Consider the following 56184-nt stretch of genomic DNA (forward strand, 5'->3'; position numbering starts at 1 on the left):
GGAGCTGCACCCAAACTGGGGAGAGCTAGCATGGCGGGTCTATCAAGACCCCTCTGGAAACGAATTTTGTGTGCTCCCAGTGGCTGGTGGCGGTAATGATGACTAATGAACCGGTAGTGGACGCAAACTTCAATGACGAGCTACTTGCTCGACTCTATGACCCGCTTGATCCAGACCGTAGTGATCTGGAGATCTATACACAACTGATCACAGCAATAGACGCCCACAAAATTTTGGATCTCGGGTGTGGAACTGGAACCTTCGCTTGCATCCTGGCCGGGGCAGGATTCGAAGTGACCGGGGTTGACCCTGCCGGTGCTTCCTTAGTCGTGGCACGGGAAAAACCTGAGGCAGCGCGCGTCCACTGGGTGCACGGTACGGTGCACGATCTGCCAACCGGGGATTTTGATGCGGCGGTAATGACCGCAAACGTTGCTATGGTCTTCACCGATGATGCGCAATGGCAAAATACTCTGCAGCGCATTGCACTGGCGCTGAAACCCGGAGGAACGCTGATCTTTGAAACACGGCGACCAGAAGTGCGGGCGTGGGAACAATGGACCGAGCAACTAACTCGTGAAACGACCGTCGTTGCCGGGCAAGGAGCGGTGACCACCTGGGTTCAGGTGCTTGGTTACGACAACGAACTTCTGCGCTTTCGCGAAACCTTCCGCTTCGAAGACGAAACCGAAATGATCTCCGAATCCACGCTTCGTTATCGAAACCGTGAGCATATTGAAGCGACGCTGGATGCGGCCGGATTCGAAGTGCGCGAGGTCCTCGACGCCCCGGACAGGCCCGGACGGCAGTTGATCTTCGTTGCCCAACGTCGCATGAACGGATAGTCTCGAACCCATCGACGGCCACGGTAGATGCCTGTCGACGGGATAGGACATATGAAAACCCATCTGGCAGGTGACACCCGCGTTGTTGGTAGCGCGCTCGTGCTCGGCGCCGTCAGCATCATTCATTCGACTGCGCAGCTGATTGCCACGGACGGCCCGCTTGCGGATGCCACGCAAATCTTGTTGATGCCGGCACTGGCCGCGGTTTTGCTTCTTGCCACACGGCGTCCGCGAAGCATCTTGGTGCGCTGGGTGCTGCTGGCGTTGGGATGTTCCTGGCTGGGCGATACGATCCCGAGGTTCATGACCGGCGACCCGGCTTTTCTGACGATGGTTGGCTGCTTTTTGCTCGCGCAGCTGTGCTATTTGCTGGCGCTGCGAACCTATTGGCGCCACTCGGTGCTCTATCGGCCCTGGTGGGTGATCCCGTATCTGTTCGCCTTCGCATGGCTGGTGATCGTTTGTGCTCCGCATGCGGGGTCGTTGCTAATCCCCGTGGTGATTTACGGTGCGGCCTTAACGCTGATGGCTGTGCTATCAACCGGTCTGGGCACGCTCGCCGGAGCCGGTGGCGCGATCTTCTTCATCTCCGATGCGCTCATTGCGCTGCGTTCCTTTGCCGGCATCGAGATGCCGGCTCATTCATTTTGGATCATGCTCAGCTACGTGGTGGGCCAGTCCATGATTGTGGCTGCCGTAGCCCGCCAAGTACGTTTCACAGCACTGGAACCCGACAAAGGACGAGTATGAAACCCGCACAACCCGACGAACAATCGCTTCCCGAAGGCATCGCCGCAGTTCACGGCAGCGGCCTGCCGGTGGTCATGGTGCACGGCAATGGCGTGGATCATCGAATTCTTTTGGCGCTTGATGATCAATTGGCGCGGCCCGGAAACCTGCAACGCATCTATGTTGACCTGCCCGGCTTTGGCGGCACGCCGGCGTTGCCCGGGCGCGCGGGGCTACCAGAATATGCAAACTGGCTGCAAGCATTGCTCAAAGACCAGCTCGGAACAGAGCCTTTTGCGCTGATTGGCAATTCGCTCGGCGGTTTGCTGGCCCAGGAGATGGCCGATCGCTTTGGAAAACAAATTCTCGGCATGGTCCTGCTCGCTCCGGTCATCCGGCCTGCACCCGAAGAGCGCAACCTTCCGGCGCGCAGCATCGTCCACGAGGACGAAGTGCTGCTTGAAGAGCTGGGCAACATCAATGCCGGCCACTATGCGCAGACCTCGGTGATTCAAACACGAGCCAACTGGGAACAATTTGAAAGACACGTGCTGCCCGGAGTGCTCAGCGCAGATCTGCGGGCGATGGCGCACCTCTCGCAACGCTATTATTTGGACACCTTGCCGGTGGACCGCAAGCACGTGTGGACGATGCCGGTACTCATCGCCTGCGGAATGCAAGACCATATCGTGGGGTTTAAGGATGCTAAGGCGCTGCTTGAACGGTACCCGAACGCTTCATTTCTTGAATTAGAGCACGCAGGACATAACGTGCACATTGACCAGCCGGAGATTTTGGCGCAGGCGCTGGACCGTTGGCTGGATTCAGTGCGACTCGCTACCGGGTCAGCGACAAACTAACGCTCTAGCCAAAGGCGCTAAACCCGGTGAGATCACGGCCAAGAATGAGAGCCTGGATGGATTCGGTGCCCTCATAGGTGTGCAGCGCCTCGACATCACCCAGATGACGAATCACATGGTTTTCCAAGAGGATCCCATTGCCACCGAGCAGGTCCCGGGCTGTCGCGGCGATGCGCCTGGCGGCACGGGTGTTGTGGTACTTCAGCAGCGACGCCTGGGTGGGACGCAAGCTGTTGGCCGCCTGCGCGTGGGCCACGGCCCGGCATTGGAGCTGCATATTTGTCAGTTCCGCCAACATTTGTGCCAGCCGTTCCTGAACCATTTGATGTGCGCCCAAGGGTTTGCCAAATTGGGTGCGGCTTTTTGCGTAATGCAGGCAGGCCTCGAACATGCTCAGCGCGTGACCTAAAGCGGACCAGCCAACATTCACCCGCGTGTCCACCAAGGCACGGGAAACGTCCTTGAACGACCTCACCCCTGGCAGCAGGGCCTCGGGTCCTACCGTCACGTTCTGCAGCGATATTTCGGCTTGGTCAATGGCACGCAGCACCCCTTTGCCGCCGATGACTTCCGCAGAATATCCTGATGTTTGCTGATCAACGATGAAACCTTTGACCTGTGAATCTGCCTCGTCGCGCGCCCAGACAATGGTGATCCCGCCGGATGCGCCGTTGCCGATCCATTTTTTATGCCCGTTCAGAACCCATCGCCCACCTTCACAGCGTGCCGAGGTGGCTAAGCCCACCGAATCGGAGCCATGCCCGGGCTCGGAGAGTGCAAAACCGCCCAGTAATTCGCCGGTAGCCAGCGGCTGGAGGTACCGCTCCTGTTGTTCGGCGCTGCCAAAGAGCACCAGACTACGCAGGACCAGTCCACCTTGCACCGCGGCTGCAGCCGCCATCGAGCCATCGGCCCTGGAAATTTCCATAGCTACCAACCCGGCAGCCAACGGAGACATCACCCGGTGCCCTGGGATGTTTAGTCCGTCGGTGAGTAGATCCAATTCACCCATCCGGCGTACCAACTGGACCGGGTAGTGCGCTTGCTCCCAGTAGTTGTTGATCTGCGGCAATATTTCTGCCCCATAGGTTTTCGCGGTATTCCAAAATTCCTGGTCTTGCGCGGTAACGTCGGCGAAGGTTGAGAAATAATCGGTATCGAGACTTTCACTTAGTTCATACCGCATCGACGGTTCTGAACTCATCCTTGTTCTCCCTGACCGGTACGCTCTGCACGTAGGTCGCGTTTAAGTAATTTGCCCGATTGATTGCGTGGCAGCTGCGCGACGAAGTCCACACGCTTGGGAACTTTGTAGTCTGCGATGCGACTTTTGACATGGCTGCGCACCGATTCGGCCGTCAACTGCGCGCCTTCTTTGAGAACCACCACGGCGGTGATCGCTTCAATCCACCGCTCATCGGCTACCCCGAGCACAGCCACCTCGGCGACCTGATCAAGTTCGTAGATGCAATCTTCCACCTCACGTGGCGCCACGAGCACGCCACCGGTATTGATGACGTCTTTGATCCGGTCTACCACCTGAATGTAGCCGCGGCTGTCCACTGTCACCTGATCTCCGGAGCGGAACCAACCGTCAAAGAACGCCTCGGCGGTAGCTTCTGGTTTGTTCCAATACCCGAGCATCACTTGCGGGGAACGGTATTGAATCTCGCCTGGCTCGCCAGCTCGTGCGATGTCGCCGGCGGAGTTGATGACCCGCGCTTCAACGTAGAACACCGGGCGGCCACAGGAGGCAGGGCGTGCCTCGTGCTCTTCGGGTCTCAGTACCGAACACAGCGGGCCGAGCTCGGATTGGCCGAAGCAATTGTAGAAGCCGATCTTTGGGTATCGCGCACGTAGCCGTTGCAAAACGGTCACCGGCATGATTGAGGCACCATATTGTGCCTTCGCCAACGAGGAAAGGTCGCGGGTGGCTAAATCCGGGTGGTTGCTCAGCGGAACCCACACCGTGGGAGCTAAAAATAGCGACCCGATTCGTTCGGACTCAACCAGGGCAAGCATTTGCGGAATATCCGGTTTTGCCAGAAGCCTGACGCTGGCTCCCAGGGAAAGATAAGGCAGCAAGAAAACGTGCATGGCCGCCGAGTGATACAACGGCATCGCGATGAGAGGGCGATCCTCGGCGGTGAGATCTAAGGCGATAATCGCTGAAACGTATTGTGCCATCAATGACGCGTGGGTCATCATCGCTCCCTTGGGAGCCGAGGTAGTGCCGGAGGTATAGAGCAATTGCGCCAGATCTGAACTAGCCACGTGGTCATTTTGCATAATCGCTACCGGAGCGTTTGGATCCATAGCGGTATCCAGAATGGAATCGTTATGCTCTGCTGTGGGAAGGAGCGCCCAAAGATGCTTCACGGTCGGTACTTGGCCCTGCTGCCTGACCTGGTTCACCAGCGAGGCGCGCTGTTCGTCGGCGATCACCAGCACCGCGCCGGAATCTTCGAGCAGGTAGCTCAGTTCATCGCCCTTCAGCGCAAAATTCACCGGCACATGCACTAGTCCGGTGAGGGCACAGGCAAAGAAAAGGATTGCGTAAGCGTCGGAGTTTGCGCCGTAGACGGCAACCCGGGAGCCTGCCGGCAAATCGGTGTCCATGAGCCGGCGCGCCACCCGGTGCACGGCTGTCTCAAACTCCCGGTACGTCCAGCACCGGTCCTCGAAGAGCAGCGCTATCGCCTCGGGGTTGCGTGCGGTGCTCCGTCGTAATAGGGCTCCGATGGTGTTGCTGGTGGACGGCGGCATGACATGGTTCATAAGCTGTACTCCTGAAAAATTGCAGGCATGGGGTTTTAGAGCCGTTCGATGATGGTGACGTTTGCTTGCCCGCCACCCTCACACATGGTTTGCAGCCCCCATCTGGTGTCACTGCGTTCAAGCTCATGCAGCAATGACGTCAACAAGCGGGCTCCGGTGGCGCCGATCGGGTGTCCGAGGGCGATAGCTCCACCATTGACGTTGACCTTGTCCATATTTGCTTGGGTCTCGTGTTGCCACGCGAGGACGACCCCGGCAAAAGCCTCATTAATTTCGATGCGATCCATATCTTGCAAACTCATCCCGGTGCGCGCCAAAGCATGCTCGGTGGCTCGAATGGGGGCCGAAAGCATCATGACCGGATCGTCGGCTCGCGCCGAAACGTGATGGATCCGCGCTCGGGGCTTGAGCCCATAACGTTTTACCGCCGCTTCGGAGGCGATCAGCAACATGGCCGCACCATCAGACATTTGCGAAGCTGTTGCAGCTGTGTGCTGGCCACCAGTAACGATTGGGGCAAGCGAAGCCATTTTTGCGCGGTCCACTTCTCGGGGCCCCTCATCGATTCCTAAGCCCGCCACCGGCAGGATTTCTCGGTCGAAATATCCTTTACGCTGGGCATGAAGAGCGCGTTGATGTGAGGTTTCGGCGAAGTCTTCGAGGCTTTCCCGGGACAGTCCCCAACGGTCAACCATCATCTCCACACCGCGAAATTGCGAAATCTCTTGGCTTCCATAACGCTGTGACCACAGCTTTGACCCGGTGAACGGGTCCGGGAAACCGAAGTCTTTCGCGGCCACGTTGGAGTAAGACAACGGAATGCTCGACATCGATTGCACACCGCCGGCGATAACTAGGTCGCTGGTGCTACTCATGACAGCTTGAGCGGCGTAGGACACTGCTTGCTGACCCGAACCACATTGACGCTCTACGGTGGTACCAGGGACCTGCTCGGATAACCCCGCAGCTAACCAAGCACTCCGGGCAATGTCCATTGCTTGCGGACCAACTTGATCGATGCACCCTAGGATGATCTCGTCATACTGCTCCGAATCGATATTGTTCCGGCGTACCAGTTCGGCTAGTGGGGTGGCAGCGAGATCCAAGGGATGAACCTGCGAAAGCGCTTTGCCACGGCGTCCTACTGGGGTACGGAGTGCGTCAATAATGTAAGCCTCGGACATGGGTGATCCTCCAAAATAGTGCACCGGCGCACGGCATTGTTCGTGTTTTCAGTTGTGAAAACGTCAGTTTACAAAAACACTGGGTATGAAATAAGAATGCCCAAGACCGCCAATGTTGTCTAGCTCACAGCGTGTGTTTGGTGTGCGCTGGGGGCGAAAGCTACGCATGGTCTAGGTGAGTGACTAATACCGCCATGGATCTAACGGGTCCTACGTAGCGCGTGCAAGCCTGATCGTGGGCATTTTTAATCGGTTCTTTTCGAGGCAGACGGCCTCAGGTCAGAAAACTGAGCAGGTCAATTGCGAACCAATCATTCGTGACCCGGAAGTGGAAATGTTTGCGGTACCCGCTTCGCCTGCGTTGGCGCCGGAGACTGCGGATGATGTAACGCGTGGATGGCTTATTCCAGCGACTAGGGTAGTGCGGCAAATACTGCGGTGGGTCACCTATTAGCGTGGAGCCTATTTTTATAGTTGATGTGAGAGTAGTCAAAGCACTAGGTTACGATGCAGTAGGAAGTGCCTTGGAACTGTTGAAGGAGGAAAATTCAGTGAGTTCTAAGCCTGGCGAACAATCGCCGAGTTCGGCGGATGGATTGTTGATGATCCGTCCCTGGTCCGGGGTTGAAGAAGTGCCGGAACTATTAGATGTCTGGCGCTCCTCGGTTGAGGGGCGGCGAGATTTTCTCTCAGTTAATGATCTGAATTCGGTGGCCTCCACACTCGAAACCGTTTATGCACAACGTGCTCTGGTGTATGTTGCTCAGCTCGGGACACAAATCGTCGGATTTATGGCCATGGGAGATGAGCGGGTCGAATTATTGTGGGTTCACCACGAACACCGCCACATTGGCGTAGGCAGAGCCTTGGCGGCATTCGCCCATTCGAAACAAACGAATGTACAGATGGTAGTCAGTGCGCAGAATGCCGCAGGAATCGATTTCTTCCGCAGCTGTGGATTTGAACTATCTGCAGAGGAAGAGTTGAGCACCGAACCCGCGGCGAATATTTTACTGCGTCATGCCAGTGTCGGCGCCAAGGCCATGCGACGATAACACTATGAGTGAAAATAGTCGCGAAGTCCGTGAAGTCAGTGTAGTGCGGACCGCATCACGTACGTATAAGGCCACGAGTGCCGAAACCGGTTCGAGTATTGAGTTCGGACAGGCCGAGGGGCTGCTGACCCCGGTTGAACTTCTCTTGGCGGCCATCGCCGGATGTTCGAGTATCGATGTTGACGTTGCCACGACTCGGAGAAGCGAGCCAGAGAAATTTGAGGTGACAGCATCGGGTGACAAGCTCACTGAGGATGGCGCCAGCCGGATGGAGGACATCCGTCTCGGGTTTGATCTCAAATTCCCGGACACCGAAGAGGGGCGTAAGGCTGCAGGTATGGTCGAACGTATCGTCAAGCTGTCACATGATAAATATTGCACCGTTTCCCGCACGGTCGAACTGGGCGCCAAGGTCACCAGTGAGATAGCCAAAAGTTAGTTTTACCTGCACTAAATGAATTTTTTGACCCGCCATAGCTCAGCATTGCTCATGGCGGGTTTTTACTTTTATCTATACAGGGAACTCACATATTGGTCACTTGTTTTAGGATCTGGAAATAATTTTAAGTATCACTGGATTCGTAGGTTATAAGCGAAGAAGGTTATCGAAAGCGTAGAATCTTACTGCTTTTACTTCTGAATCCGAAGGTGGAATACGTGAAATTCTTCGAGTTACCCACCCCTTGTCGCTAGTTTGCCCTAGTCAGCAAAAAATCCTCGTCGTAGGGTCTAAATCATCCCCACGTTGAAGGAGCAGTAATGCAATCTCAGAACGTATTAGGAAACATTGACTGGGCGTCGATGCTACAAAAAATAGCCATCGCGCTAGTAATTCTCATCATTACTTGGTTGATAGCAAAAGTTGTTAAATGGGCTGTCTCCAAACTCGTCACCAAGATCAAGTTCCTCCAAAAACAAGGCACCGATGGAAAGCAAATCGGCGACTCCCTGGGTAAAGTTGCTGGTCTGATTGTCTGGCTCTTTGGCCTGGTTGCAATTCTCCAGGTCTTCGCGCTGACCGAGGTGCTCTCTCCGGTTCAAGATTTGCTCGGCGGAGTCATGGGCTTCTTGCCGAACCTCATCGGTGCAGCATTCATCTTCATCATCGGCTACGTGATCGCTAACGTCATCAAACAGCTGATCCAGACCGGTCTGGGCACTGTTGATTTCAGCGCTTTGGTCCGAAAGGTTACCCCCGGAGATGCCGAAGAGGTTGATCCGGAAACTTCAATTCGCACCCAGCGGACCATCGTTGATGTCATCGCCAACATCGTGTTTGCACTGATCCTGTTGGTTGTCTCGATTTCTGCACTTCAGGTTCTTGGTATCGCCGCTATTTCGGTACCTGCGCAGGAAATGCTGCAGATCGTCCTGACTGCCATTCCACAGGTCATCATGGCGCTGATTCTTCTGGCAGTGGGCTTCCTGATTGCTAAGTTCGTAGGCAAACTGATCGAATCCACGCTTCGTGGTGTCGGTACTGACCGCGTTGTGGCCGGTTGGGGAGTCGTCCCTGAAAGCCAGAGCGCATCAGGCATCCTCGCTACCATCGTGAAGATCGCAATTATCCTGTTCTTCGCTGTGATGGCAGCAAGCATGCTGAATTTCCCGGCAATCACCAATATCCTCAACGAGGTGCTGGAGCTGGGCGGCAAGGTCGTCTTCGGCGCAGTGATCATCGCGATTGGCTTCGTCTTGGCTAACGTCATCCGTCGACTGATGGGTGATACTACGGCTTCGAAGATTGTCCGCTACACCGCCATCGCACTGTTCGTGGCGATGGGCCTGAAGTACATGGGCCTGGCCGACTCGATCATCAACATGGCCTTCGGTGCCATCGTGATTGGTGCGGCACTAGCAGCAGCCCTAGCCTTCGGACTGGGTGGACGCGATGCGGCGGCACGTACCTTGGAGAAGATCGATCTGAACAAGTTGGACGAACCGGCTAGCACCGGCACCGTGCCAACTCGTCCGGCACCGACGACTCCAACTCGTCCGTCACCAACCACGCCTCCGACAACACCAGACGAGTTCTAATACTTAGGGCTTGACGCATCAAAAAGGTGGGACCGATTGCTCGGTTCCACCTTTTTACTGCCCAAAAATGGGCCGCGACGTCCAGCATTTTCGAGTCTGATTTGGACTATTGATCTTTCCGTACCTCAGTGCAAAGCCAGCGCGGTGATGGGTGGTGCTTGGTCGGTGATCAACCGAGCATAATTTAGAACATCGATACGCTCGCCGTTGATTAAGAACTTGTCCCGTTCCCGGCCTTCGAGCACAAAACCACAACGCTCGGCGACCTTTTTAGATGCAGGATTATTCACCCGCAGGCCCAACTCCAAACGGTGTATCTGATGGGCGGTAAAAAGCTCGTCAGCCAAAGCAGCCAGTGCGCGGCTAGCTAATCCGCTACCGCGATGCGCCGCATGCATCCAATACCAGACCCAGGCGTTGCGATTTCCGGAGTCAATACTCGCAGAGACTAGACCGACTAAGCCGGTACCTTGAACTATCGCTAGTGGTACTTGTTGGTCAGGATTTTTTAGTAGCTGCTGAATGTAGTTCTCTGCCTCGACAAGGTTTTTAACCTCACCTTGCCGCGCCATGTCGGGGTGGGAACAAAAAGCCTCAAGAACTTGGGGTGCATCGCTAGGACGCAACGGACGAACAAAAGCTTGAGCCTCTGACGCGACATAAGGTGAGGTCGCGACATCGGCGGGGAACTTGGGCAGCTTGGTTCCTTGGTGGAAGAGCAACTGCCAACCATGGGCCGAATGGATCCACAGCGAGGTGCGCTGGCTCGGGGTGTCCGCGCCGGTTTTCCAGCGTAGTAACACCAGAGTCTCACTGAGCTGTTGGATACGCGGCTCGAGCAATTGGAACGTAGGTGATTGGTCTACTGGTTCAGCCATGAGCAGTTTGATGATTTGGCTGCGATCGTAGTTTCTGCCGGAGGCTCCAACTTCCTCGAAGTCTTCATGAAGTAGCCGTTTGAGCTCCTGCTGTTTGTGGCGAATGCGCTGAGTTAGCAATTGCTTTTCACCGTCAATGATCTTTGCGGCTACCAAGTGATCAGGAGATAAATCTCCCGGGACAGAAAATTCGGGCATGGCAACGAGTAAAACACAGGACAGCTATGGCTGTGAAGTCATGAAGTTAGTAATTGTGAGCCCTGACATGCTTATAATCCAAGTACTCCGCGGGAGCCCTTAAGGGCTGAGAGGGCTTTGTGCCGACCGCTACACCTGATGCGGGTCATGCCGCCGTAGGAAGGAATTGCCTTCGTGCACACTGTCATTGTCGGCGCCGGAATTATCGGTCTCGCCACAGCTTTCGAACTTCGCGCTCGCGGTGTTGAAGTCACGATCATTGATCCGGCTCCCGGTTTAGGTGCAAGCCATGCGGCCGCCGGGATGCTCGCGCCAACTGCCGAAACCACCTGGGGCCAGGACCAACTTCACAGGCTGATGTCCTGTTCGGCCAAGGCCTACCCCGAATTTATTGATCGAATTTTTCAGGCTACCGGCCAGCGCGCTGCTTACGTTGAAAATTCGACTTTGGTGATCGCCGCCGAACTGGCGGATATGGATGCGCTGTTGGAATTAAAGCGGCTACAAGATTCTTTAGGGTTCAGCGCTGAAAGACTTATGCCGAGCGCCGCACGCAAACTTGAACCTGCGCTGGCGACAAACATTGCTGGCGCCATATACTGCGCCGCAGATCAACAATTGGACCCACGGTCTTTGCTGAAGATTCTGATCAGCTACTTTGAATCCTCCATCGTGCACGAGACCGTGGTGGGGCTCCTGAGTCACGGGTCAAAAACCTGCGGTGTGATCACCTCCAGCGGGCTGCGAATCCCTGCAGACCAAGTGCTTCTGGCCGCCGGTCTGGGGCAAATTCCGGGCGTATCAAACCTCGCGCTACGCCCGGTCTATGGCGATATCTTACGGTTGCAAGGCTCAACACGATTCCCCTTGATCAAGCGAACTGTTCGCGGGATTGTGCACCGTGAACCGGTCTATCTGGTCCCACGCGCCGACGGAAGTTTGGTCCTGGGTGCGTCAAGCAGGGAAGACGGACAAGAGCAGGTCAACGTGGGACAACTACATGCGTTGTTGGACAATGCGCGCAGGCTTGTGCCGGGCATCGTGGATACCACGCTGAATGAAGCAATCGTCCGTGCGCGTCCCACCACCCCGGACGACAGGCCGCTGATTGGCCGGGTGGATGCCGGGCTCGTCCTGTCAACCGGCTACTCGCGACACGGGGTGCTGCTAGCCCCATTCGGAGCACGGGTCGGCGCCGGGTTGCTGCTCGATGACCCACAAGACGCGCATCTACTCGCCGCAGTCTCGCCGGAAAGATTTGGCGAAGTCCACCTGCAAACCAGCACCTTCTAGGAGACAAAAAACATGCAACAAATAGAACTTTTCCTCAACTCCACACCCACCACCATGCCCGCCAACAGCACAGTGCGTGAACTGATCGCCACACATACCGGAAAACGAATCACCGACGAAGGCAGAGCCAGCGATGGATCACGTCTGGGTATTGCGGTCGCGGTGGACTCTGCGGTGGTGCCACGCAGTGGGTGGAATGATTTTTCGTTGCAGCCTGGCCAGCGAGTAGAACTAGTCACCGCAGCGCAGGGAGGCTGAAGATGGAAAAACTTACGATGGACAACGATGGATTTGAAGTTGCCGGGGTAGGGTTCGCTTCTCGACTCATTCTTGGCACCGGGGGAGCGACCTCGCTGGATATTTTAGAACAAGCGCTCCGTGTCTCAGGTACGGAGCTGACTACGGTTTCGATCAGGCACTTCGCCGCTGCTGGCTGTGGTTCGGTGTACGAACTTTTAGCTCGCAATTCTGTGCGCCCACTGCCGAACACCGCCGGTTGTTTCACCGCGCGGGATGCGATACTCACCGCCCAGCTGGCGCGTGAAGCTCTGGAAACAAACTGGATCAAACTTGAAGTCATCGCCGACGAACATACGCTGCTTCCGGACCCAATTGAACTATTTACCGCTGCCGAGGAACTAGTTAATGACGGATTCCAGGTTTTCGCCTACACCAATGACGATCCGGTCATGGCTATGAGATTAGAGCAGTTGGGTGTAGCGGCGGTGATGCCAGCTGGTGCCCCGATCGGTTCGGGCTTAGGGATCCTTAATCCACATAATATTTCCACTATTACCGCCCGAGCCTCGGTGCCGGTCATCTTAGATGCCGGGGTAGGTACCGCCTCGGATGCGGCCAAAGCCATGGAGCTGGGTTGTGACGCCGTACTGTTGGCCAGCGCGGTCACGCGAGCCAATAACCCACCCTTGATGGCCGCCGCCATGCGTGATGCCGTCCGTGCAGGTCGCGCGGCACGGCTGGCCGGACGCATCGTGCAACGCGACCTTGCGCTGGCTTCCTCGCCAGATTCCGGGATGATGCAGGCGCTCATTGGTGACTTCTCGTGAGCGCCGAACCGAGCCTTGCCCGGGAGTTAACCGCGACGCAACTAGCTAGATATTCTCGACACCTGACTCTGCCAGGAGTCGGAATCACCGGGCAAAACCGTATCGCCAACGCCAAGGTATTGATTATCGGCGCTGGGGGATTGGGTAGTCCTATTGCCAGCTATCTGATCGCCGCTGGGGTTAAACAACTCAGCGTCATCGACCCGGATAGTGTGGAACTCTCAAATTTGCAACGCCAGATCTTGCACCGTGAAAAGGATCAGGGTGCACTGAAAGTTGCGTCGGTGCAACGCCTTGCCGTTGAGCTCAACAGTGAGGTTGCGGTGCACTGTCATGCCACATATTTGGCACCAGAGAATGCGGTGGAACTTTTTGCCGAACACGATGTGGTGATCGATGGCAGCGATAATTTTGCGACGCGCTACCTTTCCAGCGATGCCGCGGAAATTACCGGTACACCTTTGGTGTGGGGAACAATTTTCCAATTTGCGGGTCAGGTCTCGGTATTTGATCCGCAATCCGGTCCGATGCTGCGCGATATCTTCCCTGAGATGCCAGAGGCTGATTCGGTACCGTCCTGTGCCGAAGGTGGGGTATTTGGTGCGCTGTGCGGGGTGGTCGGATCGTTAATGGCCACCGAAGCGCTAAAAATAATCACCAAAGTGGGACAACCACTAACCGGGAAACTATGGCTTTACGATGCGCTGACCGCCGGCGTGCAGATTTTGAGTTTTGACCGCGACCCACAGCGTGCGTCGGTCCGAGAACTTGGCGATTATGAACCTCAGTCTTGTTCGGTGGTTGTGTCGGGCGAAGAAATCGACGTGACAGAAGTAGAAAAGTTGCGAGCCCAAGGCCAACTGGTATTGCTCGACGTGCGAGAACCATGGGAACGTGCGCTGGCAACTATTGAGGGCAGTATTCATCTGCCCCTAGACCAATTGTCCGGTGACTTCTGGACGCAGTTTCACTGGGAGCCAGGAACCCAGGTGGTGACCGTCTGTAAAACCGGGGCACGCTCGGTTCGCGCCGCGCTCACACTCAACGCGGCGAGGCCAGCAACGCTTGCCCCGGTGCTTAGCCTGCGCGGCGGAACACTGCGTTGGTTAGCCGAGATTCGTGGTCAGGTCGTGAACTACTAGGTAGTACTGACATACTGAAGGCATGGAGTCAACCAAAAAATTACTGATCAGAGAGCTATCCCAAGCCGATGAACAGCAAGCAATTGCCGCTCATCACGCATTGCTCGACGATGATTTTGATTTTCTCCCGACATGGTCAGCCCGGCAAAGCTGGAGCGGCTACGTGCAACGCATGAGCGAAGGGCGCAGCGGCGAATTCATCCCCGAAGGGTGGGTGCGCAGCGGTTTATTCGTCGGAGTGCACGAAGGAAAGCTCGTAGGACGTATCTCGGTGCGTTACGAGCTCAACGATTTTCTGAGCGAGGTCGGCGGACACCTTGGTTATGGTGTGGTCCCGGAATTCCGCGGCCAAGGCTTTGCTACACAATTGTGCGAATTTGCGTTAACAGAGCTCAGATTCCACGGTGTGCGCTCGGCTTTGGTAACCTGTGATGAGCAGAACGTTGCTTCACAGGCAACGATCATCGCCTGCGGCGGACAAGCCGATGAAAATCGCCCCACGGTGCATGAAACCGGGGGAAACACCAAACTGCGTTATTGGATTTCAACGGCGCGCTATTAGGCGTTAATGAAGCTATTTCTGTATGTTCCACCACAGATAAACGATGTACTTGTCCGAAGCGCGTAAAATAGTATGTTGGGTCGACTGTGGCCCCGCCTCCGAGACCCTAAATTCTCTACACGAAGTGAGCCTTCCCGTATGTCAGATACAACTCTCATCCGTCGCGACGACCTGCGCAACGTAGCTATCGTTGCGCACGTTGACCACGGCAAGACCACCATGGTCAACGCAATGCTCCAGCAGACTGGTGCATTCGAAAGCCACGGTGAAACCGAAGATCGCGTGATGGACTCCGGCGAGTTGGAACGCGAGAAGGGCATCACCATTCTTGCTAAGAACACCACCGTGTTCTACAGCGGCCCAGCTGCCGAGGGCAAGAAGATGACCATGAACATCATCGATACCCCGGGTCACGCCGACTTCGGTGGCGAGGTCGAGCGCGGCCTGTCCATGGTTGATGGTGTGGTTCTGCTTGTCGACGCCTCCGAAGGCCCGCTGCCACAGACCCGCTTCGTGCTGCGTAAGGCACTCAGCGCTGACCTGCCGGTCATCATCGTGGTCAACAAGACCGACCGTCCCGACTCCCGCATCGATGGCGTCATCTCCGACTCCATGGACCTGCTGCTCGGACTGGCCTCGGACTTGGCCGACGAAGCTCCAGATCTGGATCTGGACAAGGTTTTGAACGTCCCAATCGTCTTCGCTTCGGGCAAGGCTGGCTTCGCTTCGATGAATCAGCCAGCCGATGGCACCCTGCCAGACAATGAAGATCTTGAGCCACTGTTCGAGACCATCATCAAGCACGTGCCAGCCCCGACTTACACCGAGGGTGAAGTTCTCCAGGCACACGTCACCAACCTTGACGCCTCGCCATTCCTTGGCCGTCTGGCACTGCTGCGTATTTTCAACGGCACGCTGCGCAAGGGCCAGCAGGTTAACTGGGCCCGCCAGGATGGCACCATGAAGCAGGTCAAGATCACCGAGCTGCTGGCCACCAAGGGTCTAACCCGTGTTCCAGCCGAAGAGGCCGGACCGGGCGAGATCGTCGCAGTTGCAGGTATCGAAGACATCATGATCGGTGAGACCCTCACCGACCTTGAAAACCCGAAGCCACTGCCACTGATCACCGTTGATCCACCAGCGATCTCGATGACCATTGGTATCAACACATCGCCGCTGGCCGGCAAGGTCAAGGGTGCCAAGGTGACCGCGCGTCAGGTGAAGGATCGCCTGGACAAGGAACTGATCGGTAACGTTTCGCTGAGCATCTTGCCAACCGAGCGTCCCGACGCTTGGGAAGTTCAGGGCCGTGGCGAATTGGCTCTGGCCATCCTCGTGGAGCAGATGCGACGCGAAGGCTTCGAGCTGACCGTTGGTAAGCCACAGGTTGTCACCAAGATTGTTGACGGCAAGGTTCATGAGCCAATGGAGCACATGACCATCGACGTGCCAGAAGAATACCTGGGCGCAATCACCCAGCTGATGGCTTCGCGCAAGGGCCGGATGACCAACATGGCCAACCACGGTACCGGCTGGGTTCGTATGGAATTCATCGTTCCTGCTCGTGGCCTGATCGGCTTCCGTACCCGCTTCATGACCGAAACCCGCGGCGCTGGTATCGCAGCATCGCTGGCCGAAGGTTACGAGCCATGGGCCGGTCCAATCGAATACCGTATCAACGGTTCGATCGTGGCTGACCGCTCCGGTGTTGTCACCCCGTTCGCGATGATCAAGCTTCAGGAACGCATGAACTTCTTCGTGCAGCCGACCTCCGAGGTTTACGAGGGCATGATCGTCGGCGAGAACTCGCGCGCCGATGACATGGACGTGAACATCACCAAGGAAAAGCAGCTCACCAACATGCGTGCAGCTTCCTCGGATAGCTTCGAGAACATGACCCCACCACGCAACCTGACTCTTGAAGAGTCCCTCGAATTCGCTCGCGAAGACGAGTGCGTTGAGGTCACCCCGGATGCCGTGCGTATCCGTAAGGTTCTGTTGAACGCTAGCGATCGTGCCAAGGCAACTCGTGCGCGAGCAAAGAGCTAACCAGTCGCTGACCGCCGGCAGTAACCTGAGCGCGCTAGTGCGCGGTCTAGTTACTGCCGTGGTTTCCGGTTTACTGGGCACCGCTATCCATGCCTCGTTGAGCTATGCGGGGGATATCCCGCTAGTTTGGGGAGTGCTGGTGGCTTGGCTGTTATTGGGCTTGCTGGTGTACTGGTCGGTGGTTGCCTCGGGCAAACTCTGGGCCGGCGCGGTGGGCTTTATCGGCTGCTACCTGGTTGTCGGGTCGATTTCCTACTTTGGAAATGACACGATGATTTTGCCGTTGCAGTACCTGCAATATCTACCAGGTCCGACCATCGCCTCGCTGTTATGGATGTATGGCATGATCGTGCCCGCGGTGATCTCGCTATTTATGGCATTGCGCGTACTTCGCAAACGTCAGCGTTAACCTAGAAAAACCCCAGCTTTGCTGGGGTTTTTCTAGGTTAAAACGCTTATTTGTTGCCGGTGACGTCTAAGTGGTGGGCGAGGAACAAAGAGGTGGCTACGCCTTCAGGTTCGGCTTCGCGCATCGCGTAGTCTTCGATAATTTCCCGAATACGGCCGAGCATTTCTTTTTGCGTATCTTCGGTAAGTTTTAGACCCACGCGGATGACCTGAATTTCTTGCGGCTCAAGCCCATCGATTTCCTGCAGGAAGGTATCTACCAGCAGGGGAGCAGCGTCGGGAATTCGGGTACCCCAGGACTGCCGCGTGCTACGGTAAGGCACTTCCTTAGCCCCGCGGTTACCGCGCCGGGGCTCTTCCGCGGCGAGGAAACCGCTACCCACTAGGGTGCGCACATGGTGCAAGGAAGTCGCCGGATTTAGCTCGAGAATGTCGGCTATTTCCTTATTGGTGCGGGACTCATGCAGGCATAAGCGCAGAATTCTAAGCCGCAATGGTGAGCTTAGAGCTCGTGCGCGGGCTTGGACTAGATCGTCTGTCGGCATATTGCCAGCATACGCGAAAATCACCTAGTGATTGGTATCTTCAAATCGCAAGTTGTTTTCCGTGCCGTTCAGCGAACTACTTCAGCGTTGGTGGTCGCGAACGTCGTACCGGTGGCGGTGGGACCCGTTTGGCGTGCGTAATAGCCTGGCGGTCAACGTCCAGCGCACCACGTTTGGTATTGATGGATACGGTGTCAGAGGTGATCGCTAGAACCTCTCCGAGGGCATCGCTGCTGATCACGTTTCCGGTCTCCGGGGATGTCTGTGTGAGGCGATAACGCACCACGATGCGGTCACCAGGGCTAAGATCTTCAAATTTGAGCATATTTTCCGTCATCTAAGTGCACAAGAATTCATCTTCGGTAACCTTGAACGAAATGTGAATCGTCGATTACGTCACAGGGTGGGTGTGCGAGATCGCTTGTTTGGGTATCAGGACTAGACTGTAGCTAGAGCTTATTGCGGATTCAACGACCAGAGGTTAAATCCGTGAAACTGAAGTGAAATCTTAGAATTTGCGCTAGGAAAGGTCTCAGTACCCGTGACTTACATCATCGCCCAACCGTGCGTCGACCTTAAAGATAAGGCCTGCGTCGAAGAGTGCCCGGTGGATTGCATTTATGAAGGCGAACGCTCCTTATATATTCACCCCGACGAGTGCGTCGATTGTGGTGCGTGTGAACCGGTCTGCCCTGTCGAAGCGATCTATTACGAAGACGATGTGCCTGATCAGTGGGCCGACTATTACAAGGCAAACGTCGACTTTTTCGACGAACTTGGTTCCCCGGGCGGTGCCGCTAAAATTGGAAATACAGGAACCGATCACCCGTTGATCAGTGCTCTGCCGCCCCAGAATCAAGGCTAGGTTTCCGCATATATGCTTGAGCTCCCCGATTACCCTTGGAACCAGTTAGCGCCATACCGTGAACTGGCGGCCAAGCACCATGATGGTGTGGTCGACCTTTCCATCGGTACTCCAGTTGACGACACACCACAGGTTATCCAAGAAGCTCTCGCCCAGGCTGCAAACTCTCATGGCTACCCGACCACCCATGGGACACCAGAAGTACGTCAAGCCATTGTCGACTGGTATGCACGCCGTCGTCAGGTCACGGGGCTGAGCATCGATGATGTCATGCCAACCGTTGGTTCTAAAGAGATGGTTGCCTGGCTTCCGTTACTTCTTGGCATGGGTCCACAGGACATCCTGGTTCGACCTTCGATCGCTTACCCGACCTATGACATCGGTGCGAAATTAGTCGGAGCAACAGCTATCGCTACCGATGATCTCAATGAGCTCAGCGATGAACAACGTGCGCGGGTCAAACTGGTGTGGGTGAATTCCCCGGGTAACCCCACAGGCAAGGTGCGTGACCTCGAATCTCTTCGCCAACTCGTACACCAAGCACGTGAACTTGGCGCGGTAGTTGCCTCCGATGAGTGTTACGCAGAACTAGGCTGGGACGAATTTGAAGGCGCTGTACCTAGCGTTTTAGATCCGCGTGTCAACGACGGAAATTTGGATAATCTCCTTTCGCTCTACTCGTTGTCTAAGCAGTCAAACCTTGCAGGGTACCGCGCCGCATTTGTTGCCGGTGCGCCCAACCTGATGCCGACTTTGGTTAACAGTCGCAAGCACGCGGGCATGATTGTCCCGGGACCAATTCAGCATGCAATGGTTGTTGCCTTAGCCGATGATGAGCATGTCGTAGCTCAGCGGGAAATTTACCGGGCGCGCCGTGAAATGCTGCGGCCGGCACTTGAAAACTTTGGCTTGACCATCGAAGACTCGGTGGCAGGCTTATACCTGTGGTGCACGGAAGGGCAGTCCAGTTGGCAGACGCTACAGCGTTTGGCTGAACTTGGAATTGTTGCCGGCCCAGGTGCTTTCTACGGAACTGCCGGAGATCTACACGTACGTGTTGCCCTCACCGGTTCCGATGAACGGATAGCCGCAGCAGTTGAGCGGTTAAACTCTTCCGCCAATCGGTGAAGATGACAGTTGAATTAGCGTGAACGGGTCAATTAGCGGTATGTTCTACCGTGACGACTGACCTTTCGGAACTAAAGCCTTTCCGGTTAGGAGATGCAATGACAGATATTAAATCTGCACAGCTACAATTTGGTGATTCCAGCCTAGAGCTACCGGTTATCCCGGCTGCCGAGGGCAATGATGGTTTTAACGTAGCGCCACTTTTGAAGACCACCGGTAACGTAACCTACGACCCGGGCTTCATGAATACCGCGGCCACGAAGTCCGCGATTACCTACATCGACGGCGACGCGGGCATCCTGCGTTACCGCGGTTACCCTATCGAACAGCTTGCCGCGCACTCGAGCTTCACCGAAGTCAGCTACCTGCTGATCAACGGCGAACTGCCTACCGCAGACCAGCTAGAAACCTTCGACGGATCCCTGCGCCGCCACACGCTGCTGCACGAGGAACTCAAGGGCTTCTTCGGCGGATTCCCGCGCGATGCACACCCAATGCCAGTACTTTCTTCGGCCGTTTCGGCCCTGTCGACCTGGTACCAGGATTCCTTGGATCCAAAGGATGACGCACAGGTTGAGCGTTCAACTCTGCGTCTTCTAGCGAAGCTGCCAGTTCTTGCCGCGTACGCGCACAAGAAGTCCATCGGACAGGCACTGCTATACCCAGATAACTCGATGAACATGGTCGAGAACTTCCTGCGCCTGTGCTTCGGTACCGCAGCGGAGCCATACGTTCCGGATCCAGACGTGGTCAAGGCACTTGATCTGCTGCTGATCTTGCACGCAGACCACGAGCAGAACTGCTCGACCTCTACCGTGCGCCTGGTCGGCTCTTCGGAAGCTAACATGTTCGCTTCCGTTTCGGCCGGTATCCACGCACTGTCTGGTCCTGCCCACGGCGGTGCCAACGAGGCAGTGCTGAAGATGCTGCGCGAGATCCAGTCCTCGGGTATTTCTCCAGAAGACTTCATGGAGAAGGTCAAGAACAAGGAAGATGGCGTACGCCTGATGGGCTTCGGCCACCGCGTGTACAAGAACTACGATCCACGCGCAAAGATCATCAAGCAGACCGCTCACGACTTGCTGGCTAAGCAGGGCAAGAATGAGTTGCTTGATATCGCTATGAAGCTAGAAGAGACTGCGCTGAACGATGAGTACTTCATCTCGCGCAAGCTCTACCCGAACGTAGACTTCTACACCGGCCTGATCTACACCGCGATGGGCTTCCCGGAGAAGATGTTCACCGTCCTCTTCGCCATCGGTCGCCTGCCAGGCTGGATTGCCCAGTGGCGCGAAATGATCAAGGATCCAGAACTCAAGATTGGCCGCCCTCGTCAGTTGTACATGGGCGAGACCGAGCGTAACTACCCGGGCGTCTAAGCCCAAAAATAGTTCGCACAACTGGTTCAAGAACGGCCGGGCAAGCACTAAGGTGTTTGCCCGGCCGTTTCTAGTTTTAACACCGATTATCGGCGTATCCTAGGGAACAGAGCACATTGTTGCTTGGATGAGTCAGGTGGTGCGCGTGTATTATCGTCGTGGCAATAATTGGTCTTTGTCCATAAATACCAATCCAAATATGCTGTTGGCCCTCTACCTTCGCGACTTGGGTGGAATAGATCCTTCGGAAGTGGGGCCAAACTCCGCTCTGGCCCCAGCAGTGAAAGCCCGTGGGCAACGCCAGGTGGCTCCGGGGCAAATTAAACAAGAATGGTCCTCGTGGTGGGATTCGCTGATTACCCGCGAACCAACCACTGACACCGATCCAATGGATTTGCTCGCTGCCCTAGGCGACGGCTGTTATCCGGAGCTAGCTAAGTTGGCCCATGCTCACTATGGTCAAGCAACAATGTTCGCCCATCAGCATCGCGAGAATTTTAGTGAACAGTCGAAGGATTACATTCCTGCGCGCATGGATGAGGTTGAAAGAATCCTTATTGATCACGGGGTAGAGCACGCCCACGATGTGAAAGAAACTCAAATTCATGTCATCGACATTCCACTGACCGAGCCGCGTGCGTGGCTCATTGGCGGAGCGACGATCGTTGCCAGCACGTCATTATTGCGTGACGGGCGGGCTTTCCATGGATATATTCAGCCGATGGTGACCATAATCTTTCCCTGAAGCCTCTATACAAACGGCGAGGGGCACACCGTGGTGTGCCCCTCGCCGTTGAGTACCGCTAAAAATTAGTTAGCGTGCAATGCACTGTTTAGTTCCACACGCTGACCGGCACGTGGCAAAACTTCGACCGCTCCGCTGATCGAGTTACGACGGAAGAGCAGATTCGGAACTCCGGACAGTTCCAGTGCCTTCACGCTCTTGCCCTCAAGCTGCACTCGCGTTCCAGCGGTGACATAAAGCCCGGCTTCAACCACACAATCATCACCAATGGAAATACCTACGCCGGCATTGGCACCAAGCAGAACTCGCTCGCCAATAGTGATGCGTTCTTTGCCGCCACCGGAGAGCGTGCCCATGATGGAAGCGCCGCCACCGACATCCGAACCGTTACCGACAACAACCGATGCGGAAATACGTCCTTCGACCATTGAAGTGCCTAAGGTACCAGCATTAAAGTTGACGAAACCCTCGTGCATCACGGTGGTGCCCTCGGCCAGATGTGCTCCTAGTCGCACACGATCCGCGTCGGCGATGCGTACACCCGAAGGCAGGACGTAATCGACCATGCGCGGGAACTTATCTACGCCGTACACGTCCACGTTGCCACGTGTGCGCATTTTTAGACGCGTCATTTCGAATCCAGCTACCTGGCATGGTCCGAAGTTTGTCCACACCACATTTGCTAGGTGGCCGAAGATCCCGTCAAGATTGATGGTATTCGGGGCCACCAAACGGTGGGAGAGAAGGTGCAAACGTAGCCATACATCTGCGGTATCTGCCGGTGCCACATCTAGATCGATGGTTAGCGATATGACCTTCTGCGTGGTTCCACGTTGTGCGTCGTCGATTGCTGCTGCAGCTAATTCACCGGACAGCTCGGGGGCTTCAGAAAGCACTCCGAGTACGGGAGCTGGGTACCAGACGTCTAAAACCGTGCCGTCAGTTGCGATAGTTGCTAGCCCGTGGGCGGAAGCCAAACGTACCGATGTGTCAAAAGGTGCTGCTGCGGGTTCAAAAGTCATTCTCTGATCGTAGCGTTTACACTGCGAGTAATGTTGATAAATGACAGCGGAACGAAATCAAAAAGTAACGAATGATGGGTATTGTGAGCGAACTTAATCTTCGAGAAGACGTTGCCAAGCTAACCGAACGAATCATGAACATTGAATCGGTTTCAGGGAATGAAAAAGCCCTCGCAGATCAGGTTTATGAGGCGCTACGCGGTCTTAGCCATCTGGAGGTGCACCGGGATGGGGATTCCATCGTGGCACGCACCAATTTGGGCCGTGCACAACGTGTGGTCTTAGCCGGGCATTTGGACACCGTTCCATTACCGCACGTGGCCGGGGCACGCGGGACAGTGCCGGCCACGGTCACCGACGGAGTTCTTTACGGGCGTGGGGCGACCGATATGAAAGGTGGCGTCGCGGTGCAGTTAGCGCTGGCGGCCGAACTGACTGGCCCTCGTTTTGATGTCACGTACATTTTTTATGACCATGAAGAAGTTGCCGCAGAAAAATCCGGGCTGGGAAGGTTGGCACGCAATTCCCCGCAGCTATTGCAAGCAGACTTTGCGATCCTCCTTGAACCAACCAACGGAACGGTTGAAGGTGGCTGCAATGGCACGAGCCGCTTCTTGGTGCGAACTACTGGCACCGCAGCTCACTCGGCACGTGCGTGGATGGGGGAGAACGCGATCCATAAAGCCGCTCCGATTCTTGTTCGCTTGGCTTCTTATGAGCCCGCCACCGTGGACGTGGAGGGGCTTGCCTACCGAGAGTCGATGAACGCGGTACGGATTAGTGGGGGAGTAGCGGGCAACGTGATTCCTGATTATTGTGAAGTTGAGGTCAATTACCGGTTCGCCCCCGATAAGAACCTGTCGGATGCGGAAACCGCTGTGCGGGCACTCTTTGAGGGCTTTGACGTAGAACGCACCGATGGGGCCGAGGGAGCCCGTCCGGGCCTTGACCAGCCTATTGCGGCCTCCCTGGTCCAGATTCTTGGGCAAGAGCCCAAGCCAAAATACGGTTGGACCGACGTCTCGCGATTCTCCGCCTTAGGGATCTCGGCGGTGAACTTCGGTCCAGGGGACGCATTATTGGCGCACACCGATGACGAGCATGTTAGCCAGCAAGCTATCCGTGATTGCCTGAACACTTTGCGACTCTGGCTGACCGAAGCCAACTAAACCCTAAGCAAACGAGATTAAACTAAAATCGGCTGGTGACTGCCCCAAGGGGCGGCCACCAGCCGATTTGTTGTTACCTGCAGTTCCCTAGGCAATGCCTCGGGAGCTAAGTCGACCTGAAACATAAGAGGCCAGCTTAGACAGTGCAAAGTTGAGAATAATGAAGATTGCCGCAGCAACCACCAACGACTGGAAGGTGTTCGAGTTACCGGTACCCACCAGCTTGCTCATGAAGAGCAGCTCGTTGAAGTTGATGATGTAACCCAACGCTGAGTCCTTCAAGATCACAATGAACTGGCTGATCAATGCCGGAAGCATTGCAGTCAGAGCCTGTGGAATCTCAATGAAGCTCAGCGACTGCGTACGAGTCAGGCCGATAGCAATACCTGCTTCGCGCTGCCCCTTAGGCAAACCATGAACACCCGAACGAATCAGCTCAGCCACAACCGAACCGTTATACAGGGTCAAACCAATAACCACCGCGAAGAACGGCGAATCCGCCGGCTGAACCCAGCCAGAATTGGCGAGCATGATCCACAAGAACAGCATCATCAGCAAGACCGGGACCGCACGGAAGAACTCAACGACGATCGTACTGATCCAGTTGAGGAACTTGTTATGTGAGAGTCGTCCCATGCCGAAAATAAAACCGAAAATCAGCGAGGTAACGATCGAAATCGCTGCCGACTGAAGTGTCTTGATCAACCCAGGCAGGATGAAATTAGTCCATACCGATCCAGTGGCAAAAACATTCCACTTTTCTGGGGTCAATTGACCAGCACCATACAACCCGTAGATCAGGTAGGCGATGAGGCCTAAGAAGATCAACGCGCCGACAATGTTCAGAAGTAAGATGCGACGTTTGGCTTTAGGCCCCGGCGCATCGAAGAGAACTGACTGAGTGCTCATCGCGCGACCGCCAACTTCTTAGAGAGCCAGGTAACTAGCAAACCGATGGGAACCACGATGATCACGAACATCAAAGCCACCGTGAGGAAGATCAGGAAGCCCTGATCCGCACGGTACTCGATCATCGTTTTCATCAGACCCGAGATTTCGGCGACGGATCCAGCCAATGCCACGGTGGTGTTCTTGATCAATGCGATCAGCACGTTGCCCATCGGGACGATGGCACCGCGGAACGCCTGTGGCAGGATCACCAGCTGAGCTGCCGGAAGGAAGCTCAGACCGATAGCGCGGGCGGCTTCGGCTTGGCCTAATGGCACGGTGTTAACGCCCGAGCGAATTGCTTCGCAGAAGAACGCGGCGTGATAAATGCTCAACCCGATGATGGCAATCTGGAAGAAGTTCAGATTGAAGTCGCTGCTGATTTGCAGTTTGAATACGCCGAAGAGCACCAAGACACCGAATGCCATGATGATCGTCAGCGGGGTATTACGGAAGATATTGACATAGGCGGTACCAAAGGCACGCAGGCTGGGGATCGGGCTGATGCGCATAATGGCAAGCAGCGTACCCAGTACTAGCGAGATCAGGAACGCCCAAAAGGTGAGCTGCAGGTTAGCCCAGAAGGACTCCATAATGCGCGCACCATATTCATCCCAAAGACTTAAGTAGCCTTCCACGGCTTGTTCTCCTTGGTAGAAGGTATGGGTCTAAACCATTGGTGCCGCGCCTGGCCTTGGCCAGCACGCGGCACCTGGTCATGAAATGACTGCCTTAGCTTTATGCGCAGGCTTCAAATTCCTTAGGTGGGTTCAGATCCGATGGAACGTATCCGGTACCCTCGGTGTTCATGTCCAACGACTTCTTCCAATCACCGGAATCGATCATCTTCTGGATAGCGGTGTTGATGTCAGCACACTTCTCGCTGGTCTTGTTCAGACCCACACCGTAAGGCTCCTCGGAGAATGGCTTGCCAACAACCTTGAACTTGCCCTTGTTGGCCTCGGTAGCTGCCAGACCAGCAAGGATGATGTCATCGGTGGTGATCGCGTCAACGCCGCCGGTCTCCAACAGACCCAAGCAGTCTGCGTAACCCTGCTGCTCGACCAGATTCACGCCGGTGATGTCTTTCTTGACGTTCTCAGCCGAAGTTGAGCCGGTGACCGAGCACAGGTTCTTTCCGTCTAGTGATTCCTTGCCGGTGATCGAGCTTTCATCGGCGCGAACCAACAGGTCCTGGCCAGCGATGAAGTATGGTCCTGCGAAGCCGACACGTTCCTTGCGGGAATCGTTGATGGTGTAGGTCGCGAAGATCATGTCAACCTGGTTGGTTTCCAACAGGGTCTCGCGGTTTGCCGAAGGAGCCGAAACGAATTCGATCTTGTCTTCGGAGTAGCCCAATTCATTGGCGACGTACTTGGCGACATCAACGTCGAAACCGGTGTACTTGTCGCCATCCTTGAAGCCCAGACCTGGCTGGTCAAATTTAATGCCAATGCGGACCTTGTCGCCAGCCTCGTCACTACCGGCGTCAGAGCCGCCACATGAGGTGAGAGCCAACGCAGCGACGGCTGCCATTGCGGCGATTGCGCCTAAACGATTCTTACGCATGATTCCTCCTGAATACAGAATGCGGTGATGGAATTTAGTGGTTGGTAATGAGCTTGCCCAAGAAATCCTTGGCGCGCGCACTTTTCGGGTTGGTGAAGAACTCATCTGGAGTGGCCTGCTCGACGATCTGGCCGTCGGCCATGAAGATCACGCGGTCGGCAGCCTTGCGAGCGAAGCCCATCTCGTGGGTCACCACCAGCATGGTCATGCCTTCCTTGGCTAGGCCAACCATGGTGTCGAGCACCTCGTTGATCATTTCCGGGTCCAGCGCACTGGTCGGCTCGTCAAAAAGCATGACCTTCGGACGCATTGCCAGCGCACGAGCAATAGCCACACGCTGCTGCTGACCGCCGGACAGCTGAGCAGGAAGTTTGCCAGCCTGGTTGGCGACGCCAACACGTTCCAGCAGCTTCATCGCAACCTTGTCAGCCTCAGATTTTTTCATTCCCTTGACCTTGATTGGGCCAAGAGTGACGTTCTCCATAATGGTCTTGTGTGCGAAGAGGTTGAAGGATTGGAAGACCATTCCTACATCGGCGCGCAACATTGCTAGCGCCTTACCTTCTTCGGGCAACACCTTGCCATCAATGGTGATGGTTCCATCATCGATTGTTTCCAGCCGATTAATGGCTCGACATAGCGTCGACTTACCCGAACCGGATGGTCCGAGGATGACGACGACTTCGCCCTTGGTGACCTGAAGGTTGATGTCGTTCAGAACATGTAGTGCCCCATAATGCTTGTTGACCCCACGCAGTTCTACGATAGGGCCGTCAGAAGAAGCTTGAGCCTGATGATCGCTTTTCATAATCTAGACATTACTTCATGTGACACACATAATGCGAGGTCACGACTACGTCACAAAAAGTTGTTATCAAACTGTTCTTTAAACGTGCGTCTGCAGATGGGCCAGATGTCGGGTCGTTACAGATAGAGTGAGGTCATGGACCATAAGCGGAAGAGTGAAGAAAATGCACAGGCGGGGCGCAAGGTCCACGTTGAAGCAAGTTGGCCGAATAAACAGCCTGACGAGCAACTGGACCGCTACCTGTTGGAGAGCCCGCAAGAAGATGTGACGCATAGTGATGTCTGGCGCGTTCTACGTATCCAATCCGAATTTGTTTCAGGTTTTGGCTCGCTGGCCGGGCTTGGGCCGGCGGTGTCCGTCTTCGGATCGGCACGCACCGAGCCCGAAAGCATCTACTACAAGCAGGCTTACCATGTTGGACAACGACTGGCACAAGCAGGTGCCATCACCATCACCGGCGGTGGACCCGGAACAATGGAAGCTGCCAATAAGGGTGCCAGTGAAGCTGGTGGAACTTCCGTAGGGCTGGGCATTGAATTGCCTTTTGAGACCGGCTTGAACTCTTGGGTCAATCGTGGCATCAACTTCCGGTACTTCTTTGTGCGCAAAACAATGTTCGTTAAGTACTCGCAGGGCTTTATTGTCCTGCCCGGTGGTTTTGGAACTTTGGATGAACTTTTCGAAGCATTGACACTGGTTCAAACGCAGAAAATTACTGGGTTCCCCATCGTTCTAGTTGGCACCGAATACTGGGGTGGACTCGTCGGGTGGCTTACCGACGTTGTCGCTAAAGAGCGCACCATTTCGCCCAAAGATTTAGATCTATTCCACCTCACCGACGATCCTGATGAGGCAGTAGACATTGTGTTGCGTAACATGGTTAAGGACAAAGAAAAGAAGTCAGCGAGCCGGAGTTAGTTATGCCATTTTTTCTCATTGCACTAGCGATCTTGTGCGTTGGCGGCGTGGCCTTGCTGATTTCTAGTCAGCGAAAGTCCACTCCGGCAGGTCGTCACTTTGAATCAATCGATGAACCTATCGTTGGGTTGGTAGAGCATGAGGCATCTTTGCCGCCGGTGTTGTTGCCGGAGCATCCACGAGCCAACGATATAAACGCGGTGAAGTTTTCTCTCGGGTTTCGGGGCTATCGCTGTGACCAGGTTGATGACACCTTGGATGTCCTCTCAGCCGAGATTTCCCGGCTCGAAAATACAATTCGTGACATGGAGTCACGGCGTGTGATTAGCGACACGACGCAAAATTAGCAATAATGGAAGATAAGTGTCCCTTATCAGCGACGAATCATCGCAGAAGGTGGACTTAGACATTGGGTTGTGCGCAAAGCAAATACATGTTGCGCGCGTTAGCCACGGACGAAGGGAACAGCTCATATGGCTGCGATGAAGCCACGTACCGGTGACGGGCCGATGGAAGTAACTAAAGAGGGCCGAAGCCTCATCTTACGGTTGCCAATCGATGGCGGCGGGCGTCTAGTAGTGGAGCTGAATAGTGCAGAAGCTGCAGAACTGCGTAACTGTCTAGTTGGGGTCACTGAATAAAACTTAAATAGCTAAGGACCGGTTCGAGGACCGGTCCTTAGCTATTTCCCGTTAACGGGTTTTGGTATTTTGCCTACCGCGCTTTTTGCCCGGCAATCACCGTAGCGACGAATAAGCCTTGTTCGCTCGGGAAAAGATGAGTTTGGAGCTTCGGATCTTCGCGAAGCAAACGAAGTGCGTCGCGGGTAGCGACGGTCGAGGCGCGCCTTACCGCTGGGCGAGCCAATCGGTGCTCGTCAAAAGCATTGTTCAAGATAATAACGCCACCAGCTCCCACCAGGCGCTTAGCTTCGGCCACATAATCCAAGAGGTTTTCGGCACTAGCGTCGATGAGCACCAAATCGTATGCGTGGTCAGCGAGTCTGGAGAGCACGTTCTCAGCGCGTTCGTTGATGATGCGTACGCGTGCTGAGAGGATGCCTGCATCGCGCAAGCCCTGGCGCATCGCATTAGCATGTTCCAGGTCAGATTCGATGGCTGTCAGCGTCCCGGTGGCACCCATGGCTTCAAGCATGGCCATCGAGGCTACACCGACACCCGAACCGATCTCCACGATGCTGTGTGGGGCGCGCAGCGTGCATAACAATGTGAGCATGGACCGACCTGCCGGGTCGATGCAGCCAACTCCAAGATCCGCGGCACGTTCGCGGGCCGCGAGCACATGATCGCGCTCAAGAAGCTGGTTCTGGCTGTAGCCCCAGCTAGCGAGGAGTTCGGGATTCATCGATGGCATGAGTGTGTGGTCCTTGTAGGTTGAGTGTAGATTGCTCCGGGAACCATCGTACCCACCTTGGGGGTGCATGTTGGCCGAATTGCTGGCCTGCGCGCAGGGGATTCTTAGCTTCAGCTCAGCTTCCCGGGTGACACTAGAAGAGTGAATACGCTTAGAAGTCAGCTCAGCGCCTCCGCCGATGGTCCCGAAACCGAAACCCCTTCATGGGATGCGATGGTCTTAGACCATGGTCAGCAGGTCTTTCGTTTGGCCTACCGTTTGACCGGTAATCGTCAGGACGCCGAAGACCTTTCACAAGAAGCATTTGTTCGCGCGTTTAATGCGCTTGAAAAGTACACTCCCGGCACCATGGGTGGATGGTTGCATCGCATCACCACCAATTTATTTTTAGATCAGGCACGCCGCAAGTCTAAAATTCGTTTTGACCGTTTTGCCGAAGGCGCCGAAGACCGTTTCCCTAGTAGCGCGGTCACCCCCGAGCGGGACTTTGAATTTAATAACTTAGACGTGGACGTAGCCAGAGCGCTCAAGGCACTCGCCCCAGATTTCCGCGCAGCGATCGTGTTGTGCGATATGGAGGGCTTCTCCTACGAAGAAGTCTCCCAAATTCTCAACGTCAAATTAGGCACCGTACGCTCACGCATTCACCGCGGACGAGCAATGTTGCGTGACGCTCTAGCGCACCGTAACCCGGCAAACCCTGTCCCGCTGACGGTGAGCCTGCCGCGCATCCCACTAGGTTTGCGCACCGCACAGCAGGGCTAAGCCATAAGTCACCAGCCATGGCGCGGTGATTTCGACCATTTGAAGCCGACAAGGTAATCTTTCATACGTGGAGTTATTTGGAATTAATGGCGGAGAATTCATCATTCTCGCCGTACTCGCAGTAGTCATCTTGGGTCCCGAGAAGCTTCCAGAGTATGCCAAAAAACTGGCCAATCTTGTCAAGGAACTTCGTAGGATGGCCAACGGTGCCAAAGAGCAGCTGCGTGAAGAAGTCGGCGATGAGGTTGCCGATATAGATTGGCGCAAACTGGACCCGCGGCAATACGACCCACGACGCATTATCAAAGAAGCGCTTATCGATGAATTTGATGACGCAGTCAGCGCAGCCAAGGGATCCCCGGCGGTGCAAGCAGCTCCGGTACGCACGGCAATAGCTACACAAAAACAGCAGCCGTTGGCTAACAATGAGCCAGCTCCCTTTGATACCGAAGCAACCTAGAGATTTATTAGAACGACATTGGCAGCGATCGCCCGGCAAGTCCGCGTGGTCGCTGTCCTAGTTTAATTGCCAGCTCGCGCAAAGATTGAGCCACCGGAGATTCGGGGGTGCTTAATACCACCGGGACACCTTGATCGGAACCTACTCGGACCGCCTCTTCCAGCGGCAACTGCGCCAGCAGTGGAACCGAATACTGCAGTTGGCTGCTCAACGACTCGCTGAGTCGTTGACCGCCGCCGGTACCAAAAATTTCCATCTTGCTTCCATCAGGCAGGCTGAGATAGCTCATATTCTCCACCACACCAATGACCTTTTGTTTGGTCTGCAAGGCGATAGTCCCGGCGCGCTCGGCCACCTGGGTGGCAGTGGATTGCGGGGTTGTGATGACCAGCAATTCACTATTGGGTAAGAGCTGGGATACGGAGATCGCCATGTCTCCGGTGCCCGGGGGCAAATCCAAAAGTAGTACGTCCAGATCACTAAAGTACACATCGGTGAGGAACTGCTCTAACGCGCGGTGCAACATCGGGCCGCGCCAAATCACCGGCTGGTTTGAATCTAAGAACATGCCGATAGAAATGACCTTCACCCCGTGCGCCACCGGAGGCAAGATCATCTCATCAACACGAGTTGGTGGCTGGGTGATGCCCATCAGCGATGGAATCGAAAAACCGTGCACGTCCGCGTCGATCAATCCCACTTTGAGCCCATTCGCCGCCATGGCTGCGGCCAGGTTCGCGGTGACAGAGGACTTGCCTACCCCGCCTTTGCCACTGGCCACTGCGATGATTCGGGTCAGCGAGTCTGGATCGGAGAAGACCATGCGTTTGGCCTTGAGTCGATCGCGCAGCTCGGCACGCTGGTGCGGATCCATCACACCTAAAGTGACTTCGACCTGTTGCACCCCGGCTACCGCTGCGACCGCCGTAGTGACGTCGGATTCGATGGTTGAGCGCATCGGGCACCCGGCAATCGTCAGCAAAACTTTGACCTGGGCGGTGCCATCATTCAACTGTGCAGATTCAACCATGCCCAGTTCTGTGATGGGCCGACGCAGCTCGGGGTCGATGACGGTATCAAGTGCACGGCGTAAAGCCACCGAATCAGTCACTAGTTATTGCCCTTCCGATGCTGGGAACGGCTTGAATCAACGGTGTCGATCAGACCGGTATTAGGTGAGCTGTGCTTATTTTTCCGTTTGGCACGCAGATGCAGTTCTTCGCCGTCCGCGGTTTCCAAGAGTTCTTCGAGCACATTACGCAGCTCCGAACGTACGTAGTCACGGGTGGCAACATCACGCATGGCCAAACGCAGCGACGCCAGTTCCCGGGTCAGGTACTCGGTGTCGTAGAGGTTTCGTTCCGCGCGGTTGCGGTCTTCACTGACCGAGACACGGTCACGGTCATCCTGACGGTTTTGTGCAAGCAACAGCAGCGGGGCCGCGTAAGAGGCCTGCAAGGAGAGCATCAAGGTCAACGCGGTAAAGCCTATCGCCGCGTCGTCAAAGCGCCATGCCTCGGGGGCCGCGGTATTCCAGACCAGCCAGAAGGCACAAAAGATCGTCATATAGAACAGGAATTGCGGGGTGCCCATGAAGCGGGCGAACTTCTCCGTCGCGGAACCAAACATGTCTGGATCCGGATTGAACTTCGGCCAGAAACGACTCCGTGCCGAAAGAGGAGTATCCAGTCCGTTGCTCTTGCGCTGTTCGGCCATGGGGTGAACTCCTTTACTACCGATCGAAAATGCTGAAGATGAGTGGCCTAGTCCGCTGAGCGCCAGTCATCGGGAAGAATGTGGTCCAACACGTCATCGACGGTGATGGCACCAACGAGACGACCTTCATTATTGACCACACCCACCGAGGTGAGGTTATATGTGGCCAAATGGCGGACCACATCGGTGATGCTAGATAAATCAGACATTGGCTCAAGTTCTTTATCAAGAATATCGCCCAGCGGTTCCGGGGGAGCCGCACGCAACAGTGCCTGAATGTGAACTTGGCCTAAGTAACGTCCGGTGGGAGTCTCCAATGGCGGGCGCACCACATACACGGTGGATGCCAACGCGGGGCTCAGTTCTTCCATGCGTACCGAGGCCAGAGCCTCGGCTACCGAGGACTCAGGGGTGAGGATCACCGGAACCGGGGTCATCACCGAGCCGGCGGTACCTTCCGGATAGGCCAGCAGACGACGCACGTCTTCGGCTTCTTCCTCATTCATCAATTCCAAGAGTTGGTGTTTGGTATCTTCGGAAACCTCTGCCAACAGGTCGGCCGCGTCATCCGGGTCCATTTCTTCGAGCACATCTGCGGCGCGTTCAAGGCTCAGCGCGGAGAGGATTTCAACCTGTTCACGGTCCGGAAGTTCCTGCAACACATCGGCGAGTCGATCATCTTGCAGGTGGGCTGCGACCTCAAGGCGACGTTTACCGGTCATCTCATGCAGGGCGTCAGCGAAGTCAGCTGCCTTCATTTCATCGTGAGTGGCTACGAAATTATCCGCCGATTGCGGTTCGCTTTGCGCACCGTGACGCACACCTTCCCAAGAAACCAGCACCTTATTGCGTCGTCGGTTACGCAACCCCAACAGTGTGTTGGTGGCTTCGATCCGCTGCACGTAGTACTCGTTGATTTCCCAGTCGCCGCGTCGTGTCTGAGTCAGTCCGACGTCTTCAATGAGTCCTCGGCCCGAGGCGTCCACGAAGGTCACCGTACGGTCGAATATTTCGGCCACGACGAGCATTTCCTGCCCGCGCTGCTGGAAGCGACGCATGTTGACCAGGCCGGAACAGATGATCTGTGTGGATTCCATGGATTGGATTCGTGTCATGGGTACAAAAACGCGACGTTTGCCGGGCACCTCGACGACGACACCAACACAAGCTGGGGCTTTCTGCGGGCCGCGCGAAACGACGACGACGTCACGTAACCTACCTAGACGGTCGCCTAAGGGGTCGAAGACATCCAGCCCGAGTAGCCGGGCGACAAAGATTTTAGACACTTGTGCGCTCACCGTTCTAGCCTAGCGTGCTAAAGGCCGGTTAGTGGTGTGCTGAGCCACGTGAAGGAGACCCAATCTTTCACCCTCAGCGATAGTTAGTGCGCAACTAGGCCCTCTCACAGTAAGAGCGTGCACAATATAGGTATGACCTCGCCGCATGGAGTAAATTCAATCAGCCCCAACGGTTTGCCCCGTGGCGAACTACTTGGGCGCTACACCAGCTACCTGGATGCCCAGAAACTAGTGGATTATCTTGCAGATAATAACTTCCCAGTATCTGCGGTGACCATCGTCGGTAACGACGTGCGCACCGTAGAGCGGGTGACCGCAAAACTGTCCTACCCTAAGGTGGCGTTGGCCGGTGCCGCCCAGGGCGGCATGATGGGTTTGTTTGTGGGATTGTTGCTCTCACTCTTTGGCGGCACAGGAAACGGTTTGTACCAGATCCTCTCGGCTATCGGCCTAGGCATGGCGATCTGGATGATTGCCGGTGTGGTCTCATACTCCACCCGTCGCGGCAAGCGTGACTTCGCGTCTTCAAGCAAGTTTGTCGCCACGAGCTTCGACGTAGTTGTCGACTTTGAGCACGCACAGGCCGCACGTCAGATGGCCTCCCAGTTGCCAATGCGCCCACAACAGGCTTCCGCAGCGCAGCAGCCGGTACAACCGGTTCAGCCACCGGTAGTCCCCGTGCAACCGCAGCCTCCGGTCTCTACCGATGGTGTGCAGGCACCGGGCCAAACTCCCGCCGCACAGCCCGTGCCAACCAGCGTGTTTAATGATCTTCCCGATGGCCGCCCACGTTATGGTGTTCGTGTTGACGAACCAAAGCCGGCAGCCCCGGAGCAGCCGCAGAACGCCGATGTTGCAGCCGCCGAGCCGACGGTAGCGCAGCCTGCGGTGAAGCCTGAAGCGGCCGAGCCACACGCCGAGGCACCAGCCGAGCCGGAAGGTGACGCCAAGTCTTCGGAAGAAGAACCAAAACAGCAGTAAACTTCAGCAATGTAAAAGTTCGTCATGAGTGATTTCATGGCGGGCTTTTAAGTTGCCAGAATGACCTTTGCCCCCGGGGCATGAGCTTAAGAACAACAAAACGATGGGCGGTTCAGAATCTCACAGAGAATCTAAACCGCCCATCGTTTTGCTACGTTGCTACGTGCGATTAGCTACGAAGTTTTGCCATCCAAGCTTCAACTTCTTCAGGCTTGCGTGGAAGCGCTGCTGAAAGGTTCACCGCACCGTCGGCGGTAACCAAGATGTCGTCTTCGATGCGTACGCCAAGCCCGCGGTACTCCTCCGGGATCGCGAGGTCTTCGTTCTTGAAGTACAGCCCCGGCTCGATGGTGAAGACCATGCCCTCGACAAGTTCCGCGTCAAGGTAGAGATCCGCGCGTGCCTGAGCACAGTCGTGAACATCCAAGCCAAGGTGGTGGCTGGTGCCGTGTGGCATCCAGCGACGGTGGTGCTGGCCCTCGGGGGACAGTGCCTCCTCCAAGGAAACGGGTAACAGGCCCCAGTCCTGCAGACGTTCGGCCAACACCGTGGTGGCAATGACGTGCAGGTCGCGGAATTTTAGTCCCGGACGGACCGCTGCGTAGGCGGCATCAGCCGCGTCGAGTACCGCCTGGTAGACCTTGCGCTGCACCTCGGTGTACCTGCCGGAGACCGGCAAGGAACGGGTGATGTCCGCGGTGTACAAGGACTCTGCTTCGACTCCGGCGTCTAACAAGAGTACTTCGCCTTCGCTGACCGAACCGGTGTTGCGGATCCAGTGCAAGATCGTCGCGTTGTTGCCCGAAGCGGCGATGGTGTCGTAGCCCAGCTCATTGCCCTCTAGACGGGCGCGGGCGAAGAAGGTGCCCTCAATGATGCGTTCGCCACGCTGGTGGGCGATGGCCGCGTCTAGGTTGCGAACTACATCTTCGAATCCGGCGATTGTGGCGTCAACCGACTTTTGCAGTTCGGCTACCTCGTACTCGTCCTTGACCAGGCGCAGCTCGGAAACGAATTCGGAGAGTTCGTTATCAAGTGCGTCGCTGGCCTCAAGATCTTGTCCGGTGTTGATCCGGGAGGTATCGACTAACGCTTCCACGTTGAGGTCGACTTCGCGCATCAGACGCAGGCGAATTCCGCCTAGCGCCTGTGGGCCAGAGTTTTTAGTGAGCGCATTTTCCAGCAGGTCCAAGGACTCGGTAGGCATTCCGGTCCGTGCAGACATGGTGGAAAGGGTTGGACGTGGGCCCACCCAGAATTCACCGGCTCGGGAGTCGAGGTAGAAGTCCGAGGAGTCACGGCCTGCCATCGGGGCGAAGTACAGCGTCGCGGCGTGGTTGCCACCCTGATCTCCGGCACCGTCATCGGTAGGCTCCAAAACCAGTACGGCGTCTGGTTCGTGGTCAACGCCCAACCCGGTCAGGTGTGCAAAGGCCGAGTGCGGGCGGAAACGGTAATCCGTGTCATTGGAACGAACCTTGGCTGGGCCTGCAGGAACGATGAGGCGCTCGCCCGGGAACTGTGCGGAAAGCGCGGCACGGCGGGTGGCCGCGAAGCTTGCTGCAGGATCTTCTGCTGGAAGCGGTGAGGTGTCTGGCGCCCAAGCCGAAGCCATGAAAGTTTTGAAAACATCCGAGGTGGGACGCTGGGAACGATTGTTGACACGATCTTCGAGCGGCTGGTCATTGCCCGAAGGCGAAGAAACTTGATTAGTCATACTTCTTAGTGTGTCACCGATTCGGGCCTCCGGGCAAAGTGCCACCGGTCGCGCTAATCTAGTCATATGCGAATTGACCTGCACACCCACTCAAATGTTTCCGATGGGACCCAACGCCCCGAAGAGCTGATCGAGGCTGCGGCGCAGGCGGGCTTGGATGTGGTGGCCCTGACAGACCATGATCAAACCGCCGGTTGGGCCCCAGCACGGGCGACGGCGCAAAAGCTTGGCGTGGGTTTTATCCCTGGCATGGAGATCACCTGTCAGGATCATCAGGGGATCAGCGTGCACCTGCTGTGCTATCTGCAAGACCCGGAATACCTGCCGTTGCTCAACGAACTTGAAATTTCGCGTAATTCACGGGTGATTCGCGCCCAACGTATTGTCGAGCGACTTGCCGAAGATTACCCGGTGAGTTGGGATTTGGTCTCCGCTCATTGCCAGCCGGGTGCCACGGTGGGCCGACCACATATTGCCGACGCCTTGGTCACCGCCGGGGTAGTGGAAAGCCGCAATGATGCTTTTGCAAATATCTTGTCTTCGCGTTCACGCTATTACGTCTCTCACCCGGCCATTGATCCACGCGACGCGGTGCGTTTAGTTCTTGAAGCCGGGGGAGTGCCGATTTTTGCCCACCCCATGGCGAACCTGCGCGGTCGTGTGGTGCCAGAAGAAACTTTCCACGACATGATCGACGCCGGCCTAGCCGGAGTGGAGATTCAGCACCGGGACAACAGCGAAGAAGGAAAGAAATTCCTGACCTCTCTGGCCAAGAAAAATGACCTGATTATCACCGGTTCCTCGGACTATCACGGGGCCGGAAAACTGAACCGGCTCGGTGAGAATCTCACCGAGCCGGACATGTTACAACGAATTCTTGATGCAGGAAGCGGATCTCAGGCTTCGCTGTAGGTGGTGGTTTCCGGTAGTCGGGAACGCATCACCTCGATGGCTTCCGGGTTCTGATCGATCAACACGAAGCGTCGATCCAACTTAGCTGCCACCGCTCCGGTGGTGCCGGAACCTGCAAAGAAGTCCAACACCCAGTCTCCGGGACGGGAGGATGCGGCGATAATCCGACGCAGAATCCCTTCGGGTTTCTGCGTGGGGTAACCGGTCTTCTCCTTGCCCGTGGGCGAAACAATGGTGTGCCACCACACATCGGTGGGAAGTTTGCCCAAGGCGCGCTTCTCGGGGGTGACTAGACCGGGAGCCATATATGGTTCACGGTCCACCTCCGCCGAATCGAAGTGGTACTTTTTCACATTTTTCACGTAGACCAAGATGGTGTCGTGTTTAGCCGGCCACCTGCTCTTAGCCCGTGCACCGTAATCGTAGGCCCAGATCAATTCGTTCAAGAAGTTCTCTCGACCAAAAATCTGGTCCAGCAACACCTTAACGTAGTGCACCTCGCGGTAATCCAAATGCACATACAGCGTGCCGTCTTCGGCAAGCAATCGATACGCCTGCAAAAGCCTGGGCTCGATGAAGCTGAGGTAGTCATCAAAGCTGTCGTGGTACGAGCGGGCAGAACCCAGCTCGGTGTTGTAGGACAAGCCTTTAAAACCTACCCGGTCACCTTCGCCCTCGGCGGCGCGCACCATGGTGCGCTGTGCTCGGGTCTGTTTCCTACCGGTGTTAAACGGCGGGTCAACATAGATCAGGGTGAAAGATTCGTCAGGTAACCCCGACAAAGCCTTCATATTGTCACCATGCAACACGGTGTTCTCCTGAGCCGGCATGCCAGCATTTACTGCTGGCGCACCGGTTTCAGGCAAAGCGGGATTGTGCGGTTGTGCGTGCACCGTTGGTACGCGATCCTTTCGGAAGAAGAAGAGAAACTAAGAACCTATTAGTCCTGCGTTCCACCTTCGGTGCTGCGCGTGCGGCGGCGTGGTCGACGACGTTCGTTAGCCGACTGCTCGGAGCCTGCACCATCGGTCGGCTGGCTCTCAGGCTGATTGGTGTGGCGGTGGCGTTCGCCTTCACGAGCCGGACGGTCTTGCTTGCCCTTGGAATGGCCATGACGGTTAGCGCCATCTTCTGCCGGCTGCTGACCTTCTACGGTGCGCGTACGGCTGCGGTTACCACTGCTACGACGACGCGGGCTGCGCTCGCTGCTGCGCTCGCCACGGTCACTGCGTTCGCGACGTGGTGAGCCGTCACCCTCTGCTGGTGCGGTCTTCTTGGCACGCTGCAAACGGCCCTTGGTTCCCTTAGGAATATCCAGGTCGGCAAAGAAGTGTGGCGAAGAGGAGTAGGTCTCCACTGGTTCTGGGACGTTCAGGCCCAGCGCCTTGTTGATCAACGACCAGCGAGGTACCGAATCCCAGTCCACGAAGGTGACGGCGATGCCGTCGTTACCGGCACGGCCGGTACGTCCCACGCGGTGCAGGTAGGTCTTCTCATCATCAGGGCACTGCAGGTTGACCACGTGGGTGACGTCATCCACGTCGATGCCGCGGGCTGCGACGTCGGTGGCGACAAGGATTTCTACCTTGCCTGCGCGGAAAGCCTTCAGCGACTGCTCGCGGGCTCCCTGGCCCAGGTCGCCGTGCAATGCACCAGCGTTAAAACCGCGATCGATCAGTTCGTCGGTGAGCTTCGCAGCTGAACGCTTGGTCTGCGTGAAAATGATCGTCTTGCCGCGGCCTTCGGCCTGCAGCATACGGGCGACCATCTCATCTTTGTCCAGGTTGTGTGCGCGGTAGACCAGCTGGCGGATGTTGCGTTTGGTCAGCGAATCATCATCCCCGGGATCGGTGGCACGAATGTGGGTGGGACGCGACATGTAACGCCGTGCCATTGTGATGACGGCGCCGGGCATGGTGGCGGAGAACAGCATTGCCTGGCGTACCGGTGGCAAGGCGGCCAAGATGCGTTCCACATCTGGCAGGAAGCCTAGATCTAGCATCTCGTCGGCCTCGTCGAGGACCACGGTCTTAATCTGCTTGAGGTTCAGCACACGCTGGCGGTTCAGGTCGATGAGCCGACCCGGGGTACCGACGATCACGTCGGTGCCGGCCTTGAGCGCGTTGATCTGCTCTTCGTAGGGGCGGCCACCGTAAATGGTGGTGATCGAAATGTTCGAGTGCTTCGAAGCCTGAGCCAAATCGGCGCCGACCTGGATGGCCAACTCGCGGGTTGGAGCAACGATCAGTGCCTGTGGTGCACCGGGGAATGGCAGGTCGGCATAACCCTTGTCGCCTTCGCGGATGACACGCTGCAAAGCTGGAATACCAAAGCCGAGGGTTTTACCGGTACCGGTCTTAGCCTGGCCGATAATGTCGTTGCCGCCGAGGGCTACCGGAAGGGTGAGCGCCTGGATCGGGAATGGATACTCAATACCGGCTTCGAGCAGCGAAGCGACGATGTCGTCGCGGACCTTGAGCTCGGAGAAGGTCTGCTTAGGTAATTCAACCTCGGCGGTATCGATTGGTTCGGGGAGTTCGACCTGTTCGGTCGATAGCGTCGTGTCGGTCACGATGTGTGTTCTCGTTTCATTTGTGGCACCGGCATGTGTGTTGCCAGCCCTGAACGTTCAGGGGGCGCTCACCTTACCGGTGCGGTTCCAGCGGAGCCGATCGCGTCATACACGTCATCTGCCATCAAGGGCGGATGTCGGGATGGTGACCGCTGGGAAGTCACCACGAAACTGTTCTCGTCGTTCAGCACGGTGCGACCGGGCATCCTAAATAGTGATAGCCCAAGCATAGCCGGTATACACCGGTTTCCCGTAGGTTGGCGGGTCTAGGGCAGAATGTCGAACATGATCTTGCGTGTGGCCGGATCGGCAAGGCGCAGCACCACGGTCACTAAGGTGCCTGGCTTGGCGCTGCCGGTGAACTGTCCGGTGATCGGTTCGCTGACCAGCTGCAAATTGCCCGGGCGGCTTTTTGCCTCGCCCTGCTCGGGATCGCCATTGTGTGTGCCGGTGGCTTCGCGAAGAACAATTGCCTCAAATTTTTCCCCGATACGGTGCTGCAGTACATACGCTTCGATCAGATCGATGGCCGCGTTGGAGACTCTGTTTGCCGCGATGGAGCTTTCACGCATCAATCCTGGCAGCTGTTCCAAGGCTTCGTTGAGCTCCTCGGGAATTGGGTGATTATTTGCCTGTAAATCACAACACAGCAAGACGAAGCGATCCACTAATCGGCGCAATGGCGCGGTGGTGTGTGCGTAGGGTGCTGCAATTGCTGCCTGCTCCAAGTCCGCTTCGGCTTGGCCGTTGATCACGTCGTAGTCGGCTCCGCGAAATAGTGATGCTGCCCGGTGCATAATGACCAGCTGCCGCGGATCGTTAACGTCTAGGGTGCGCAGGTACTCGCCGTAGCTGAGTTTTTGGTCCCAAGGGCAGCCAAGTAGGCGGGTCTGCTCGGTAAACTCGGCAAGATCTTTTTCATCTGGAGCGGGCATGGTGCGCAAGATTCCGGTGCCGTGATCAAGCATGATGCGTGCGGCGGCAATTCCGGTGAGCAAGGAAATTTGCGCGTTGTAATCTTCCAGCGGCAAGGGGTGACCGCTGACGAGTTTGTAACCGTTGGTCTCCGGTTCGACTTCTTGATCTGGAAGGTTCAATGACGCACCGCCACGCAGGCGTTCCTGTTCGATGCGCAGTGCGCCAATTTCTGCCAGCAGTTCTAACTGCTCGCCGCCCTGGGAATCGTCTAGCTTTTGTTGGGCCGTGTGGTAATCGAGTTGTTCGCGGGATTTGATCATGGTGCGGGTTAGCTGCACGTCGGTTATCGCGCCGCTGCGATCCAAGGTGATGCGCCACAAGAAGGCTCGGCGTACCTGTCCGGCAAGCAACGAACCTTGACCTTCAGAGATCAACGGTGGATGCAGGCTGATCTTGCGGTGCGGTAGGTAAAAAGTCTGGCCGCGTGATCTGGTGACTTCATCGAGTTTGCTGCCCAATTGCACAAACGCCGGAACATCGGCGATAGCGTAGTTCACCACGTAACCTTCGCTGGCGCGTTCAAGGTACATCGCTTGATCCAGATCGGTGGCGCCCTCAGGATCAATGGTGAAAAATGGGAGTGCCGAATCGTCATTAGGCGCAGGAGCTAAGTTGGCCACCGCTTCCTCGGCGGCGGCTAACGCGGCTTGGTCAAAGTGCGCGGGAACTTCGAGTTCCTTTTCCAGTGCGAGCAGTAGCTCGTCCAGGTTAGCGGCGGCATGTTTGCGAGGGCTATGGATCCGTGGATTAGTCACATATCTAGGATTATCACAGATCTGTGATGTGAAGCACGCTTAAACGCCTCGTGGCCGTCCCAAAATATTGGAACGACCACGAAGGGTGAAGCTAAAGATTATCTAGTGGGCGAAACCCACGCGACGGGTCTCTTCGGGACCAACCTCGACATAGGCGATTCCGGCTGCTGGAACTAGCACCTCACGGCCCTTAGGATCCTTCATCGAGAGCACGCTGCCCTCGGAGATCGCCTTGGAGACGAGCTCATTCACTTCGGCGTTGCTCAGCTCGGATTCGAGTACGACTTCACGGGCTACATTCTGAATGCCAATCCGGATTTCCATGATTGTCAATGATCCTCTCGAAAGAATTACGAGTCCCGTCTGGGGGCCTCTAAAACAAATCTAACTAGTTTTCCTTCGGGAACCGTGAAATTCCGCGCCAAGCTAAACGTGAGATCAGATCCACCGCGGTTTCTTGATCAACCGGTTCGTCGCTGGTGGCCCAGTAACGTGCGGAAACCTGTGACAGTCCGGCTAGCGCGCGACCAATCAATAATCCTTCATCTTCATTCAGGTCGGTGTCTTTAACGACGACCTTCGAAATGGAAACAGCCAGAGCGTTATTGAACTCTTCGATACGTGCCGAAATGAGCGGATCTGAAAGTACGTCTGATTCAAAAATGAGCCGATATGCCTGGGACTCACGCTTGATGTATTGGTAATAGGTATTAATAGTCTCGAAGACACGTTGCCGGTTATCGTCGGTTGAGGCGATGGCATCGTCGAGCAGCTTCGTGAAATCTGCCAGATGCGAATCCAGGAGGGCTAGGTACAGTTCGCGCTTACCGGGGAAATGCTGGTAAAGAACTGGTTTGGAAACCAGTGCAACTTCGGCAATCTCATCCATTGAGGCTCCATGATAACCATGGGCTACGAAGACTTGATGAGCTGCTTGGAGTAACTGGCGACGGCGCGCTTCGCGTGGCATTCGTTGCGTGCGTGGACTTTTGATTTCCCCAAGTTCCGCCATAATTTTGACCTTTCAACCTGCCGTGTGCCAAAGCCACATGCGAGTTTTCCGCACGTAAAACCAGCTCCTACTAGCAAGTAGTATTCCACGTTGCGAGGAAAAAAGCGCCGGTAAACGCAGGGTGTCTGTTGCGCTTATGCGCTTTGTGCGACGGGTACTGCAGGACAGCTGACATCTTCAGCCGCAGGGGATTGCGGTGCAGTGGTGCTGAGCGGGGCGGTATTGCCTAGCGGCTCGCTCAGGTCAAGGCCGTAGAGAGTCTCTAGAGCAGCAACATATTCGTCGGTACGGCCTTGGGCCGCCAACTCCCGTGCACGCATGGTGGGGACATGGAGCAGCTGGCGCATCATCCGACGCATAGCCAATTCAACTTCTTCGGCAGCGGCGGTACAACCGTGCTGGGCACGTACCTTAGCTACCTCGGAGTCGAGAACGGTTTTAGTGTGTGCACGCAAAGCGACGATTGCATGATCGGCTTCGCGTTCGCGCTGGGAGACGGAGAACTCCCTGGCAGCCTGGGTCACAATCCTGGTCGCGTCATGCACGGCCAGTGCCTGTTCGGTCGGCGCGGCCATGCGCACCGATTCGAGGGTGATCAGATCCACGCCGTCGAGCTGAGCCAAGGCCGGGTCAAAGTCGTTGGTGAGCGCCATATCGATGGCGATCAGCGAATGGCCCTTAACGCGCAGTTCGGTCAGTGCCGCACTATCCAAGCGATTTCCGCCACCGGAACAACCGATGATGACATCTGATTCACGCAGGGCCTGTGGCAACTGTTCGTTGCTCAACGGGAAACCGCCACGCTTGTCGGTGAAATCGGCGGCGCGTCCCGAGTGCGAGTAGACGCTAATGCGCTTCACTCCACGTTCCTTGAGCAATGCGATCGTTGCGCCGGCGTAGGAGCCGGTACCGAACAAGACAATGTCTTGGTCTTCCCAGCTACGGTTTTCGTTCATCAATTCTTCGGCGAGGTCTAAAGCGACCGAAACGACCGACTTGCCTTGTGAACCAAGTTGCGTCCGACTTCCAACATCCTTCGCAGCGCGCGTGGCGTTCTGGAATAGTCGGGTGAGGTTGCTGGTGGTGGTTTTTTCTTGCTGCGCCTGGGTCAGGGCACGGCGGACCTGACCGGCGATTTCGCGTTCTCCGACAACAGCACTATCAAGTCCGGCTCCCACCGAGAAGAGATGGTTGATCACCGGTTCGCCTTCTAGCGCGGTCAGTCGTCGAGTGAGGAAATCTGCCGACAGTTCGGTATTCGCAGCCAATTCGTTGACTAACTGCTCGGTTGCTTCTTCGACGTTTTCCACGTCGGCGTAAACCTCAAAACGGTTGCACGTCGCCAAGACGACGGCTCCATTAATCACCGCCGACCCATTGGTAGAGGCGGCGGCTAGCCCGTTGGCCGAGGCGCTAAGTTGTGCCACGGTCTCCAAATCGAGCTGTGAATGCGATGCAACAAGAGATAAGAAAACCACAATGTCCCCAGAGTAGGCCGAAATAGGGGCCCAAACAACGCAGGCGAACCTAAGATCACGTATTTTCACGCAGTTATGTTGCTCACCTTCATCTGTCGGTGAACGGAGTAAATGGCCTTTTGCGCTCCAGAGTTGGCATGATTGACACATGACTCTGTCGCAGAACCATCCCTTCGTTGATGGACGTACCTCCGATTCCGCTTTGATCCAGGCTTTGACTGGGCGCACCCCGAGCCACCACCCGGTGTGGTTCATGCGCCAAGCAGGGCGTTCACTGCCTGAATACCTCAAGCTCCGCGAAGGTGTGAGCATGCTCGATTCCTGCCTAGACCCGGCGATGGCCAGCGAAATTACGCTGCAGCCAGTACGCCGCCACAAGGTCGACGCGGGCATCTTCTTCTCCGACATTGTGATTCCCTTGCGCCTTGCAGGCGTTGGCGTGGATATCGTGCCCGGTGTTGGCCCGGTCTTGGACAAGGCAATCCGCACCGCCGAGGACGTAGATAACCTGCCAGAACTCACCGATGAGTCGTTAGACCCAATCCGTGAAGCGGTGGCCTTGACCGTCGCAGAACTGGGCAACACCCCGCTGATCGGCTTCGCCGGCGCCCCATTCACCGTGGCCGCCTACATGGTTGAGGGCAAGCCAAGCCGCGACCACCTAGGTCCACGCACCATGATGCATTCCGAACCAGAAGTCTGGGACAAGCTGATGAACTGGGCCGCAGACGCTTCAGGCAAGTTCCTCCGTGCGCAGGTTGAAGCCGGCGCTTCAGCCGCACAGCTCTTTGACTCGTGGGCCGGTTCCCTGTCCCTGCCTGATTACCAGAAGTTTGTCGCCCCATACTCCTCGCGTGCGTTGGACTTCGTGCGTGACACCGGGGTGCCATTGATTCACTTTGGTACCGGAACCGGTGAATTGCTCACGGCAATGCGTGATTCGGGCGTTGATACCGTCGGTGTGGACTACCGGATTCCTTTGGAAACCGCCATTGAACGCCTAGGCCAGAGCGTCTCGGTTCAGGGAAATATTGACCCTGCGTTGCTCTCTGCTCCTTGGGACGTGCTTGAAGCGCATGTTCGTCAGGTGGTCGCCAGCGGTGCGAAGGCACGTGGCCATGTGGTCAACCTTGGTCACGGTGTGCCGCCGACCACCGACCCGACGGTACTCACTCGTGTGGTTGAACTCATTCATTCGCTCTAACCACGCAGGACTAAGCTAGATGTTATAGACAGATCTCCCTGTTTTCTGACTGCGCCGGTAAACTCGGCGCAGTCAGAAACAAGGCGAACATCGAGGTGAATGTGGAAGGTGCAGCGTATATGACCAGGAATCAGCGCAACTCCCCGGCGTCAGAAAAACCAAGCGAGCGTTCAGCAACTAAGGCACGGCGCGACCTCGCCTCAGACACGGCGGCCCATGCACTGCGGCTACTGGAAAAGGTACGTTCCGCGGCCGAATCCCGCACAGCAAAAGATCGAGTCACCGATCCACAAACACCACACGCCATCGTGGTCGGTGGCGGCATCGCGGGTCTAGTTGCCGCCCGCGAACTACGCCAGACCGGATACCGGGTCACCGTCCTTGAAGCCGCTTCAAGCTTTGGTGGATGTGTGCGCCGAGTAGACGTTGCCGGTTTGGAGATAGATGCAGGCGCCGAGTCCTTCGCGGTGCGCGGAGGCACGGTGGTCTCCTACCTCGACGAGCTAGACCTCGGCGAGAAGATCACGCCAACTACCGGTGTCGATGCCTGGCTGATTCAGGGCGAAGGTGAGAACCTAGTAGCTAATCCCTTGCCTGCCACTTCATTGATGGGGATCCCAGCACAGGTGCGCAACGACGACGTGCGACGCATCATCGGCCGCGCCGCCACCGTGCGCGCCGCGGCAGATCTAGTCACTCCCATGCCCAAAAAATGGGCCACAGAAAAACTCTCACTGGCCGAGGTCGTCCGCAACCGGATGGGGCAGGGTGTCCTTGATGCCTTAGTCGCCCCAGTGGTCAACGGCGTGTACTCCACGGATCCAGCGCGCATCGACATCGACGCTGCCGCACCTGGGCTCCGCGCCGCCATGCAAGAGACCGGCTCGTTGGCTAAAGCGGTAGCCAAACTCCAAGGTGATGCACCGGCAGGTTCGCGAGTAGCTGGCCTAGACGGTGGCATGTACACGCTGGTCACCACGCTCACCGAACAGCTGACCGCAGCATCAGTGGCGCTGGTAGCGAATTCTCCGGTCACCAAAATCGATCATGATCCCCAAGCACCGCACCCCTACACGGTCCACAGCCTAGGCCAAGAACTAACCGCAGACCGGGTGGTCATCGCTACCGAAGCGCAAGCGGCGCTGAATCTGCTCAACCCGATGTTTGAAGACTCCAAGCGCATCAGCTCCGAGGCAGTGTCGAACTCCGTCGCCTTGGTAGTGCTGGTGGTCGATAAGCCAGAACTTGATGAGGCACCGCGAGGGTCAGGCGCGTTAGTAGCGCAGAACGCGCCTGTTGTCGCCAAGGCGCTGACTCACGCCAGCGCCAAATGGCCTTGGCTCGCCGAACAGTCAGGGCCAGGAACTCATGTGGTTCGCCTGTCCTTTGGGCGTATCGGACAACATGAGCCAATCGTTGAATCAGGCGATACACAAGCATTGCTTGAGCAGGCCATCAAAGATGCTTCAAAGATTTTAGGTGTTCAATTAAACCAGGGTGATGTGGTGGGTAGCGCTATTTCGCGTTTCAACGACATGGTCCCGTTGCAGGGCGAGGAAGCTAGCGCACGCCGTGCTCAGCTCCAGGACGCAGTACAAGATTTTGATGGGTTGGATGTGGTGGGCGCATGGCTTGCCGGCACCGGGTTGGCCAGAGTCATCGGCCACACACGCCGCAGCGTTGCCATTAGCGCCCGCTAATTTTCGAGATAACCGTTTAAGTTAGATCAGATGATCAAGGAGAAAACCTCAGTGAGCTACGTACCACAGCATAATTCGCCGGTCATGCGAGACCGTGAGGCCGCCGGGGAAAACCCGACCATGTTCTACACCCTGTGGACCGTGTTCAAGCGTTCCGCCAAGGTGGAACTGGGCGCGGCTGAGGCCACCGGGTTTGACTCGCTCATCGCGGAACTCGCCGAGGCCGGTGCGGTCGTTCGCGGCATCTACGATGTATCGATGATGCGCGAAGAAGCCGACATTATGGTCTGGATGCATGGTCCGGCAGCTGAACTGTTGCAGGCATCGATGCGCAAGGTCCGTCGCAGTGCGTTACTTGCTGGCACAGAAATTGTGTACTCCACGATGGCCGTGCACCGTGAAGCCGAATTCTCCAAGGACCACTCGCCGGCCTTCTCCCGCGGTGTGGATCCGAAGGGGTGGATGACCGTTTACCCATTCGTCCGCTCCCACGACTGGTACACCATGGACCCTGCGGCACGCGGCAAGATGCTGCGCGATCACGGCATGCTTGGACGCGAATTCCCTAACGTGCTGGCTAATACCGTGGCAGCGTTCTCCTTCAGCGACTTCGAGTGGCAGATCTGCTTGGAAGCCGATGACATGATCGACCTGGTCGATATGATGCGTCACTTGCGTTACACCGAAGCGCGCCACCACGTCAGCGAAGAGACGCCGTTCTACACCGGACGCCGGATCTCGGCCGCCGAGGCCATCGAGGTCTTGAAGTGACCCAGGATTTCGATCCACGCACCGGCTACGACGCCAACGGTCAAATGGTCCCTAAAGCCTATGACGCGATCCTGCTGTCCTCTTTTGGAGGTCCCGAAGGCCAAGACGATGTGATCCCGTTCCTGCGCAACGTCACCGCAGGCCGTGGGATCCCCGACGAACGCCTGGAAGAAGTCGCGGTGCACTATCGCAAAAACGGTGGGGTTTCGCCGATCAACGGCCAGAACCGTGCATTACTTGCCGCGTTGGAAGCCGAGCTGGCGGCGCGTGATATCAATATTCCGGTGTACTGGGGCAACCGCAACTGGCACCCGTTCGTCAATGACACGCTGAAGAATATAGCAGCCGACGGGCATCGCAAGGTGCTACTGATGGGCACCGGTGCCTATACCGGGTATTCGGCGTGCCGCCAGTACCGCGAAGATTTGGGTATGGGCTTACGCGAGACCGGCCTGGAAGGTGTGCTCGAAGTTGATAAGTTGCGTCAGTTCTTTGATACGCCCGCCTTCGTGCAGCCGTTTATCGAGGGACTAAGCACTTCGTTAGCCGAGGTTCGTGCGCAACTGAGCGCAAAGAACCAAAACGACGCCAAGATCAAGATCGTCTTTGTGACTCACTCGATCCCGATGTCGGACGCTAACGCGGCTGGCCCGGCGCAGTTACGTGCCACGGCGAGCGAGAATCTTTACACCGCGCAGCACCGTGCAGTAGCAGAACATATTTTGGCCAACGTACCCGAAGCACAGGGCCTGGAACACAGCCTGGTGTACCAGTCGCGTTCCGGTGCACCACACGTGCCTTGGCTAGAACCAGACATTAATGATGCACTTCAAGCCGATGCGGACGCCGGAGTAGCAGGCGTTGTGGTGGTGCCCATTGGGTTCATTTCCGATCACATGGAAGTGCTCTGGGACTTAGACACTGAAGCGAAGGACAGCTGTGCACAGCTTGGCCTTGCCTTTAGTCGGGCTGCGACTCCTGGCACGCACCATGCCTTCGTTTCTGGGCTGGTGGATCTGGTCGAGGAGCGTTTGGCCGATGCCAACGGCGAAGCTTTGCGCGACGGACGGATTAGCGTGGTGACGGGCGGACCATGGTTTGATGTGTGCCGTCCGAATTGTTGTGAAAAGCGCGCGCTGGATGGAACCTTGCGTCCTACCATCGCAGGTGTCGATTCAGAAGTGGGGGTGCCTGCGCCATGAGCGAGACATTTCGTGTAGGAACGCGCGGAAGCGCGCTTGCGACTACACAAACCGGTTGGGCAGCTAAACGATTGGCACAGTCTTCCGGGCTAGAGGTTGAAACCATTTTGGTGAAGACCGAAGGAGACGTGATCACTGGCCCACTGTCACAACTGGGCGGAACCGGAGTCTTCGCTGCCGCACTGCGTCAGCATCTGCTAGATTCCGGATGCGATTTGGCGGTGCATTCCTTGAAGGATCTGCCCACCAAGCAGCCTGAAGGATTGGTGTTGGCGGCCATTCCAGAACGTGAAGACGTGCGTGACGCACTATGCGCCCGTGATGGTCTGAAACTTTCCGAGCTGCCCGAAGGGGCAAAAATCGGTACTGGGTCACCACGCCGTGCGGCCCAGCTCTTGGCTTTCCGTCAAGACTTCCAAATCGTTGATATTCGTGGCAACGTCCCCACCCGACTTGGTCGGGTCAAGGGGATCGGAGATACCCATGATGATGGCAGTGTAGGGCGAAGTGTGCAGGGCGATCTGGACGCGGTGATTTTGGCTGCGGCCGGGATGCGCCGGTTGGGTTTGGACAAGCACATCACCGAATATCTGGACCCGCAGATCATGTTGCCAGCCCCGGGGCAAGGTGCGCTCGCCTTAGAAGTGCGCAGCACCGGTTCGGACCATCCAGCCTTGGATCAGGCACTGGCGGATTTGGACCACCTGCCAACACGTATGCAGGTCGAAGCCGAACGCGCACTGTTGGCTGCCTTGGAGGCAGGGTGCGCAGCGCCGATTGGTGCACTGGCTCGGGTGGAGGGACAGACACTGATCTTGGAAGCTGTCGCCTGTAACCCGGACGGTTCCGAAACCATGCGCCGTAGCGCTCAAAGCAACGGGCTTTCAGTGCAAGCCGCCCAAGAACTTGGACGTAGCCTCGCCGAATCGATGATCGCCGACGGCGCCGCGGTTGTCGCGGGTTTGGTCTAAGCGGTCACATGAGCCACCAGGCACTCATCTTGCGCGAGGCGGCGCGAGCCGCCGCCACCGTGCGGGAATTCGAGAAGCTGGGCATTGAATGTTTCTCTGCCCAGCTGATCGAAACCGTCTGGCCGCAGGATCTGAGCGAATTGCGTCGCTCGATTCAATCGTTAGTCGCCGGGGAGTATCAGTGGCTGGTGCTCACTTCGGTGAATACTGTTGAACTCATCGCTACGATCCTCGACGGAGAAGCACTTCCAGACGGGCTGAAGGTTGCGTCGGTTGGAACAAAAACCGCTGCGGTAGCCAAAGAGCGTATGGGCGTTGTCTCCGATTTTGTGCCCACGGATCAATCTGCGGCCGGAATGGTGGAGCAATGGCACTTGGACCCAGGACAGAAAATCTTCTATCCACATGGAGATCTTGCCAGCTCAACTCTTGCGACAGGGCTGACCGGCCATCGGCTCGATGAGGTTGTGGCCTACCAGACCGTTGACGCACCGAGTGGAGCAGTCCCATTACGCAGCAGCGAGGTGCCAGCCGCAGCGCAAGTGCTTGCACCATGGGAGATCGCCGGGAATCTCGACCGATTTGACCTAGTGGTTTTCAGCGCACCAAGTATCGTGCGGCGTTTTGTTGAACTGACCGGTGACACGCTGGTCGAACGGGTGCAAAACATTGCCATTGGCCAGCCAACCGCGCAGGCCCTGCGACAAGCAGGGTTACCAGTGGACGCGATTGCTAGTGAACCAACACCCACGGGTCTGGCCTTAGCGGCCCAAGAACTAATCAAAAAGTGAATCATCAATTCTAGAAAGAAGTGACATGGGTTTCCCTCAGCACCGACCTCGCCGACTCCGGCAGAATCCTGCAGTTCGTCGACTCGTGGCAGAATTTGAGCTCTCCTCGCGACAGCTGATCCTGCCTGCCTTTGTCCGTGAGGGACTCACCGAGCCGAACCCGATCACCTCCATGCCTGGCGTCATGCAACACACCATGGATTCGCTCAAGGCTACCGCGGCGGATGCAGCGCAGCGTGGCTTGGGCGGCATAATGCTCTTTGGTATCCCAGAGCATCGGGACGAGACCGGCAGCGCCGGGATCGATCCGAAAGGAATTTTGAATAGGGGCATCGCCGCTGTTCGCGAAGAAGTTGGCGACGAATTAGTGATCATGTCTGATGTCTGTTTGGACGAATTTACCTCTCATGGACACTGCGGCGTGCTTGATGAGAAGGGCGCAGTGGACAATGACCGCACCCTAGAAATCTATGCCGAAATGGCAGTGATGCAGGCTGAAGCCGGCGCGCATATCCTCGGCCCATCGGGAATGATGGACGGGCAGATCGCCGTCATCCGCGAGGCCCTAGACCAGGCCGGCAAACAAGATGTTGCGGTACTCGCTTACGCGGCAAAATACGCTAGCGCCTTCTACGGACCGTTCCGTGAAGCCGTCGATTCGCAGTTGCAAGGCGATCGCCGTACCTACCAGATGGACGCATCGAACCGCCGCGAGGCACTGCTGGAGGTCGAGCTGGACCTCGCCGAAGGCGCAGATATGGTCATGGTGAAACCAGCCATGAGCTACCTAGATATCGTCTCTGACATCGCACAGATGTCGCCGGTACCGGTCTCCGCTTACCAGATCTCCGGGGAATACGCGATGATCGAAGCTGCCGCGGCCAATGGTTGGATTGACCGCAAGGCCTCCGTGATGGAGTCGTTGCTGTCGATTCGTCGTGCGGGCGCCGAACAGATCTTGACCTATTACGCAGCCGAAGTTGCCGGCTGGTTGAACGAAGGAAAGAAATAAATGTCGAATTCCGAGAGGCTTTTCGCCGAGGCCCAAGAAGTAATGCCCGGTGGCGTGAACTCGCCAGTTCGCGCCTTCGGCTCCGTTGGCGGCGTACCACCATTTATGGTCGGCGCTAAGGGTGCTTACCTGACCGACGCAGACGGCAAGGAATATGTTGACCTAGTCTGCTCCTGGGGTCCAGCGTTGTTGGGTCACGCTCACCCCGAGATTCAGTCGGCGGTTCACGCAGCCGTTGACCGCGGGCTGTCCTTTGGCGCATCAACCCCGGATGAGGCGAAGCTTGGCAAGCTGATCAAGGATCGAGTGGGAGGTGTAGACCGGGTACGTATGGTCTCCACCGGTACCGAAGCGACCATGACCGCGGTGCGTTTGGCACGCGGCTTCACCGGCCGCGAACTGATCATCAAGTTTGCTGGTTGCTACCACGGCCACCTCGATAGCCTGTTGGCCGATGCCGGCTCAGGCGTTGCAACCTTGGCGCTGCCAGGTTCCGCCGGAGTCACCGCGGCCACCGCTGCCGAAACCCTCGTGTTGCCATACAACGACCGCGCAGCGGTTGAAGCCGCATTCGCCGAGCACGGGGCAAATATTGCCGCCGTGATCACCGAATCAGCACCGTGCAACATGGGCGTCGTCACTCCGGACGCGGGTTATAACAAGTTCCTCAAGGAAACTACCGCCAAGTACGGCGCACTGCTGATCCTTGACGAAGTCCTCACCGGCTTCCGCGCATCATCCTCCGGTTACTGGGGTCTGAGCGGCAAGGACGAAGGCTGGAATGCGGACCTATACACCTTCGGTAAAGTCATCGGCGGCGGCCTTCCGACCGCTGCCTTAGGTGGTCGCTCCGACGTCATGGATTATCTAGCCCCGTTGGGCCCGGTATATCAGGCTGGCACGCTCTCGGGTAACCCGGTAGCAATGGCTGCCGGCATCGCTCAGCTAACCCACGCCACCGATGAGGTCTACGCTCACATTCTTAAGCAGTCCACCGCTCTGCAGGCGAAGCTCAGCGAAGCTTTCAACGAGGCAGGGGTGGATCACTCGATCCAGCGCGCAGGTTCGTTGTTCTCGGTAGCGTTTGGCACCTCGGCCAAGGGCGTACATAACTACGCAGATGCACAGGCTCAGGAAGCGTTCCGCTACGCACCGTTCTTCCACTCGATGCTTGACTCAGGTGTTTACCTGCCACCAAGTGTGTTCGAAGCTTGGTTCCTCTCAGCAGCGCATGATGATGAGGCAATGGAGAAGATCTTCGCAGCACTTCCAGCGGCTGCGCGGGCCGCCGCTGCTGCCAAGGCATAACCCCCTAATTACCGAGGTACTAGCTCTCCACAATGTGGAAGCTGGTATCTCGGTTTTATGCCCTGGAGAATTCACGGAGGACTTGTAGAGCCGAACTTGATAGCTTGGCTAGAACATCAATGGTTGCAAGAAACATGAGGAACGGTTTATGACGGACGCGGTCTCGGAGCATCTGGTGCCAAAAACGGATCAACAGATCCCCGAATTTTTGGATTATCTCGGTATTCCAGGCCTCGCCGATATCCACGTGCATTTCCTCCCAGAACCAATGTTGCAAAAAGTCTGGGCGTACTTTGATCAGGCAGAACAAAGTTATGGCCGCCCGTGGCCCATTACGTATCGAATGGACGAAGAGTCGCGCATTAAGCGGCTTCGCGAGATCGGGGTAGTAGCTATTCCCGCGTTGTCCTACGCGCATAAGGCAGGCATGGCGAGGTGGCTCAATGAATGGGCACAAGACTTCAGCAGTCGCGTCTCCGGGGCCTTGCACTGTGCGACTTTCTACCCGGAACCCGGAGTTGGCAACTACGTCCAAGAAGCCATCGACGCTGGTGCACAACTATTTAAGCTCCACATTCAGGTCGGCGGCTTCACACCGAATGATGTGCAACTGGATGAAGCGTGGAGAGCGCTTGAACACGAGCAAATCCCGGTCGTAATCCACGCCGGCTCTGCACCGCTCGACGGTAGTTTCACCGGACCGCAACATGTCCGCCGGCTCTTGGAGAAATTCCCCGAATTGGTGCTGGTGATTGCGCATATGGGCATGCCCGAGTATCACGAGTTTGCGGATTTAGCCGAGGAATTTGTGGGCGTACATTTAGATACCACCATGGTGGGTACCGACTTCACAAATGGATTTGCGCCGATGCCAGATAGCTATATCAACCGTTTACCGGCCTTGCAGGACAAGATCATTCTCGGCTCAGACTACCCGAATATTCCGTATGCCTATGCCCACCAAATCGAGGCTCTAGCCCGACTAGGGCTTGGGCGAACCTGGCTCAGAGCGGTGCTTTGGGAGAACGGAGCCAGACTCCTTGGTTTGTCTGGGGAGGCAGCTTCTTCAACAGATTCTTGAGATTAAACGACGTAGCGCTCCTCTGCCCGCTGGGCAAAGGAGCGCTACTTTAGGTCTTTGGAGTCCTTATGAAGCTGGGATAACGCTTCCGTCGGTCCAGGTCTTCTTGATGAATGCGGCTACTTCTTCGGAGTGCAGCAGCTCGTCAAGCTTGGCAATGGCTGGAGTTTCCTCGCCTGCACGCCAGGTCAGGAAGTTCGAGTTCGGGTTGTCCTGTGATGATTCTTGCGCAAGTACTTCATCCAGATTCAGCTTCGCCTGAACGATGTAGTTTCCGTTGATCACTGCCAGTCCGATGTTGTCATCTTCGGCGTAGAACTTTGGAACCTGTTCCGAGTTCACTTCATTGAAAGTTAGCTTCTTCGGGTTCTTGGTATCGTCGCCGTCAAGCGTCAGGGCTGAATCATCGTCGGTAAGTCCCGAAAGCAGTCCCGCGCTTTCCAGCACGCGCAGCCCGCGAAGCTGGTTCACCGGGTCGTTATTCAACAGCACCAATGAGCCGTCGGCGACGTCTTCAGGCTTATCGAACTTCTTCGAGAAAATGGTCAGTGGCTCCAAGTGGACGCCCTGACCGTGTTCGAATTCGTAACCCTTGTCAGCAACCTGCTGTGCTAGGTACGCCTCGGTCTGGAAGTAGTTAGCATCGATGGTGCCATCGGCCAGAGCAATATTTGGTGTCTGGTAGTCATCAATTTCCTGAATTTCCAGGTCGATACCGGCGTCCTTAGCCAAGTTCTCATCAATGAATTCGAGAATCTGGGAGTGCGGGACCGGGCTAGCGCCGACCTTGACGACGACAGGGTTTGCTGGGTCGAGGCTTGGTGCCGCCGAGGGTTCGGTGGATCCGGTGCTACCGCAGGCGGTCACCGCAAAGAGAGTAGCGACACCAGTGATGGCAAGTGCGAGCTTTGTACGCATTGTGAGTGTTTTCCTTTGAGTACGAACCGTTGCCGGTAACGAAAGGGGAGGTTAGGTATGGCAGTTCTGCCGACCAAGCCCGTCGGGTGACCGACGGAAAATTATCTAACGGTGATCGATCTTGCGAGCGACGATGTCGCCAACAATCTGTACGATCTGGACCATGATGAGGATGATGACCATGGTGACCAACATGATTCCCATGTCGTAGCGCTGGAAGCCGTAGTTGTAAGCCAGACGCCCCAGGCCACCGCCACCGACTAGTCCGGCCATCGCTGAGTAACCGATGAGCGTGACCACGGTGGTAGTCAGTGCGGCGATAAGACCTGGCATCGCTTCGGGAACTAAGACTTTGCGGATAACCTGCATCTTGGTGGATCCCATCACCAATGCCGCATCAACCTTGCCGGATGAAACATCACGCAACGCAGTTTCAACAAGCCGAGCGAAGAAGGGAACCGTGCCGATGGTCAATGACACGGAGGCTGCCACCGGGCCGAGAGACTCGCCGGTGATGGCCTTGGCTACGGGAATCAGAGCCACCATCAAGATGGCGAACGGAATCGAACGGGTGATGTTGACGATGATGCCGGAGAGCACCACGTTCAGCCAACGGATGGGTAGCAGTCCACCTTTGCCGGTGTTATGCAACAGAATTCCCAGTGGTAAACCGATGACAATGGTGAATGCTGTGGCAATCAGTACCATCTGCAGCGTTTCCACGGTGGCTGGCCACATAGCCCTGGTGATACCTGGGTTGTTCAAGAGTTCAGTGAAGAAATCCATAACTTACTTGGCCTCCTTCACGGTTACTGCGATTCCAGCGGACTTCAGATATTCGACGATTGCGCCAAGGTCTGCATCAGGGGCAAACTGCACGCGTAAGTGTGCAAACTGCTGATCGCCTAGATGTTCAACGGAGCCTGCTAATACGTTGACGTCGGTGTTGAACTTACGCGCAATTCCTGAGATGACTGGCTCGGTGGCCTGATCTCCGGTGTAGAGCAGATCTACCACCGGTCCGGCA

60 protein-coding genes and 1 riboswitch (2 of these 61 only partly in view) are annotated in these 56184 nt (G+C 56.4%); of the genes, 35 read left to right on the top strand and 25 right to left on the bottom strand.

Annotated elements, in window-relative coordinates:
- The 4 genes in view from IEX04_RS15385 to IEX04_RS15400 are tightly spaced (at most 51 nt apart) and all read left to right on the top strand, a layout consistent with a single transcriptional unit that may run on beyond the window.
- Positions 1 to 106: the end of a VOC family protein gene (locus tag IEX04_RS15385; RefSeq protein WP_096255927.1), read on the top strand. It extends 626 nt beyond the left edge of the window; only the last 106 of its 732 coding nucleotides appear in the window; its start codon lies beyond the left edge, outside the window; it ends in the stop codon at positions 104 to 106.
- The gene (locus IEX04_RS15390; RefSeq protein ID WP_205738269.1) at positions 96 to 845 is read left to right on the top strand and encodes a class I SAM-dependent methyltransferase; all 750 of its coding nucleotides are present in this window, start codon (positions 96 to 98) and stop codon (positions 843 to 845) included. The genes IEX04_RS15385 and IEX04_RS15390 overlap by 11 nt, the downstream gene beginning before the upstream one ends.
- Before the next feature lie 51 nt (positions 846 to 896).
- Entirely contained in the window at positions 897 to 1595 is a 699-nt protein-coding gene (locus IEX04_RS15395; protein ID WP_188686947.1) for a lysoplasmalogenase family protein, read from the top strand.
- Positions 1592 to 2434, top strand: a complete 843-nt coding sequence (locus IEX04_RS15400) for an alpha/beta fold hydrolase (protein WP_096255931.1) — start codon at positions 1592 to 1594, stop codon at positions 2432 to 2434. The genes IEX04_RS15395 and IEX04_RS15400 overlap by 4 nt, the downstream gene beginning before the upstream one ends.
- Positions 2435 to 2438: 4 nt before the next feature.
- Here the strand turns inward: IEX04_RS15400 and IEX04_RS15405 are convergent, their stop codons facing one another.
- The 3 genes from IEX04_RS15405 to IEX04_RS15415 are packed head-to-tail and all read right to left on the bottom strand — an operon-like array spanning position 2439 to position 6396.
- Positions 2439 to 3638, bottom strand: coding sequence for an acyl-CoA dehydrogenase family protein (locus tag IEX04_RS15405; RefSeq protein ID WP_188686949.1), 1200 nt, complete (start codon positions 3636 to 3638; stop codon positions 2439 to 2441).
- Positions 3635 to 5212, bottom strand: coding sequence for a fatty acyl-CoA synthetase (locus tag IEX04_RS15410; RefSeq protein WP_229677183.1), 1578 nt, complete (start codon positions 5210 to 5212; stop codon positions 3635 to 3637). Before IEX04_RS15410 ends, IEX04_RS15405 begins: the two co-directional genes overlap by 4 nt.
- A gap of 35 nt (positions 5213 to 5247) precedes the next feature.
- On the bottom strand, positions 5248 to 6396 hold the full coding sequence (locus IEX04_RS15415; protein ID WP_188686953.1) for an acetyl-CoA C-acetyltransferase: 1149 nt from the start codon (positions 6394 to 6396) through the stop codon (positions 5248 to 5250).
- A 551-nt stretch (positions 6397 to 6947) separates the two neighbouring features.
- On the opposite strand from IEX04_RS15415, the gene IEX04_RS15420 reads away from it, so the two are divergent.
- The 3 genes from IEX04_RS15420 (at position 6948) to IEX04_RS15430 (ending at position 9488) form a co-directional block, all read left to right on the top strand.
- Positions 6948 to 7451, top strand: coding sequence for a GNAT family N-acetyltransferase (locus IEX04_RS15420; protein ID WP_141392918.1), 504 nt, complete (start codon positions 6948 to 6950; stop codon positions 7449 to 7451).
- Positions 7452 to 7455: 4 nt separating this feature from the next.
- Positions 7456 to 7890, top strand: coding sequence for an OsmC family protein (locus IEX04_RS15425; protein ID WP_188686956.1), 435 nt, complete (start codon positions 7456 to 7458; stop codon positions 7888 to 7890).
- 320 nt (positions 7891 to 8210) lie between these two features.
- Positions 8211 to 9488, top strand: a complete 1278-nt coding sequence (locus IEX04_RS15430) for a mechanosensitive ion channel (RefSeq protein WP_096255940.1) — start codon at positions 8211 to 8213, stop codon at positions 9486 to 9488.
- Positions 9489 to 9613: 125 nt separating this feature from the next.
- Here the strand turns inward: IEX04_RS15430 and IEX04_RS15435 are convergent, their stop codons facing one another.
- Positions 9614 to 10564 (bottom strand): GNAT family N-acetyltransferase, encoded by a 951-nt coding sequence (locus IEX04_RS15435; protein ID WP_188686958.1) that lies wholly within the window; start codon positions 10562 to 10564, stop codon positions 9614 to 9616.
- Between the two features lie 79 nt (positions 10565 to 10643).
- A riboswitch (TPP riboswitch) is annotated at positions 10644 to 10743 on the top strand.
- On the opposite strand from IEX04_RS15435, the gene thiO reads away from it, so the two are divergent.
- The 7 genes from thiO to IEX04_RS15470 all read left to right on the top strand — a co-directional run bounded on the left by thiO (position 10739) and on the right by IEX04_RS15470 (position 17086).
- Entirely contained in the window at positions 10739 to 11857 is a 1119-nt protein-coding gene (thiO, locus tag IEX04_RS15440) for a glycine oxidase ThiO (protein WP_188686961.1), read from the top strand. Its footprint overlaps the riboswitch before it by 5 nt.
- 12 nt (positions 11858 to 11869) lie before the next feature.
- Positions 11870 to 12115 (top strand): sulfur carrier protein ThiS, encoded by a 246-nt coding sequence (gene thiS, locus IEX04_RS15445; RefSeq protein ID WP_096255946.1) that lies wholly within the window; start codon positions 11870 to 11872, stop codon positions 12113 to 12115.
- A gap of 2 nt (positions 12116 to 12117) precedes the next feature.
- Positions 12118 to 12924, top strand: coding sequence for a thiazole synthase (locus IEX04_RS15450; RefSeq protein ID WP_308422429.1), 807 nt, complete (start codon positions 12118 to 12120; stop codon positions 12922 to 12924).
- Positions 12921 to 14066 (top strand): ThiF family adenylyltransferase, encoded by a 1146-nt coding sequence (locus IEX04_RS15455; RefSeq protein ID WP_188686964.1) that lies wholly within the window; start codon positions 12921 to 12923, stop codon positions 14064 to 14066. The genes IEX04_RS15450 and IEX04_RS15455 overlap by 4 nt, the downstream gene beginning before the upstream one ends.
- Before the next feature lie 22 nt (positions 14067 to 14088).
- Positions 14089 to 14628, top strand: coding sequence for a GNAT family N-acetyltransferase (locus IEX04_RS15460; protein ID WP_188686969.1), 540 nt, complete (start codon positions 14089 to 14091; stop codon positions 14626 to 14628).
- A gap of 138 nt (positions 14629 to 14766) precedes the next feature.
- The gene (gene typA / locus IEX04_RS15465) at positions 14767 to 16677 is read left to right on the top strand and encodes a translational GTPase TypA (protein WP_096255953.1); all 1911 of its coding nucleotides are present in this window, start codon (positions 14767 to 14769) and stop codon (positions 16675 to 16677) included.
- Complete coding sequence (locus IEX04_RS15470; RefSeq protein WP_096255955.1) at positions 16658 to 17086, top strand: hypothetical protein; 429 nt, start codon at positions 16658 to 16660, stop codon at positions 17084 to 17086. The genes typA and IEX04_RS15470 overlap by 20 nt, the downstream gene beginning before the upstream one ends.
- A 46-nt stretch (positions 17087 to 17132) precedes the next feature.
- On the opposite strand, the gene IEX04_RS15475 is transcribed toward IEX04_RS15470, so the two are convergent.
- A complete protein-coding gene (locus IEX04_RS15475) occupies positions 17133 to 17630 on the bottom strand; it encodes a helix-turn-helix domain-containing protein (protein WP_096256039.1) in 498 nt (165 codons plus the stop codon).
- Positions 17631 to 17706: 76 nt separating this feature from the next.
- On the bottom strand, positions 17707 to 17955 hold the full coding sequence (locus IEX04_RS15480; RefSeq protein ID WP_188687053.1) for a ferrous iron transport protein A: 249 nt from the start codon (positions 17953 to 17955) through the stop codon (positions 17707 to 17709).
- Positions 17956 to 18171: 216 nt separating this feature from the next.
- On the opposite strand from IEX04_RS15480, the gene fdxA reads away from it, so the two are divergent.
- From fdxA to IEX04_RS15500, 4 genes are all read left to right on the top strand, one after another.
- Positions 18172 to 18495, top strand: coding sequence for a ferredoxin (gene fdxA / locus IEX04_RS15485; protein WP_096255957.1), 324 nt, complete (start codon positions 18172 to 18174; stop codon positions 18493 to 18495).
- 12 nt (positions 18496 to 18507) lie between these two features.
- Positions 18508 to 19623 (top strand): succinyldiaminopimelate transaminase, encoded by a 1116-nt coding sequence (dapC, locus tag IEX04_RS15490; RefSeq protein ID WP_188686972.1) that lies wholly within the window; start codon positions 18508 to 18510, stop codon positions 19621 to 19623.
- A 98-nt stretch (positions 19624 to 19721) separates the two neighbouring features.
- A complete protein-coding gene (locus IEX04_RS15495; protein WP_096255960.1) occupies positions 19722 to 21002 on the top strand; it encodes a citrate synthase in 1281 nt (426 codons plus the stop codon).
- 127 nt (positions 21003 to 21129) lie between these two features.
- Positions 21130 to 21747: a hypothetical protein gene (locus IEX04_RS15500; RefSeq protein WP_194446467.1), complete on the top strand. Its 618-nt coding sequence runs from the start codon at positions 21130 to 21132 to the stop codon at positions 21745 to 21747.
- Between the two features lie 65 nt (positions 21748 to 21812).
- Here the strand turns inward: IEX04_RS15500 and dapD are convergent, their stop codons facing one another.
- A complete protein-coding gene (dapD, locus tag IEX04_RS15505; protein ID WP_096255964.1) occupies positions 21813 to 22769 on the bottom strand; it encodes a 2,3,4,5-tetrahydropyridine-2,6-dicarboxylate N-succinyltransferase in 957 nt (318 codons plus the stop codon).
- Between the two features lie 74 nt (positions 22770 to 22843).
- On the opposite strand from dapD, the gene dapE reads away from it, so the two are divergent.
- Positions 22844 to 23938 (top strand): succinyl-diaminopimelate desuccinylase, encoded by a 1095-nt coding sequence (dapE, locus tag IEX04_RS15510; RefSeq protein ID WP_229677189.1) that lies wholly within the window; start codon positions 22844 to 22846, stop codon positions 23936 to 23938.
- An 87-nt stretch (positions 23939 to 24025) separates the two neighbouring features.
- Here dapE and IEX04_RS15515 read toward each other — a convergent pair whose 3' ends face one another.
- From IEX04_RS15515 to IEX04_RS15530, 4 genes are all read right to left on the bottom strand, one after another.
- Positions 24026 to 24847, bottom strand: a complete 822-nt coding sequence (locus IEX04_RS15515; protein ID WP_188686978.1) for an amino acid ABC transporter permease — start codon at positions 24845 to 24847, stop codon at positions 24026 to 24028.
- Positions 24844 to 25524, bottom strand: a complete 681-nt coding sequence (locus IEX04_RS15520; RefSeq protein ID WP_096255969.1) for an amino acid ABC transporter permease — start codon at positions 25522 to 25524, stop codon at positions 24844 to 24846. Before IEX04_RS15520 ends, IEX04_RS15515 begins: the two co-directional genes overlap by 4 nt.
- 100 nt (positions 25525 to 25624) lie before the next feature.
- Positions 25625 to 26455 carry a glutamate ABC transporter substrate-binding protein gene (locus IEX04_RS15525; RefSeq protein WP_188686980.1) on the bottom strand — a complete coding sequence of 277 codons (831 nt, stop codon included), beginning with the start codon at positions 26453 to 26455 and terminating at the stop codon, positions 25625 to 25627.
- Between the two features lie 34 nt (positions 26456 to 26489).
- Positions 26490 to 27263 (bottom strand): amino acid ABC transporter ATP-binding protein, encoded by a 774-nt coding sequence (locus tag IEX04_RS15530; protein WP_096255973.1) that lies wholly within the window; start codon positions 27261 to 27263, stop codon positions 26490 to 26492.
- A 135-nt stretch (positions 27264 to 27398) separates the two neighbouring features.
- Here IEX04_RS15530 and IEX04_RS15535 point away from each other — a divergent pair, with 135 nt between their 5' ends.
- The 3 genes from IEX04_RS15535 to IEX04_RS15545 all read left to right on the top strand — a co-directional run bounded on the left by IEX04_RS15535 (position 27399) and on the right by IEX04_RS15545 (position 28822).
- Positions 27399 to 28181 carry an LOG family protein gene (locus tag IEX04_RS15535; protein ID WP_096255975.1) on the top strand — a complete coding sequence of 261 codons (783 nt, stop codon included), beginning with the start codon at positions 27399 to 27401 and terminating at the stop codon, positions 28179 to 28181.
- 2 nt (positions 28182 to 28183) lie between these two features.
- The gene (locus tag IEX04_RS15540) at positions 28184 to 28528 is read left to right on the top strand and encodes a DivIVA domain-containing protein (RefSeq protein ID WP_096255976.1); all 345 of its coding nucleotides are present in this window, start codon (positions 28184 to 28186) and stop codon (positions 28526 to 28528) included.
- Between the two features lie 126 nt (positions 28529 to 28654).
- Entirely contained in the window at positions 28655 to 28822 is a 168-nt protein-coding gene (locus tag IEX04_RS15545) for a DUF3117 domain-containing protein (protein WP_096255978.1), read from the top strand.
- Positions 28823 to 28895: 73 nt separating this feature from the next.
- Here IEX04_RS15545 and IEX04_RS15550 read toward each other — a convergent pair whose 3' ends face one another.
- Positions 28896 to 29555: an O-methyltransferase gene (locus IEX04_RS15550; RefSeq protein WP_170947826.1), complete on the bottom strand. Its 660-nt coding sequence runs from the start codon at positions 29553 to 29555 to the stop codon at positions 28896 to 28898.
- 141 nt (positions 29556 to 29696) lie between these two features.
- On the opposite strand from IEX04_RS15550, the gene sigE reads away from it, so the two are divergent.
- Together sigE and IEX04_RS15560 are read left to right on the top strand one after the other, a co-directional pair.
- Positions 29697 to 30320: an RNA polymerase sigma factor SigE gene (gene sigE, locus IEX04_RS15555; RefSeq protein WP_096255980.1), complete on the top strand. Its 624-nt coding sequence runs from the start codon at positions 29697 to 29699 to the stop codon at positions 30318 to 30320.
- Between the two features lie 67 nt (positions 30321 to 30387).
- The gene (locus IEX04_RS15560) at positions 30388 to 30780 is read left to right on the top strand and encodes a sec-independent translocase (RefSeq protein ID WP_096255982.1); all 393 of its coding nucleotides are present in this window, start codon (positions 30388 to 30390) and stop codon (positions 30778 to 30780) included.
- A gap of 7 nt (positions 30781 to 30787) precedes the next feature.
- Here IEX04_RS15560 and IEX04_RS15565 read toward each other — a convergent pair whose 3' ends face one another.
- Genes IEX04_RS15565 through IEX04_RS15575 form a run of 3 tightly spaced genes read right to left on the bottom strand, consistent with a single transcriptional unit; the run spans position 30788 to position 33794 of the window.
- The gene (locus IEX04_RS15565) at positions 30788 to 31891 is read right to left on the bottom strand and encodes an Mrp/NBP35 family ATP-binding protein (protein ID WP_188686982.1); all 1104 of its coding nucleotides are present in this window, start codon (positions 31889 to 31891) and stop codon (positions 30788 to 30790) included.
- Complete coding sequence (locus tag IEX04_RS15570; protein WP_096255985.1) at positions 31891 to 32496, bottom strand: DUF1003 domain-containing protein; 606 nt, start codon at positions 32494 to 32496, stop codon at positions 31891 to 31893. The genes IEX04_RS15565 and IEX04_RS15570 overlap by 1 nt, the downstream gene beginning before the upstream one ends.
- Positions 32497 to 32543: 47 nt before the next feature.
- Positions 32544 to 33794 carry a magnesium transporter MgtE N-terminal domain-containing protein gene (locus tag IEX04_RS15575; RefSeq protein WP_096255986.1) on the bottom strand — a complete coding sequence of 417 codons (1251 nt, stop codon included), beginning with the start codon at positions 33792 to 33794 and terminating at the stop codon, positions 32544 to 32546.
- A gap of 132 nt (positions 33795 to 33926) precedes the next feature.
- On the opposite strand from IEX04_RS15575, the gene IEX04_RS15580 reads away from it, so the two are divergent.
- A complete protein-coding gene (locus tag IEX04_RS15580) occupies positions 33927 to 34775 on the top strand; it encodes a YflT domain-containing protein (protein WP_188686984.1) in 849 nt (282 codons plus the stop codon).
- A gap of 169 nt (positions 34776 to 34944) precedes the next feature.
- On the opposite strand, the gene IEX04_RS15585 is transcribed toward IEX04_RS15580, so the two are convergent.
- Positions 34945 to 36492 (bottom strand): aminopeptidase P family protein, encoded by a 1548-nt coding sequence (locus IEX04_RS15585; RefSeq protein ID WP_188686987.1) that lies wholly within the window; start codon positions 36490 to 36492, stop codon positions 34945 to 34947.
- A 66-nt stretch (positions 36493 to 36558) separates the two neighbouring features.
- Here IEX04_RS15585 and IEX04_RS15590 point away from each other — a divergent pair, with 66 nt between their 5' ends.
- Entirely contained in the window at positions 36559 to 37404 is an 846-nt protein-coding gene (locus tag IEX04_RS15590; protein ID WP_096255989.1) for a PHP domain-containing protein, read from the top strand.
- Here the strand turns inward: IEX04_RS15590 and IEX04_RS15595 are convergent.
- From IEX04_RS15595 to IEX04_RS15620, 6 genes are all read right to left on the bottom strand, one after another.
- Entirely contained in the window at positions 37389 to 38234 is an 846-nt protein-coding gene (locus IEX04_RS15595; protein ID WP_096256042.1) for a DNA-methyltransferase, read from the bottom strand. The genes IEX04_RS15590 and IEX04_RS15595 overlap by 16 nt on opposite strands.
- Before the next feature lie 110 nt (positions 38235 to 38344).
- Entirely contained in the window at positions 38345 to 39976 is a 1632-nt protein-coding gene (locus IEX04_RS15600; RefSeq protein ID WP_188686989.1) for a DEAD/DEAH box helicase, read from the bottom strand.
- A gap of 266 nt (positions 39977 to 40242) precedes the next feature.
- Positions 40243 to 41709, bottom strand: a complete 1467-nt coding sequence (locus IEX04_RS15605) for an RNB domain-containing ribonuclease (RefSeq protein ID WP_229677184.1) — start codon at positions 41707 to 41709, stop codon at positions 40243 to 40245.
- A gap of 102 nt (positions 41710 to 41811) precedes the next feature.
- A complete protein-coding gene (locus IEX04_RS15610; protein ID WP_096255993.1) occupies positions 41812 to 42033 on the bottom strand; it encodes a DUF3107 domain-containing protein in 222 nt (73 codons plus the stop codon).
- Between the two features lie 64 nt (positions 42034 to 42097).
- On the bottom strand, positions 42098 to 42721 hold the full coding sequence (locus IEX04_RS15615) for a TetR/AcrR family transcriptional regulator (protein ID WP_188686991.1): 624 nt from the start codon (positions 42719 to 42721) through the stop codon (positions 42098 to 42100).
- Between the two features lie 134 nt (positions 42722 to 42855).
- Positions 42856 to 44199 carry a glutamyl-tRNA reductase gene (locus IEX04_RS15620; protein WP_188687058.1) on the bottom strand — a complete coding sequence of 448 codons (1344 nt, stop codon included), beginning with the start codon at positions 44197 to 44199 and terminating at the stop codon, positions 42856 to 42858.
- A 148-nt stretch (positions 44200 to 44347) separates the two neighbouring features.
- Here IEX04_RS15620 and hemE point away from each other — a divergent pair, with 148 nt between their 5' ends.
- From hemE to IEX04_RS15665, 9 genes are all read left to right on the top strand, one after another.
- Positions 44348 to 45403: a uroporphyrinogen decarboxylase gene (gene hemE, locus IEX04_RS15625; RefSeq protein ID WP_188686994.1), complete on the top strand. Its 1056-nt coding sequence runs from the start codon at positions 44348 to 44350 to the stop codon at positions 45401 to 45403.
- Positions 45404 to 45522: 119 nt separating this feature from the next.
- Positions 45523 to 47103, top strand: coding sequence for a protoporphyrinogen oxidase (gene hemG, locus IEX04_RS15630; RefSeq protein ID WP_188686997.1), 1581 nt, complete (start codon positions 45523 to 45525; stop codon positions 47101 to 47103).
- An 84-nt stretch (positions 47104 to 47187) separates the two neighbouring features.
- On the top strand, positions 47188 to 47874 hold the full coding sequence (gene hemQ, locus IEX04_RS15635; RefSeq protein ID WP_096256045.1) for a hydrogen peroxide-dependent heme synthase: 687 nt from the start codon (positions 47188 to 47190) through the stop codon (positions 47872 to 47874).
- Entirely contained in the window at positions 47871 to 49076 is a 1206-nt protein-coding gene (locus IEX04_RS15640; RefSeq protein ID WP_229677186.1) for a ferrochelatase, read from the top strand. Before hemQ ends, IEX04_RS15640 begins: the two co-directional genes overlap by 4 nt.
- On the top strand, positions 49073 to 50047 hold the full coding sequence (gene hemC, locus IEX04_RS15645; protein ID WP_096256001.1) for a hydroxymethylbilane synthase: 975 nt from the start codon (positions 49073 to 49075) through the stop codon (positions 50045 to 50047). The genes IEX04_RS15640 and hemC overlap by 4 nt, the downstream gene beginning before the upstream one ends.
- Before the next feature lie 8 nt (positions 50048 to 50055).
- Entirely contained in the window at positions 50056 to 50838 is a 783-nt protein-coding gene (locus tag IEX04_RS15650) for a uroporphyrinogen-III synthase (protein ID WP_188686999.1), read from the top strand.
- Positions 50839 to 50863: 25 nt separating this feature from the next.
- The gene (hemB, locus tag IEX04_RS15655) at positions 50864 to 51850 is read left to right on the top strand and encodes a porphobilinogen synthase (RefSeq protein ID WP_096256004.1); all 987 of its coding nucleotides are present in this window, start codon (positions 50864 to 50866) and stop codon (positions 51848 to 51850) included.
- Positions 51851 to 53158 carry a glutamate-1-semialdehyde 2,1-aminomutase gene (gene hemL, locus IEX04_RS15660; protein WP_188687001.1) on the top strand — a complete coding sequence of 436 codons (1308 nt, stop codon included), beginning with the start codon at positions 51851 to 51853 and terminating at the stop codon, positions 53156 to 53158.
- A gap of 148 nt (positions 53159 to 53306) precedes the next feature.
- Complete coding sequence (locus IEX04_RS15665; protein WP_096256008.1) at positions 53307 to 54239, top strand: amidohydrolase family protein; 933 nt, start codon at positions 53307 to 53309, stop codon at positions 54237 to 54239.
- 66 nt (positions 54240 to 54305) lie between these two features.
- Here the strand turns inward: IEX04_RS15665 and IEX04_RS15670 are convergent, their stop codons facing one another.
- From IEX04_RS15670 to IEX04_RS15680, 3 genes are all read right to left on the bottom strand, one after another.
- Positions 54306 to 55157, bottom strand: coding sequence for a MetQ/NlpA family ABC transporter substrate-binding protein (locus IEX04_RS15670; RefSeq protein WP_188687004.1), 852 nt, complete (start codon positions 55155 to 55157; stop codon positions 54306 to 54308).
- Between the two features lie 105 nt (positions 55158 to 55262).
- Positions 55263 to 55943: a methionine ABC transporter permease gene (locus tag IEX04_RS15675; RefSeq protein ID WP_096256011.1), complete on the bottom strand. Its 681-nt coding sequence runs from the start codon at positions 55941 to 55943 to the stop codon at positions 55263 to 55265.
- 3 nt (positions 55944 to 55946) lie between these two features.
- Positions 55947 to 56184, bottom strand: partial view of a methionine ABC transporter ATP-binding protein gene (locus tag IEX04_RS15680; RefSeq protein WP_096256013.1) — the 3' portion only. Its footprint extends 755 nt past the window's final position; only the last 238 of its 993 coding nucleotides appear in the window; the start codon falls outside the window, past its right edge; its stop codon occupies positions 55947 to 55949.

Origin of the sequence: Glutamicibacter ardleyensis (assembly GCF_014644555.1) — a bacterium.
Lineage (GTDB): Bacteria > Actinomycetota > Actinomycetes > Actinomycetales > Micrococcaceae > Glutamicibacter > Glutamicibacter bergerei.

Excerpts from the sequence above, each read along its gene's own strand:
- IEX04_RS15675 (WP_096256011.1), bottom strand. The coding sequence starts at position 55,943 with ATGGATTTCTTCACTGAACTCTTGAACAACCCAGGTATCACCAGGGCT.
- hemG (WP_188686997.1), top strand. The coding sequence starts at position 45,523 with ATGACCAGGAATCAGCGCAACTCCCCGGCGTCAGAAAAACCAAGCGAG.
- IEX04_RS15550 (WP_170947826.1), bottom strand. The coding sequence starts at position 29,555 with ATGCCATCGATGAATCCCGAACTCCTCGCTAGCTGGGGCTACAGCCAG.
- dapD (WP_096255964.1), bottom strand. The coding sequence starts at position 22,769 with ATGACTTTTGAACCCGCAGCAGCACCTTTTGACACATCGGTACGTTTG.
- IEX04_RS15570 (WP_096255985.1), bottom strand. The coding sequence starts at position 32,496 with ATGGCCGAACAGCGCAAGAGCAACGGACTGGATACTCCTCTTTCGGCA.
- IEX04_RS15475 (WP_096256039.1), bottom strand. The coding sequence starts at position 17,630 with ATGCCGACAGACGATCTAGTCCAAGCCCGCGCACGAGCTCTAAGCTCA.
- IEX04_RS15530 (WP_096255973.1), bottom strand. The coding sequence starts at position 27,263 with ATGAAAAGCGATCATCAGGCTCAAGCTTCTTCTGACGGCCCTATCGTA.
- IEX04_RS15590 (WP_096255989.1), top strand. The coding sequence starts at position 36,559 with ATGCGAATTGACCTGCACACCCACTCAAATGTTTCCGATGGGACCCAA.
- IEX04_RS15595 (WP_096256042.1), bottom strand. The coding sequence starts at position 38,234 with ATGCCGGCTCAGGAGAACACCGTGTTGCATGGTGACAATATGAAGGCT.
- IEX04_RS15410 (WP_229677183.1), bottom strand. The coding sequence starts at position 5,212 with ATGAACCATGTCATGCCGCCGTCCACCAGCAACACCATCGGAGCCCTA.
- hemQ (WP_096256045.1), top strand. The coding sequence starts at position 47,188 with ATGCGAGACCGTGAGGCCGCCGGGGAAAACCCGACCATGTTCTACACC.
- IEX04_RS15585 (WP_188686987.1), bottom strand. The coding sequence starts at position 36,492 with ATGACTAATCAAGTTTCTTCGCCTTCGGGCAATGACCAGCCGCTCGAA.
- IEX04_RS15430 (WP_096255940.1), top strand. The coding sequence starts at position 8,211 with ATGCAATCTCAGAACGTATTAGGAAACATTGACTGGGCGTCGATGCTA.
- IEX04_RS15500 (WP_194446467.1), top strand. The coding sequence starts at position 21,130 with ATGAGTCAGGTGGTGCGCGTGTATTATCGTCGTGGCAATAATTGGTCT.
- thiS (WP_096255946.1), top strand. The coding sequence starts at position 11,870 with ATGCAACAAATAGAACTTTTCCTCAACTCCACACCCACCACCATGCCC.
- IEX04_RS15460 (WP_188686969.1), top strand. The coding sequence starts at position 14,089 with ATGGAGTCAACCAAAAAATTACTGATCAGAGAGCTATCCCAAGCCGAT.
- IEX04_RS15400 (WP_096255931.1), top strand. The coding sequence starts at position 1,592 with ATGAAACCCGCACAACCCGACGAACAATCGCTTCCCGAAGGCATCGCC.
- IEX04_RS15540 (WP_096255976.1), top strand. The coding sequence starts at position 28,184 with ATGCCATTTTTTCTCATTGCACTAGCGATCTTGTGCGTTGGCGGCGTG.
- IEX04_RS15650 (WP_188686999.1), top strand. The coding sequence starts at position 50,056 with ATGAGCCACCAGGCACTCATCTTGCGCGAGGCGGCGCGAGCCGCCGCC.
- IEX04_RS15425 (WP_188686956.1), top strand. The coding sequence starts at position 7,456 with ATGAGTGAAAATAGTCGCGAAGTCCGTGAAGTCAGTGTAGTGCGGACC.
- IEX04_RS15670 (WP_188687004.1), bottom strand. The coding sequence starts at position 55,157 with ATGCGTACAAAGCTCGCACTTGCCATCACTGGTGTCGCTACTCTCTTT.
- IEX04_RS15610 (WP_096255993.1), bottom strand. The coding sequence starts at position 42,033 with ATGGAAATCCGGATTGGCATTCAGAATGTAGCCCGTGAAGTCGTACTC.
- IEX04_RS15535 (WP_096255975.1), top strand. The coding sequence starts at position 27,399 with ATGGACCATAAGCGGAAGAGTGAAGAAAATGCACAGGCGGGGCGCAAG.
- hemC (WP_096256001.1), top strand. The coding sequence starts at position 49,073 with ATGAGCGAGACATTTCGTGTAGGAACGCGCGGAAGCGCGCTTGCGACT.
- IEX04_RS15580 (WP_188686984.1), top strand. The coding sequence starts at position 33,927 with ATGACCTCGCCGCATGGAGTAAATTCAATCAGCCCCAACGGTTTGCCC.
- IEX04_RS15545 (WP_096255978.1), top strand. The coding sequence starts at position 28,655 with ATGGCTGCGATGAAGCCACGTACCGGTGACGGGCCGATGGAAGTAACT.
- hemL (WP_188687001.1), top strand. The coding sequence starts at position 51,851 with ATGTCGAATTCCGAGAGGCTTTTCGCCGAGGCCCAAGAAGTAATGCCC.
- hemE (WP_188686994.1), top strand. The coding sequence starts at position 44,348 with ATGACTCTGTCGCAGAACCATCCCTTCGTTGATGGACGTACCTCCGAT.
- IEX04_RS15450 (WP_308422429.1), top strand. The coding sequence starts at position 12,118 with ATGGAAAAACTTACGATGGACAACGATGGATTTGAAGTTGCCGGGGTA.
- IEX04_RS15435 (WP_188686958.1), bottom strand. The coding sequence starts at position 10,564 with ATGCCCGAATTTTCTGTCCCGGGAGATTTATCTCCTGATCACTTGGTA.
- IEX04_RS15515 (WP_188686978.1), bottom strand. The coding sequence starts at position 24,847 with ATGAGCACTCAGTCAGTTCTCTTCGATGCGCCGGGGCCTAAAGCCAAA.
- IEX04_RS15415 (WP_188686953.1), bottom strand. The coding sequence starts at position 6,396 with ATGTCCGAGGCTTACATTATTGACGCACTCCGTACCCCAGTAGGACGC.
- IEX04_RS15525 (WP_188686980.1), bottom strand. The coding sequence starts at position 26,455 with ATGCGTAAGAATCGTTTAGGCGCAATCGCCGCAATGGCAGCCGTCGCT.
- hemB (WP_096256004.1), top strand. The coding sequence starts at position 50,864 with ATGGGTTTCCCTCAGCACCGACCTCGCCGACTCCGGCAGAATCCTGCA.
- IEX04_RS15395 (WP_188686947.1), top strand. The coding sequence starts at position 897 with ATGAAAACCCATCTGGCAGGTGACACCCGCGTTGTTGGTAGCGCGCTC.
- IEX04_RS15495 (WP_096255960.1), top strand. The coding sequence starts at position 19,722 with ATGACAGATATTAAATCTGCACAGCTACAATTTGGTGATTCCAGCCTA.
- dapE (WP_229677189.1), top strand. The coding sequence starts at position 22,844 with ATGGGTATTGTGAGCGAACTTAATCTTCGAGAAGACGTTGCCAAGCTA.
- IEX04_RS15405 (WP_188686949.1), bottom strand. The coding sequence starts at position 3,638 with ATGAGTTCAGAACCGTCGATGCGGTATGAACTAAGTGAAAGTCTCGAT.
- IEX04_RS15480 (WP_188687053.1), bottom strand. The coding sequence starts at position 17,955 with ATGCTCAAATTTGAAGATCTTAGCCCTGGTGACCGCATCGTGGTGCGT.
- IEX04_RS15390 (WP_205738269.1), top strand. The coding sequence starts at position 96 with ATGATGACTAATGAACCGGTAGTGGACGCAAACTTCAATGACGAGCTA.
- dapC (WP_188686972.1), top strand. The coding sequence starts at position 18,508 with ATGCTTGAGCTCCCCGATTACCCTTGGAACCAGTTAGCGCCATACCGT.
- typA (WP_096255953.1), top strand. The coding sequence starts at position 14,767 with ATGTCAGATACAACTCTCATCCGTCGCGACGACCTGCGCAACGTAGCT.
- IEX04_RS15665 (WP_096256008.1), top strand. The coding sequence starts at position 53,307 with ATGACGGACGCGGTCTCGGAGCATCTGGTGCCAAAAACGGATCAACAG.
- IEX04_RS15615 (WP_188686991.1), bottom strand. The coding sequence starts at position 42,721 with ATGGCGGAACTTGGGGAAATCAAAAGTCCACGCACGCAACGAATGCCA.